We start from the raw sequence: 47,970 nt of genomic DNA on the forward strand, positions 1-47,970 counted from the left end.
GATCATGACAGTACTCTGGATTATGATGAAAATGATTTAATCGATTCTCCCTTGTCTCAAATTTTACAAGAGGATAATGAACAAATTGAAGTTCTAATTTATCGATTACCTGATAGTGACTGGACACTGGAAGTGGTAAACCAAAATGGTACTTCTACGGTATGGGATGAAACATTCCCGTCAGATCAGGAAGCTCTATCTGTCGCTTTAGATGGAATTAAAGCCGCAGGCGGTATTCAGGCCTTTTCAGAGCTCAGTGACCTTGAAGCAAAGAACAATATTTTTCCTGAATCCCTTACTCGCCATTAAAAATGAAGCTGCTGGCTTGGATCTGAGTCAGTATTTTCTGGATTCTTAGAACCTGTCGCGATGATAGGTTCACTTCAACCCAAACCCATCTAGGGTTGAAGGGTCAAAGTTTTCATCAAACATAAACTCATCTGCTCGCTCTTTTCTTAATGTCGCTAAGGCATAAAAGAAACATTTCTCACATAACTGCAATTCATATCTTTCCCCGTCATGCTTGGAACCATAGCCCCAATGCGCCGATAAAGTGCCAAACTCCAGTTTCGTTGATTGGTTGCATATATCACATACAACATCTGTAACGACTTCTACCTGTTTCTATTGTTTAATTTCCATATACGGCTCCCGATATCAATCATGTTAAATTTGTCTACATACTTATCAAAAATTGACTCCTGTTTGGTTTTAATTACCATTAAAAAAGATCAAATTTGAGCATTGTTATTGTAATAATCAACTATACTCATCCCTACTGTATTCATTGTAATCTGCTATGTGAACATCATAATAGAAACATGATATTTTTTGCCAACTCACAAATATAGCTAACTAATAGTGAGTATCTAATCGAGGAGGAAAATTTGAAACTTTCAATAATAAATAAACTTTAAAAACAAGGAAAAAATGATACCTCCTGCCATATTCAAAAACTCTAAATATACGTAAGTATTGCTGTATTATTTTTATTCAATAGCACACATGGATCTGACATCTGAACTACTTTTGAAGTTTCCAGCAACACAGATAAGTACTCTAAAAAATTTCAAAAAAAGGAGAATCACCATTCATCCACAAGCGTATGGTTTCAACTTATGCTACTTAAATATGTTTAAAAATCTCACTGCAGATTTAGATATTTCTAATCGCATAAAAGAACTCCATGTGTGGAAAACTTCAGAATTTGATGGCTACTCCATTTTCAATAATATTAACTTATATCTTAGCTATTTAAAGCAAGATATTAATGAAGTCACTTTAATTATTCATCATCAACAATCTTTTTCAGAGGATGAGTTAGCATTTCTGATGGAGTTATGCAGTCGTGAATTTATTCAATTCATCAAATCTACAAAATTTGATATTCGTTCGTTAAATCCACGAAAAACATTGCATTTAATTAACACACATCTTTCACGTCAAACACTATTAACTCTTAACAAAGAATCATCTTTGAAGCCACACCATCAAATGAGCCTAGAGTTACTTGCACACTTGCTTTCATGCTCTCGAAACCAACTCAATCAGCGGATGAAAAAGATCAAGCAAGAACGTACACAGATTTTTAATGAATTATCATTACACAGCAGATGTGTAAAAGATCTCTTAGATCACTCAAATAGCGATCTGAGTGCAGAAAAAATTTGGAGATCTTAAATGTCTAATGATCTAAACGAACATTTTGATTTACCAATGATTTCAATTAAAAGAACAATTGAAAAATTGTTCGGTGATGAGCAATTTGAACGTGCACAACATATCAACTTTGTGATTGAACTATTGTCTTCTCAACAGACTGACAATTTTCTGGTTGGTCTCAATCTCGATTACTTTGATATCGATATAAAGTTTGATTCGCAGCTGCCGACACCTCCGGTAATCTCTTTCACGAAAAAAGTTAAGATTAGTGATTTATCCATTACGTCATACATCAATTCAATTGCGCAATTACCTGCATCACACACGCATGCAAAAAATTGGAATATTCTAGTTTTAAAAGCGGCAATTTATTTAATTGCTCTTCCTGAGCTTAAACCAGAGCTTTTTAAACAAGCACACACAGAACACTTCAATACCGTAAAGCGCTTATTCCAGCGCTTTAGGACTGCAAATAAAAATTTAGATACTGAAAAAAAATATCAAAATACACAAGAGTATCAACGTCTCTGGAGTACCTATCTTCAAGATCCAACACAGAGCTTAGAGCAATTTATTCAACATCTGATCACATTAGATACGGATGAATTGCCTGAGTTTGATCGCAATCTACTCAATGATATTCGCATTACTTTTAACTATGTTTTAAAAAACAAAGCGAAGATTGCACGTGCCAGTATCGATACACAGCTTCAATATCAGTTTCTTGATGAAGAACAATTCATTGAAGAAAGTATCGAAATAAAAAAAGGGGCCTCGCCTAAGGCACTGAGTATAGAAACGTTAATTGATGAGCCGCTTCATCGGCAAATTGTTGTCAATCCAACTGACGTCACACCACTCGCAGCACATTCAGAAACAAGTCAAAATTATATTCTACCGCTTGTTGCAAAACATATTCAACGCAAAGAACATTTACTCACGTCGAGTAGTTTTTTTCCGAATCCATCTAGCGTGAACCATCTCCTGAAAAGACTTCATGTGGACTACTCTGAACATCAAAATAAAAGTGCTTTGATCCTAATGCTCGCATTTTTGACCGGTAATAGTGTGAATGAGTGGCTATATATACAAAGCAAGCGAGCTAAAAAGTTAAATAACCGCCAAAAATTGATCTATAAAAATGATCAGGTCTTCTTAAACAGTCACTTTAATGTATTTGAGAACCGCAATTTTGAGTATTCAGACAACTTGCTCAATCAGACGATCTATTTAGACATTCCAATCCCGAATCTATTCATTGAGGATCTGCGCAAAATGGATTCGGTTAGTTTCGATGATATACAGCAATATTTACGCAAATTAAGACAAGAATTATTGATTCCAAAACTGTCTGTCGTAAAGGTGAGTTCTCTACTGCATCATACGGTTCTTGCAAAAACAGGGAATAAACAACTCGCAGATTTAATCACAGGGATTGATGCCAATCAGTCATCATCTGTTTCTTATTGTCATCAGAATATTCCACGATTACATGCACAATATATTGATATTCTAAAATCACTTTGTGCAGATGTAGCAAGCACATATGAAAGTTGTGTACCTTCGCTCCCTGATTCAATAACTCATTTTGGTAGTCGTAAAGCTCCAAAACCACAGGTCATTACAGAGATTTTTGCTGTATTGAAGTTTAATATTTTTTCACAAGCTGAAGACGATCTGATTGCTATATACAACCACTACAACATATGGATGTGGCATATCCTCCTTCTTTTTACAGCAGCACGCCCCGTTGCTGAATTCCCTGGATTTCTTAAAAACTTTAATTTAAAACGCCAAATTTTGATGGTTTCTGACAAAGAAGTAGGCGGCCGCAATGGATTCGGACGTCTAATCCCACTTTGTTCATTTTTAGTTGAAGAGATAAAAAAATTCCTTAAATTTTTAGAATATTTTTCGACTCTAATCATGATGAGTCAACCAGCTTTAAGTGATGTCATACAACAAATCAAAATGAGTAAGCTCCCACTCTTGGGAATCATTCAGAATAATGACTGGATACCGTTAAGCCCATCTTCAGTAAAAAAATTTCATCCAGAATTAGGTCTTGGTCATGCAAACTGGCATCGCCACACAGCTCGTGCATTTTTGACTCATAAAGTTTCTGAACCTGAAATTTTGGCACTTTTTGGACATGAGCTCATGCAACAAGAAGCAGCCCATCCATTTTCCAGTTTATCTTTCTCTCAATTTTCCAAAATTGCGAATGTTTTAGAGCAAATGAAAGATCAATTTAAAATTAGCGGGATTGAAGTTCATGTCATCATTCAATAAAAAAATCCCAAAAAAACGCTATGCTGAAGATAGACGTCAACTTCAACGTAATGAATTAGAAAAGAACCTACGAGCTGATGCAGAACAAGAGCTCCGACAGTACTTTGATGAGCAAAAATTCTCAAATGAAGACTTAATTCAAGCTTATCCTGCAATTTATGAGTTTATTAAACGTAAAGCACCGAATCTTGCCTGGAAAAAATATGCACATAAATTCTTCCGAACATATATCAAAGATCTCAATAAGAGCAATAACCTAGACTTCCCATTACCTTATCTCACCTTTGAGATGAAACGCGATGAACCAATTTTCACTTTGGATTGGATCCAGGCCGGTCATGAAATTGACATCTTTATAGAAAAACTTTGGGATTACTGGATTCTTGCTCAAGATAGTTCCGCTTTTTCTGATGATGAAATTATTGGGAATATTCTGCTTTGCTCAATGTTATACGGTGGATTAAATCAAATATCTTCATTAAATGCTTTGCTCGAACATTTAAAAAACCCTGCAAAAATCCAAAAAATTTGCGATTTTAATATCATCTTTTTAGAGCCACTTTCTCCAAGCTATGGCGATCTATTTGTTGATGAAAAAACAATTCGAAAATCACGTAATTTTATCCCAGATCAGCTGACAAGACTTTGGCTCATTCATTTTAATACAAGACAAATTCGTGACATCAGTCTAGATGTGAATGTGTATCTGCACCTCATTTTTCAAAAAATAAAACATCCATACACCAACAAGACTTTTAAGTTTTTAAGTGACTACGCCAATTTTAATTGGCTACAACTACAGAATGCAGATATTGATCCTGCCCTCTCACAATGTTTGTTAGAAAACACTCTCACGTGTGGTTTATCAGAACATGAGTTTGAAAACTTTGCATTCCCAAAATTTAAAACTCAATTAAGTGCTGAAATCGAACGAAATGTCTCTTCTACAGCCAAAGTCCTACCAGATCTCAATACGTCTGAAGCAGTAGAAAATGTGATATTTATTCATAAAAACTTGCTGAAAATTATGCGCACATCAACGGACCAAGGCACTGCTAAACTCATTATTGATTTTTGCCTGCTTCACCAAGAGCAGTTTAATGAGTTTTCTAAGCGCATTATCTTATGGCTCATCAGTCTCTATCAACCAAATTCAGAGCAAATAAAAGAATTATCAGCCACCTTTGATTTTGATACAACTCAGTACACGAAGGCATTTCAAGACAATCAAAAACTCGCAGATAGTTCAATCTATACATATTACACCCGGATCGCAGAACCGTTTTTAACTCATGCCTTACAATACATCGATGCCGACGATGACATTAATGATCTGCTGAACAAAATCTATCAACAAATCATTAGCAATACACGACTTGCTGATGAAGTAGATCAATCTGAGTTTAAAAAATCTAAAGACCAAACAATCCACATGTTGAAACGCTTTCATACCTTTCAACAAATTGTTTTTCAAGCAGAAGATTTCGAACTTGAATTTATTGCATCGCAAAGTCGACCACGGGCACGCATCATAGGCCACACAGCCTTCCAGGTCATATTAAAGAAGTTAAATCAGCTCTTACATGACCAATCCATCTCAGACCATCACTATAAATTATTAAAAATCATTTATATTTTGGCTTACCGTACTGGTATGCGTATTAACGAAATACTCGGGTTACGTGTAAAAGATATCGAGGGTTTAAATCAATTTTCTATCTGGGTTCAACCTTATGGTTCAAAAAAACAAGGGAATCAACATCTTCTCAAAACGGATAGTGCGGAACGGATTGTGCCTGCATACGCTTTGCTAAAAGATGATGAGTACCAATTCTTTAGCGATTTTGTTGTTGAAAAACGCTTAGAAAATAAGAAAAGTTTATATTTATTCAGCAACTTGAATGAAAATAAAAAACTGAATAAACACACTGTCACCGTACCCCTAAAACTGATATTAAATCAGGTCTTTAAAGGGCATCATTACTCCTTTCACTCTTTTCGTCACACTGCAGCGAATCATTTATCGCTTTTACTGAACTGTGAATATGCACCACTTGTGCAAAAGCTAACCGACTATAGCGAAAACGAATATCAAAAAATTCGAGCTGAGCTACTTCAAAATCAACATGGACAAAACCATTGGTTTGTTATTGCACATCTCTTAGGACATATAGAGCCAGTTGAAACATTCAAAAGCTATATTCATTTAAGTTATCTCATAGCTGGTCAAAAACTACTAAAACATCATCCGGATATGCCTAATGAATTGGCTAAAAAAATTATGGGCCACAATGTAACGTTTAAAAATTTGCAAATAACAAATGATGAAAAAGACTTTAATTTTGAAAAAAACCAGGCCGCTCTAGCAACTATATTATTGAACGATCAAACAAAATGGCTTCAAAGTAATGCTACTGACATTTTAGATGAACTGTCGTTACAAATAGATCAATCCCATGATTTTTTTGCTTTCTTTGTTGGAACAGAAGATTCTAAAATTTCACTTCAACGCTTCTATGAAACGCTCAATATATTGGAGACTACTAACGATCCTAAAAGTACAGCTCAACGTATGTACTTGCCAGAAGAACTCGTCAATTATTGGTATGAAAATGCCCTAAATTTAGCAAACATTAAATCAAAAAAAGGGAATCCCCGTTTATTTAGTATTGATAGCTCAACCCACTTAAAACCAGCAATGCTTGATAGCGCTGAAGAGCTTCATGCAGTGACTTATTTTTTTGAACATCTACAGAAAATAGCTCGTAAAAAACCAACACAAATTGCATACGTCCTGAATGTATTTTTAAATCGAGTGACTGCTTCACATACCGGTATCCATTATCGCTGGAAGGATATCGATCAACTCGAACATTTTTACTCCCAAGTTAAGGCTTTATTTCCCCATCAATTTTGGCATTTACTTGGACAAGACTTGGTACAATTGTTAGATAAAAAGAAACAACCTTTATTAGTAAAGCTGGCTAAATCGAGCACAACAGATCATCCTACGACTCAAGAGGAATTTCCTCGTCTACAACTCTACTCAGTAAAAGATGGTCATGCTCTTGCTGCATTTAAATTTTGCTTACATCTAGCTTGTATTGGCAGACCTCGATCTCTTAAACTGCAAGTTGAAGGTCTAAAAATCAATACATGCGGTTAAATAATTTAACCGTTGCTTCCTTATCTAAAGCCACATTTAATATATCTTTAGCAAAAATTGGATGTCTAAAAAACAATAAGAAAATAGTATAAATTCTATGTATCAGTAACCTCTGAAACAGAGATCAGTTATGCGTAAAACATTAGAAAAAATTGCAAAACAAAAAAAGGTATTGGCTAAATCTGTTTTATCAGCTGCAAAACAACTTAGTTTGACACAGGACCAGCTTGCTATCGTTCTCAATTTAGATTCAGTGGAAACTTTAAATTCGCTTGAGTTAGATCCCGATTCAAGTCAGGGAGAACTCGCAATTATTTTAATTCGTATTGCGATATCATTAGATGCTCTAACAGGTGGAGAGGCTAAATGGATGCAACATTTTATGAATGTCACCTAATAAATTGTTGAGTGGTATTCCAATAGAACAGATTCAGAACCCTCAGGGATTGGCCTCTGTTTTACAATTGGTGGAAGGCCTTCAGACTAAACTTTAAGATAAGCAAAGTATTACAGAAAAATTTGAAAGTGATAGTCCTCTCCAATAATTCAAATGCGAGGTATAAGAATCCCCTCTTCTTTTCAAGATCTATATGTCTGACCTAATTCCGTCAATAATACAGTCAGCAAAGCTGAATGGGCTTGATCCGTATGCCTATTTAAGTGATGTGCTGAAAAGGTTGCCGACACAAAAAGTGACCCAAATAGAAGAATTACTAACACACCGCTGGAAACCTGAACCGAATTAAAAAATAGCTATGGGGTTCAGCGGACGCTTATGTATTAGATTCTTTTAGATTTTAAATATCTAATTAGACTTCTTTAATCTAATAGGATCTAATCAGCCCATAAAGCACCTCATTACCGATCAACGAGCACAGTTAATAACTCCATTATTTTGTGTTTTAATAGATATATATAGATATAAGACCCAGTATTATGGATTTAAAATTCAAAAAACCTGAAGAGGTTGTTACTTCATTATGTGAAAGGCTTCGCAAAGAACGACTTTATCTGGAAATGACTCAGGCAGACGTCGCTACACGTGCTGGTGTTAGTGTGAATACAGTATCTAATCTGGAAGCTGGTAGAAATGTTTCATTTGAAAATTTAGTACGTGTTGCCATGGTATTAGGCCGATTAAAAGAATTAGAGGAACTCTTTAAACCTCATTTAAACAGTGTAAATGACATTCTCCGCTATGAGAGCAATACGGCTCGCCAACGTATCAAAAGGAAATAAGTCCATGCTCAAAAAACTTAATGTTTACTACAATGGATGGGGTGAATATTGGCTTTGGGGTACACTGGTCTCCTCAACCGCAATCACAGGTCGGCCATTAATCGCCTTTGAATACAGTGCAGAAGCGATCAGTAAAGGTTTAGAACTTTCCTCTTACCTACTTCCGTTAAAAGGTGACCCATTAAGAACGAACTTTCCTGCACATCAAATGGGATTGCCAGGTCCTATATATGATGCCTTGCCCGATGGTTGGGGCATGCTTCTTATGGATCGCTTATTTAAAAAAAATGGATTTAATCCTGCACGGATTGGGCCATTAGAAAGACTCACGTATATTAATACACATGCGATGGGAGCATTATCCTTTGAACCTTCAGCAACTGAGTTAGCATTAACTGAAAATATCCCACTGATTAAACTCGCTCAAGAAGTTCAGGAAGTTCTCAAAGGAGAAGGTGCAGAATTTTTACAGCATTTATTAATTATGGGTGGATCTCCACAAGGTGCAAGGCCAAAAGCGCTCATCTATCGTGATCCTGTCACCAACGAATTCTCAACAGTTAGCTCACATCAACATGAAGCTTGGCTGATCAAATTTCCCGCTCAGCAAGAGCATCCTGAAGTTTGTGCAATTGAAGCTGTTTATGCAGAATGTTTGCGTCATTGTCATATTGATACCCCTGACACTCAATATTTTACTCTTCCGAATGGATTAACCGCATTTGCATCAAAGAGATTTGACCGCCACGATGGCATGCGTATCCCTATGCAAAGTTTAGCGGCCTTCACCGGAGCTGATTTTAAATCACCAGGGAGTTTAGACTACAGTAACTTTCTTCGCGCTGCACACTTTTGCACCAATGATGTTCGCGAAAAAGCAATTGCATTCAAGCGAGCTGTTTTCAATGTAGTCTTCAATAATCGAGATGATCATTGCAAAAACTTTTCATTTCTGATGTCCCAAAATGGGCAATGGAAACTCTCCCCTGCCTATGATGTTACTTTCTGTGAAGGGCCAGGTGGATATCATCAAATGGATATCATGGGTGAGGCACTGGATATTCCTCGACAAGCTCTTGTAAAACTTGGTACTCAGGAAGCTGAACTTTCTGCCCAAGAAGTCGATGAAACTATTAGTTCGATTTGTAAGGTTGCAATCCGATTCAGCAATATCGCTCATGATCTATTACCTGGACAAATTCAAGCAGAGACTATCCAAATGATCCAAAATAGGATTGAGCATAATATCAATTTATTGCACTAAATAGCTTGAACCGTACCGGGTTTGTCGGAGACCAACTTTCCTGCGATGAGAAGCATAGTTTCGCAAGGGAACATCGAGCAAAACGAGATCTACATGATTTTCATCATGCTGAGCAAATCAAACGAATTTGGAAAGAAAGTTCGGGGCGGTATGGCGTTCGTAAAGTCTGGCAACAACTGCAACGAGAAGTTATGTTATTGCGCGCTGTACAGTTGCTCGATTGATGCAAAATCTTGAAATACAAGGTGTATGGCGTGGTAAGAATACAGATATGGTGCTTGATGCGCTGAGTTATGTATCGTCTTTTGAGCTTGAAGCAATGTACGATTATAAGATTAACCCGTTAGGTCAGGTGGCCTAACTTAAATAAAAAAGTCTCCGACAAACCCGGTACGGTTCAATCCTGCATCAGGACCCGTGCCGCACGATACTGGATTTCCTGTTCTGAAGTTCGATCGTTAAGCCACCCTGCCAAGGCATGAATATGCTCGGTTTTCACCATGAGCTGATCTTCAAAACGTAGTAAATTTTCCAGCAAAACTTTTAAAGTTTTTGGTAGTCGGGACAGGTCACCTAACTGCACTTGCAATTTAGACAGGTTGAAAATCTGATAGTGTTCTGAACCGACGGTTAATGTTTCTAAAGTATTAAAACTATTGATGTTACTATACTTAGCCGTCTAGTTTCCCTCCGGCTTGATATGCTATTTTTATGATCACAGTCAACCATTCCTTTACTTACTGTATGCTAACTGCACGGCGGGTTTGTTATTATTTATTATCAGATTGCGCTAGGCAGTTAAATGCAGGGCTGTCAGGAAATTTTGCCAGAGAGTTGCCAACAGTTCAGATCTGGCTGCCAATTACGTAAGGAGATTAAGGTAAATTGAACCGCGTATTTTAACTGTATTTTCAGAGTGATTTCAGATCACTACGTAACTAGGGCTTTTACAGATCGAAATGATAAAGTCATAAATTGCTTTTCAAAAAAAAAGAAACTAATATGTTTCTTACAGGATCTAAAAGCAATAAATGTATCTACAATGAATAAGTCTTTACTTCAGCAAATCAAAAAAAGACGAACCCAATTGGGCTTAAAGCAAGTTGATATGCAATCGCGTACAGGCATTTCAAGACAGCAGTACCAAAAACTGGAAAGTCAGGGCAACCCTCGATTAGAGACCTTAGAAATTATAGCGGCAGGATTAAATGCTCAACTGATGCTCATCCCTGATGATAAGGTTCATTTGATCAGACAATTATTGAATGATGAAATTAAAGTCACTATTGAAGATCAGGATGACTTAATGACTAACCCATGGAAGGGTCTTCTCGGAGGAGAGCAACCATGAATACTGTTGCCGTCCTGAAATTAACATTACATCACGGTATCGTTGGATACTTGGCAGGATTTCAGAGCGGAAAAAATATTCTGGTTTTTACAGATTCTTTCCGCTCTGATCAGCAACGCCCGACCTTGAGCCTGCTGACTTCCCCCTTGTATCCTCAAGTGGATAAGATTTTAGAAAAGACCTATGTTACACATCAGCGTTTACATCCCTTGCTATCAAACTTGCTACCAGAAGGTGCATTACGCGAACTGATTGCACAAAGCCTCAAAGTACATATAGACAATGAATTTCAGTTATTGGCAACTTTAGGTCATGATTTACCTGGTGCACTCATTGCGACTCCATTAGATCCAGAAGAAATTCCAGATGAAATAAAATTCAAACTGCAGATCTCTAATCCAGATCAGATCTTAAAGCAAGAGATTCGAACAGATAATAAGTTTTCCTTGGCCGGCGTCCAAATGAAGTTTTCCATGAAAGCCAAAGATGGGCGTTTTACACTAGTCCAGGCAACGGAATCGTCTCTACTCGGGGACTGGATTGTCAAAACTCCTTCTTCCAGACATGCTTTTGTTCCGCTAAATGAATATTCTATGATGAGCCTTGCCAAAATGGTCGGAATAGATGTCCCTGAGATTCGCTTGGTGGATATGGCACTCTTACAAAACCTTCCACCATTAAATTTACCCCAAGAGCAATATGCTTTTGCAATCAAAAGATTTGATAGACAGAATACTGCTGATACTACAGAGCTTATTCACATCGAAGACTTTGCTCAGATCTTCGGTGCATATCCACAGCAGAAATACAGCACCACAAATTATGAGCAGATAGGAAAGATCATTTATCAATTTTCAGATAACAAAATTCTTGATATTCAGCAATTTGCCAGCCGCTTACTTGTCAACATTTTGCTCGCCAATGGAGATGCACACTTAAAAAACTGGAGTATGATTTATCAGGACAAAAGAACACCAAGATTATCTCCCACATACGATATATTGATGACTAGTGTATATATTGAAAATGAGCGTCATTTCGCATTGAATCTTGCCAAAAATAAAGATTGGTATTTAGCTGAGATGAAACACTTTGAACAATGGGCTGAAAAAGTCGGTGTTCCATGGCGTGTTATTGAAAAACAACTTCACGCGATCATGGACAAAGCACGGTCAGTATGGCCAGTGCTATTACTAGACTTACCTATGATTTCTGTTCATAAAGAAAAATTAAGAGAACATTGGAAAAAATTGCATCCAGACTTTCAGATACTTACAGATGATTAGGGTAATCTGAAACCAAACTAAAATTTCTCAAACAAGTTCATCACGTCATTTTCCGTCAGTTTCGCTTCGCCTTCATGATCTGTACTTAGAATAGAGTGTGCCAGTTCTGCTTTATTTTGCTGTAAGGCAATAATTTTTTCTTCTATGCTTTTATTGGTAATCAGCTTATACACAAATACCGGCTTGTTCTGTCCAATCCGCCATGCACGATCTGAAGCTTGATCTTCAGCAGCAGGGTTCCACCATGGATCATAGTGAATGACCGTATCTGCGGCAGTTAGATTCAGACCGACCCCTCCTGCTTTCAGACTGATTAAAAATACCGGCACTTGTCCAGACTGAAATGCTGTAATGACTTCATCTCGCTTTTTGGTCTTTCCAGTCAGCTTCACATAGCCAATTTCTGCGTAATGGAGGTGCTGTTCAATCAGTTCCAACATTGAGGTAAACTGAGAGAAAATAAGAATTTTTCGTCCCTCTTCCACCATTGGAACGACCATATCCATCAACTGTTCAAGTTTGGCAGAGTTTGCTTGCCCAATTTTCACTGAATCCAGCTTTAGTAAGCTAGGATGGCAGCACACCTGACGTAGCTTCAGTAAGGCATCTAAAATTTGAATTTGACTACGTTTAAAGCCTTTTTCTGCCACAATTTTCTGAATGCTTGCCTGCATCGTGGCGCGAACAGCCTCGTATAGCTTGGATTGCTGCTCATTCATGTCAATATTGACTTCAATCGTGGTTTTTTCAGGCAATTCCTTGGCAACGTCAGTTTTCAAGCGACGTAAAATAAAGGGTTTAATGCGGTTGACCAGCTTTTGTCTTAACTGCTGATCACCGCGTTTTTCAATCGGATGACGGTATTTTTTATTAAAAATTTCTTGTGAATATAAGAATCCTGGCATCAGGAAATAAAATAGTGCCCACAGCTCACCCAAATGATTTTCCATCGGGGTACCTGTTAGACACAAACGATGTCGTGCTTTTAATTGCCTTACTACCTGTGCAGCTTTGGCACGCGGATTTTTGATATTCTGCGCCTCATCCAAAATGAGTTGATGATATTCATATTGCTTTAGTTGCTCTTCATCTCTCGCCAGAAGCGGATAGGTGGTTAACACAATATCATAGTGCGGAATCTGCTCAAAATACTGATGGCGATCGGGCCCCTGTAGCAGCAATACCTTGAGCTCAGGGGTAAATTTCTCCGCTTCTTTGAACCAGTTATGCATCAGCGATGTGGGTGCAACAATTAAGGCGGGACTGTCCTGCAAATATCCAGCCTGCTTTTCCATGAGTAAATGGGCTAAAGTTTGTGCTGTTTTCCCCAAGCCCATATCATCTGCCAGAATCCCGCCATGCTGGGTTTCCCTTAAAAACTGTAACCAGCCTAAGCCCTGCTGCTGGTATGGACGCAACTCCCCCTGAAAACCTTGTGGTGTCGGCAGTTGTTGCTGGTAGCCTTGTTTGAATTTCTGTACAAATTGCTGCAGGCGATCACTGACCTGCCATGTCATCCCAAGATTATGCTGCAATTCTAATAATTGACTCGCATCATAGCGATCAATACTGCGCTCTTCTTGCTGTAAAATGCTCTGCAGATGCAACAATACCGGCTTAATATCCCTTGCGGATAGAGCCAAATCAGGTTGATCAACTGCAGTTTTCACGGTGAAAATTTGACTGTCATGCAGATGAATAAAAGTCCGCGGATCAAGTAAATCAGGATTTACTCGCACCAAAGCTACGAGCGCATCAAGCAAATTATAAGAATTGCCTGCACTGTCTTGAACCGTCGCCCCGATATTGAACCAGTCCTGCTGACCTTCAGATTCAGTGATAGAAATATTTAAATTTTCAACATATTGCAGATTAAAGGGGCTGTTATTCAGATGCTCTATCTGCCAGCCCATCAACTCAATTTGATTGATGGGCATCAGCTGTTTGATCCAATCTCCATAGAAAGCAAAAACCATAGAATCAAGACGTTGTTTATTCAGTTTTAATTGATGGTCATAACTAAGATCTTTCACCCACTTCAGTGATTCGACCAATAGCTGTAAACGTTGGATTGACTGTTGTTCCTGAACTAAGTCCCGAAGCTGTCGTACCATTTTGTCATGCTGCTCACCAATAAAACTGTCGCCTGATGTACCTGCTTTTATTCTTCCGCCTGCATAGGAGAATTCAATTTCAGCACAAACAGACTCTTCCCATTTCCAATCAAATTTATCTAAAACACCGAAGCGTAAAATTGGCTGGGGACTACCCTCAAGGACATCAATATGCTGAATAGACTCGGGCTGAGGCAGATTTTTCACGTCTGAATATTGATGAGTCAGTTTCTCAAACTCTGGCAAGAGCATAGATGGAAGATCAGGCATCTGTAAAAAATGGTACAGAAGATTTGCCGTATATTCACCATATAACTGGCCCACCGTGTTCTGTTGAATATCCACATAACATGGTGGATGACTCGCGAGAATCTGAATATGTGGATTTGATTTCAAATCGAGTCGAATATCACCATTGACCAATTCAATGTTTAAATGCTCTGTCTGTTTGTTTACACCTTGTTGCCAGATCAGTTCGATGTGATAGCCTTGTTCTGACCATTGAAGTGCAGTATGGCTCTTTTTTTGCCAGTACACATCGCCACTTTGAATAAAAGATTTGAAATGCTCCAATAAAATTCCGGAGATATCAAGATTGCTTTGATAAAATCGTTCGTCACTGTTTATTTTGGCATAATAATAAATCTGGTTAAATAATTGTCGTTTTTGTTCAGGTAAAGTCAGATGCTTTCTGGTGATATTTTCATATTGGGTATAATAACTTTCCCCCGCAATTGAGCCGTTTTTATTGCGTCTGGCCTTCTGAACATCAACTGTCAATTTCTTTAAGCTGACAGACTGATCTAGCAGGTAAATTAAATAATTGTTTGTTTTGACAGATTGCTCTGGTTCAGTCTGTTGTAAATACCGTTTAAAATCATTCAACCAGCGCTGTGCCTGATCATCCCCCCGTAGGCGTTTTGCGATTCCCTGCGGGGATTGAGAGTCAACATAACGCTGCTGAAATTCCTGGCGATATTCCTGAAAGAATAACCGCGCTAAAGCAGCAGCATGTTTACAGTTATATCCAACCGGACAAGTGCAGTCGTTATCGATTAAACGGTCTTTTTTAAGATTATAGGTAATCGCGGTATCGTAATAATCTGTCCCTTCAATTTGAGCATACATCGTGACATCTTCATTTTCCTCAAAGAACTCAATTGTTTCCCTATCAATGTGTTTAGCATAGCTCAGACTGCGCTGAAGAGTTGCAGTACTAAAGCGAGATAGAAAATTGATCAATGAGGACATAATTACCAGAAACCAAAAATGTTTATACAATTATAACGGACAAAGCTGTCATTTCAGAACAGTATTGCTCGCCAATGTATTAAAAGGAAATAAATCCATGCTCAAAAACTTAATGTTTACTACAATGGATGGGGTGAATATTGGCTTTGGGGTACATTGGTCTCCTCAACCGCAATCACAGGTCGGCCATTAATCGCCTTTGAATACAGTGCAGAAGCGATCAGTAAAGGTTTAGAACTTTCCTGCACATCAAATGGATATCATGGGTGAGGCATTGGATATTCCTCGACAAGCTCTTGTGAAACTTGGTACTCAGGAAGCGGAACTTTGTGTCCAAGAAGTCGATGAAATTATTGGCTCGATTTGTAAGGTTGCAATCCGATTCAGCAATATCGCTCATGACCTATTACCTGGACAAATTCAAGCAGAGACTCCAACTGATCCAAAATAGGATTGAGCATAATATTCATTTATTGCACTAAATAGCTTTCATAAAGCTCCTATGAAGGGCTTATTCTAACCGTTGTTTTATCACGGCATAAGCTACACCAGTCACCACACTTCCAATCGCAATCGCCAATAAATATTTTAATGGATAATTCATCGCATTCGGAATGATCAGTACCATTACACCGCCATGAGGAGTGACTAGTTCACATTTAAATAATGCAACCAAAGCCCCAGTTACAGCACCACCTGCGATCGCGCATGGAAGCACTCGAATCGGGTCTTTGGCAGCAAACGGAATAGCCCCTTCCGAAATGAAACATAGGCCCAGAACTACAGCAGCCTTCCCCGCATCTTGCTCAGGTTTGGCAAATTTATGCTTTGCCAGAAAAGTTGCAATTGCCATACCCAACGGTGGTACCATACCCGCAGCCATGGTAATCGCCATCGGTCCGTATGTTTGTGACGTAAGTAAGCCCACCGTAAAGGCATAAGCCGCTTTATTTATTGGCCCCCCAACATCAATACACATCATACTCCCAAGGATAACCCCCATGATCATGGCATTGGTCGTCCCCATATTGGCAAGGAAGTGTGTGAGTAATTCAAACAATTGTGCAACAGGCTGTCCAACCACATAAATCATGATTAAACCAACAGCTAAACTGGCCAATAGTGGAATAATCAAAATTGGTTTTAATGCTTCTAGGCTACTTGGGAGTTTAAGCTGTTTCGATAAAAATAACGCAATATAACCTGCAATAAAACCTGCAACTAATCCACCGAGAAAGCCTGCCTCTAATTGTGTTGCAAGTAAACCGCCGATCAAACCTGGAGTTAAACCCGGACGATCCGCAATAGAATAAGCAATGTAACCTGCCAGCATAGGTACCATAAGAGTAAATGCTGCAGCACCTATTTGCTTTAAGGATGCGGCAAAGCTTCCTTCAACAGGATTGAGGCCAAACATAAACGAGATGGCAATGATCAAACCGCCCGCCACCACCATCGGCAGCATGAAAGACACCCCTGTTAAAAGGTGTTTATAAATTCCAGTTTTTTCTTTGTTTTCATTTTCAGTCTTAGTGGCTGTTTGCTTACCCGTTTCAAGCACTTTGGCTTCAGCAATTGCATTTGCAAAAGTCTTATCCGTTTGCTTAAGGGCAAATCCTGTACTGCAGCGATATACACGTTTGCCTACAAAGCGATCTGTATTGACCTCAATATCCGTTGCTAAGATCACCACATCTGCTTTGGCAATACTTTCTGCCGATAAAACATTTTTAGCCCCAACCGATCCTTGGGTTTCAACATCAATCTGATAACCGTGCTTTACTGCACCTTGTTGTAAGGCTTCGGCTGCCATAAACGTATGCGCAACACCAGTTGGACATGCTGTAATGGCGACAAACCGTGTAACCCCTACATTGGCTGCAATAGGTTCATCTAAAGCATCTGAATGCTCAAGAACCTGTTGCAAAAGCATGATCGCATCGTGTTGTGCGTTATTCAAACCAATGACTTTCACAACCTTGTCACGCAGTTGATCCGCTTCTGCCGGCTTCTGTCCAACAAAAACAACAGTATCAATCACATTTGATAAATCGAGCTGCTCAACTGATGTCGCCACATCATTGGAAATACCAAGTGCTGTTGCTGCTTTGGACAGTTTTTTGGCCAAAATCACTGCATTAATCGGCTGCTCGGGACTATGTGGCACAAATAAAATATGTTTTATCTCTTGCATCGTATTAACTCAATGATTGGACTGAGATTTGCGATTTCAAATCTTCAATAACAGCAAAGTCTGGAAGGGCAAACCCAATTTGGGTCACAGCATTGCTCGCAATTGCGGTTGCTGTTTTCAATGTTTCTTCTGGGGAAGTTGAACTCAACAAGCCATGAATCATACCTGCCAGCAAGGAATCTCCCGCACCCACCGTACTTTGGACGGTGACCTTCGGTGCAGTAGCATGCAGGGGTTGCGTGCGGTGAAGCCAGTTCACCCCGTTTTCACCCATCGAGACCACAATATGTTCGATCTGACTATTTAAACTGGCAAAAAGATGCTGCTGTTCTGCAAACGTTTCTGCTGGCAAATGGTAGGTTTCCGTCAACTCATCTGTATTCGGCTTAATCAACCAAGGATGGGCAGCAATTGCTGCTTTCAACGCAACACCACTGGTATCTACTGCGACTTTTTTACCCGCAGACTGTAACCATAGAATCAGTGTTGAAAGCTCTTCTGCAGAAAAACCTTGTGGCAAACTACCTGCAATCACAATCACATCAACCTCTAAAATCAGTTGAGATAGGCGTTCACGTAGTTGTTGTTTTGCTGAGGTATCTACAAAAAAGCCCTTGCCATTGATGTCAGTCATCTGACCAGAAGCTTCTGCAACTTTAATGTTTTGTCGTGTTTCACCTGCAACATAAATAAATTGGTTATCAAATTGCTCTTGCTGGATATGATGGTCAAAAATTTGACGGTTTTCTTGCCCCAAAAAGCCACTCACAATCAGTTCATGTCCCAAATCCTTAAGGACCTGTGCCACGTTTAAGCCTTTACCGGCTGCATGGCTTTGGGCCGTTAACTGACGATTGACCTCGCCAACTTTTAGTTGATCCAATTGCACGGTGAGGTCAATTGCAGGATTCAGAGTAATGCTTAATATCTTAGCCATTCGTAATTACTCCACCAATGCACGTACGGCAGACGCACTGTCACAACTTAAGGCTTGCTGTGCGACCTGTTGGCAATTTATATAGTTCAAACCACGAATTTGCGCCTTCACCAATGGAATACTGGTACTCGACATACTCAACTCATCCACGCCCAAGCCTATCAATACAGGCACAGCTTTTGGATCAGCAGCCAATTCACCACAAATGCCCACCCATTTACCATGCTGATGTGCTGCCCGAACAGTTTGATCAATCAATAGCAAAATACTCGGATGTAAGCCATCAGCTTCAGCAGACAACAGTGGATGACCACGGTCAATCGCCAGAGTATATTGAGTCAAGTCATTGGTTCCAATACTAAAAAAATCAACTTCTTGAGCAAGAATTGGAGCCAACAATGCTGCCGCAGGAACCTCAATCATAATACCGACTTGTAAGTTTTCACATGGATGCTGTATGCGAACCTCATCTAATATTGCTTTTGCTGCTCGCCATTCTTCAACCCGCCCAATCATCGGAAACATAATTCTTAATGGGCGATTATCCGCTGCTTTAAGTAAAGCAACCAATTGCTGACGTAACAACTCTGGCTTACGTAAAGTCAGACGAATACCACGTAAGCCCAAGAATGGATTTTCTTCCTTTTCAATAGGCAAATACGGTAAAGGTTTGTCCCCGCCCACATCAAGTGTACGTACCACCAATGGACGACCCGCTAAAGCATCTAACACCACCCGATAATCAGCTTCCTGTGTAGCCTCATCAGGCGCACTGCTGTGTGACATAAAGACCAATTCTGTGCGTAGCAAACCAATTGCTTCTGCCCCATCGGCCACAGCCTGTATCGTAGTGCCTACTTTGCCAATATTGGCTGCGATTTCAACTTGATGTTGATCCAGTGTGATGGCAGGCTCTAAACAATGCTGTTCCGCTTGTTTTCGCAACTCACGCTGGCGTTGGCGCTCTGCAATGGCATGATCAATCTGACTTTGCTCGGGTGAGACCACATACTCACCAGTATCCCCATTAATTAGCACTGTGGCATGGTTCTCAATATTTAAAACAGCTACACCCGCACCTACGACTGCTGGAATAGCCAGAGCACGTGCCACAATGGCACTATGGGCACTCGCTCCACCAACCGCAGTCAAAATGCCTGCAACACGATCTTTATTCAGACGCGCGACATCACTCGGACCAACATCATGCATAATTAAAATATAAGGTTGCTCGGGTTCTGTGACATCGGCCACACCACACAAAGCAGCCAAAACACGCTCACCAATATCCCTTAAATCAGCCGCACGCTCTGCCAGTAAACGATCGCTAAGTGCAGCCTGTGCGGTAGCAGCCACTTCAATATGATCATGCCAAGCTGCAGCAGCAGACAACCCCTGTTTTAAACCGCGTTGTACACTTTGGAGGAGGTCTGGATCATCCAGCATTTCCAAATGTGCCATGAATATCTGCTTAATGGCAGTAGATTCAGTATGTGCAATGAATTGACGTAAGCTGTTTTTCACCTGATGAAGCGCAATTTCAAGCTTTTCATTCTCAGCTTTAAAACTCTGTCCGCGACGTTCATAACTAAATTCACGTGGCTTCACCACATGTGCAGGACCAAAAGCAAGGCCAGTTGATGCCGCAATACCGCAGCTACCCGTATCGCCATGTGATTCAAAAGGCATTAATTCCAAAGTATTTACGACTGGGTCACTACTACTATGCTGATGAGATACAAGGTCAACAGCTTCAACTTCTTCTCCTAAGCCCTGTTGAACTGCATCAATAATCTGTTCTAAGCCTGCTACAGCATCGGTATCAGGTTGTGCAATAAAAGTCAGAGTTTGACCACGACGGCATCCCATGGCTAATAATTTGGTTAAACTTTTTGCCGAAACGTAAGCCCCCTCATCTACAGCAACGAGAATATCCCCTGCAAATTTCTTGGTCATATTGACCAAGTGTGTCGCGGGACGCGCATGTAGACCATGAGCGTTAGCTAAGACAATACGACGAGATGGCCAATCAGGAATCAGTTCAGCACCGATTAACTGCGCCAACTGGTGACTATCTTGCTCTTGGTTAAGGTTATGAACTTGTTCAGTATCAAACAAAATATCCATTAACCGTTGAAACCGTTGCATATCCAGTTGCTCATTACTGGCAATACACACCAAAGTCTTGAGCATTTCCTGCTGATGGCTTAAAACCTGTTCCGCTTTTACCAAACTTACAGCTGGGCTCAAAACATGCTGGTTTGAAGTGATCGACCAGACCCCCTCCCCTAAATGAATCATGCTGTTTAGGTTTAAACCCGACAGAAAACCACACTCCACCATTTTTTGCTGTTTCAGCAACTGTGTTGCCTGCCAAATTAAATCTTCTACATCAAGTGCGGGAACTTGGGTGGCGATTAAATTTTCATGCAATGCCAAAGATGCGGGTTGGGCTTGTAATAATGCAATAATTTGCTCTGCAGAGTGAGCCTGTTTCACTTGATCAGCGACATCATTAATTAAAGCCCGCGTCAAAATTTGTAAGACTTGCAAATGCTCATCTGATTTCGCAGCAATCACTACTGCTAAATAAATTTTATTTTCACCGTCCCAAACAACTCCTTCAGGAAAGTGCGCCAGACGAATACCAGTTTTTAAAATACATTGGCGAGACTGAGGCGTCCCATGAGGAATGGCAATTCCTTGCCCTAAATACGTTGCACTTTGTTGTTCGCGCCCGGTCAACCCATGAATATAATCAGGTGTAACCAATTGGTCTTCAACCAAGATATCGACTAGACATTGCAACGCTTGTGCCTTATCAGTGGCCTGTTGTTTCATTCGAACATGTTGTATATCTAGCGCGAGCATAAAACGTCCTTGCAAAGCAGCATAGTGAGAAGATGCTTTTTTACTGCAGAAAAAATAAGTCGAATTTTACTCAGGATTTACACAAAAATCTGTATTTTTTGATTTTATCTTCATGATCATCATTACAACGTAATTAAGAAACGACGAGATTCTTCAGAATTCAGCGTTGCGATAGTTGGATTTAATCCTAATTGAACCGTAGCCTCAGGCAACACCCCTCTCATCATAAAATTATACCAGTCAGTAAAATATCCTTAGATTAAGCATATGTATGTTGGTTATTATTGTTGATTATCACAATAAATTAGTGACCAAAAATCAAAGTACCCCATCCCACCTTAAATTACGTCATACAAAATAAAAACTCTATATAACTGTTATATATAGAGTTTATTAACATACAAATTATGTTATTTAGTGTATTTTATGTCGGTGACTCTTGCCAAGGTTGGGGTTTCATCATAATACACCAGCAAAACCTGACGAGCTTCTGGCCTTGTTTTTAGCCACGCATAGGCTTCAATCAGTCCATCATTCCACGAACCCGCCAAACTGGTCGCAGGTGTCGCATCCTGACATAAAATAGAATATAAACCTGAAATAGCATTATGCACCGAGGTTGAAAATTGAGTCGGTGAAGGGGTTTGCTCGCTTAACACATCTGCCAAAATATTCAGGGTTTTTGCTTCATCGCCATATTGCGACACCCAAACAATATAATCGGCATGCTGGGTGGCTAAAGTCTGCATTGCGCTATTCAAAGCCAGCTTTGCCAAACGCGATAAGCGTCGGCGTTGCATCGCAGGAATGCGCTCTATAGCTGATAATTCTTGATCAACCAAGCTCATATTCAAGCGGGATACGTGGAGTTGCATCATCATGATCAGTGTTTAAAAGTTGACAAATTATCAGGCGCGCAATTATAGCACTGAGCCACATTTTTCACAAAAAATAACAAGCGCTGACGGGTTCAAAAAAGGAGGATGCAGCAACACTGATCCTCCTCCTTAAAACAAGAGCAACTAGATATAATATTGCGTTCTTTTCTTGGCAAATTTATCCAGTTGTTTTAAAAAGCCTTCGAAATAATCCTTCTCTTTTTCCTCAGTACGATAGCCTGCATAAAGAGTACGACGCAAACCTTCAGGCGCTACACAGTCCAAACGACGCGAAGTCACCCAACCCTTTTGTTCATATTCGTTCACCACCCAATCGGGTAATGCCCCAATGCCACGCCCACTTGCCACCAGCTGAATCAGCATTTGGGTGAGGTCGGTAGTGCGGATCTGTTTCGGCAGAATATTGGCCGGAATAAACAGACGCGACATAATGTCTAAACGGTGCTTATCCACTGGATAGGTCACCAAGGTTTCTTCTGCAAGTTCTTGCACGGTAATGTCTTTGGCACGAACCAAAGGGTGGGTATTGGATAGAACCAAACGCGATTCATACTCAAAAATCGGGAAATACTCCACCCCTTTTAACGCAATCGGGTCGGCCGTAATCAATAAATCAAATTCACCTGTCTGTAATAACTCATGCGGATTGGCCTCAAAACTTGAAGCGAAGTCCAGATCAACATCTGGATACTGTTGGCGATATTGATTTAACAACGGCATTAACCAATCGAAACAGCTATGACACTCTGAGGAAAAAGTAATGCGTCCAGTTTGACCATGCACAATACGGGTAATGTCGCTTTGCGCAATTTGTACCTGCGGCAATACTTCATCCGCTAGTTTTAATAAACGCTGTCCAATATTAGAAAAGCTAACTGGACGGCTACGACGGTTCACCACCTCTACCCCAAACCATTGGTCTAACTCACGCAACTGGTGTGATAAAGCAGAAGGCGTTAAGCATAGGTCTCCCGCAGCAGCCACCAATGAGCCATGCTCTCTTAAAGCGGTTAAGGTTTTTAAATGGCGGAGTTCTAACATCTGGCACAGCCCAATTTTTTAATCTTGATGAATACGGTATAGCTTAACCTATAAAAGCCACATTTGATTATTTTTTCTCACCTTAATTTCTACTTAATTAGTTTATTTCACTTTAATATTTATGATCCACAACGAAAATATTCGCCCAATTTACAGAAAATGAAAAATTTAAGCATTTAAATTCATAATCTTCATGATCCGTGCATGAGCGCTAATCGAAGTAAGGCTTTCTTTTATAACTGTGGATGACTTTTAAGACTATCTCTTGGTCATGCCTAGGTTGAAGCGTGATCCCTTCAGTTTTTGAGAGGTACAACGACCGAATCCAGCCCACCAACTGTCCTATTTAACTCGTGGCTATGCATCGAACTCTTGTGATATCTCTACGTTGATATAGCGAAATCATTTTACAGCAAGCAGTATGCTCTTGTACCTGAGTTAAATTCAGTTCAAATATTGAGAACTGATGATTCTGATCTTCTATCCAAATTGAGCAGGCTAAAGCGCTGAAAAAGCATACCGTGCTGACAACAGAACTTCTCACAACCCTAGTCTTCGGGCTTTTTTATGTTCCACGTGAAGCATTATGTAAATATCAAATCAAAGCCGCTTGTCTCTCAAACTGGTGCGATGCCAAACAGAGCATGTAAAAACGAAAAAGCTTCCGACTAGGAAGCTTTTTTTAAATCTTAGATTTAACCATCAATCGTGAGCTTTAAAATCTCAGCTTTGGTATAACCCCGTTCTTTTAAAAGATGTTGAATGGCTTTTTTCTCATCTTGATCTTCAAGAAATTTACAGCGTTGGATCAAACGCATATCGGTCTCATACTGAAAATTATGACGACACTCCAATTCCTTATTAGAAGGCGTAGTAAAAAAATGAAGCACAGCTAGATACTCTCTTTCATGCTGTTGAAGTGGCCCGCCTTCAACGAATACCTATCTAACACAACTGTTAAACACCCTTTGTGTAAATGATGACGAATCTCGCTCCATTATGCAAGTTTGGGCCTCTCAAATGTTCTCTCTCTACTCATCTACAGCGCTCAATACAGGTCTTATTCATCTACCAAAGTCGATTTTAATCATGAAAATTCATCAGCTCATCCTGAGAATTCTTCATCCAATCGCCGTTGATCCACTCGTTAGACGTTTTAAACTGTCTGGTTTAAATAGATAAAAACCATTCAATATGTCGAAGCTCGAACGTCAGAAACTTAGCCTCCCCACAGGTCATGACAAACTGCTCTTGCATTCCTGCTGTGCACCTTGCTCAGGTGAAGTCATGGAAACCCTGATTGAATCAGGTATCAATTTCTCCATCTTTTTTTACAATCCCAACATTCACCCCGTGAAGGAATATCTAATTCGCAAAGAAGAAAATATTCGATTTGCAGAAAAACATCACATTCCTTTTATTGACTGTGATTACGACACAGACAACTGGTTTGCACGTGCCAAAGGTATGGAAAATGAGCCAGAGAAAGGGATCCGTGCACCATGTGTTTTGATATGCGGTTTGAACGGACAGCATTATATGCGGCAGAACATGGCTTTAGCCTGATCAGCAGCTCTCTCGGTATTTCCCGTTGGAAGAATATGCAGCAGATCAATGAGTGTGGCCACCGTTCTGCTTCACATTATGCAGGCATTTACTACTGGGACTACAACTGGCGCAAACATGGCGGTGCGGTACGCATGCTGGACATCAGCAAACGTGAAGAGTTTTATCAACAAGAGTACTGCAGCTGTGTGTATTCACTGCGGGATAGCAACCGTTGGCGCATGAGCCAAGGCCGTGAACGCATCAAACTCGGACAAAAGTTCTATTCCAATGCCATGGATCAGGACAGCTGATTTCAGCTAGCAGCCTCCACATACCAATTTTTCCAAGAGCTGGTTCCACGCACCGCAATCGACACGGTCGGAATCAGTTTTTCTTTTAATATCTTTGTTTGTCCAACGGCTTTGGCTAAGCGTGCTTTGACGGAGTGAATACATTCACGGTCACCAAATTCACAGCGGTCTAAGCTTGTTCCACCACAGGGCCCATTGGCCAAGCCTTTGGGGCAAGTTTCAGGGCAAATATACAGAGTCTCACCTAAACGGCATTGACCACAACTCTCACAGCCCACCACCGCATGTTTACTCAAATGTTCTGTTTTCAGTAATGCTTGTTTGGCACGCGAGCGATCCCAAACATTGAAATTAAAAATAAACCGCCCCACCCCTTTGGCCAATTTAGATTCAAATAAAGCATCATGCATCAAATGCAGATGTTGATACTTAATAATCTGACTCGATGTCGCAGGCCGTGAATAATAAACCAGCTTCGGATGAAACTCTGTACCGGTTTGCACCTGCCAAAGCGTATTCCAAAGTCGTTCACACTCAGCAAAACTCAAGTGCCTATATTCTTCAATATAGCTTTCCAGTAAGCTTTGTTCTTCAGGCTGATGGCAAGCTGATAAATGCACCCCCGCAAAACCCAAATGTCGACACATTAGAATCTGTAATGCGCAGCGCACATAAACGCGATCACTTAAACCCTGTTCTTTTTCCTGTTGCAACACCTGCAACATATGCGGGGTGATCACAATGCCGGCCACTTCATGTTTCAACATAAACTTGGTCCGCGCCAAGGTTAGTGGCATGACACAGGCTAAAATTTTCTGAGCATACTGATGCCGCGCTAAAAATGCATGCGCATCCTGTAAAGCAGCCATGTCATAGCCCAATTGGGTAATCACATAATCAGCCCCTGCTTTCATCTTTTTATGCAGTTTTAAATATTGCGCCTCTTTTTCCGCTTCAGCATATTTAAACGGATTAAACGCGACACCAATATGAAAACCGCCTTGGCGTTTGGCTTCCATGACAGCATTCACGGACTCCAAATAACGTGTTCGGGGTTCTAGATCATGGCTATAGTGGTGCTGTTTTAATTTATCACCCGTTAAGAGCAACAAGTTCTTTTGACCCTGTGTTTTTGCATCTTGTAAAAACTGCTCAAAGTCTTGTATATCCCGTGCCTTCCCCGAAAAGTGAATGACTTTTTCAATCTCTTGTGGATACTGTTTGGCGACTTGCAAAGGCGCTTCATCATCATCCGCATGCACCCGATCAGCCAGAGTCATAGCCGCAGGAAAACCTGCAAATTCAGTTTTCACAGACCACTGGGTTTGGTGTGCACTTAAGTATTCAACCAATACGCAAAATTGTTGCTGTGCAAAATATTGAGCAAGTAGGGACATCACAGAAGAAATAATCCAGAGGATTAAAAAAGAAGAATTATATCAAAAAATCAAAAATAGATGATGAGTCGTCTGGTTGTTCGCTACGGCATATTCAATATTTTTTTGACTCATCCTCTACCCGACGAGTGAACGCAAATATCCACCCTGATCTGATTGATCAGTTGCAGCACCCTGCTAAAACTGAACCTGATGGTCAAATTCAAAAAAGAAGGTACTCCAACGCTCAACCACACGCCGCCCCTAGCACAACATTTGTCTAGACCCCTTATTTACTACGCCGATTGACTTATTTTCGATAAGATTGTTCTTTTTTATGCTTTTCAATCGCTTAAAGACTAAGCACATTTCAGCTTTTTAAAATAAAGGCATCTTTTCAAGTTGGGACTGACTGTGTATAACAATGGACGACTCAAGGAAATGATTCGCACATAGGCAAAAGCCTGAAAAAAGCTTAAACTATGTGCCAATGAAAACAAATGATATGTCGTCCATGGCGACAACGATGAAGGTGAAGGTTGATGCCGCTCAATACCGTTGAAGAGCTAGTTGCAGATATCCGTGCAGGTAAAATGGTCATCCTGATGGATGACGAAGATCGTGAAAATGAAGGTGATTTAGTTATCGCAGCGACCCATGTTCGCGCAGAAGACATCAACTTTATGATCACCCACGCACGTGGTTTGGTGTGCTTAACGCTCAGCCGTGATCGCTGTAAACAATTGAATCTACCATTGATGGTCGATGCCAATGGCGCACAACATGGCACCAACTTCACGCTCTCCATTGAAGCGGCAGAAGGTATTTCTACAGGGATTTCACCTGCAGAACGTGCACATACTATTCAAACGGCAGTAGCGGCACATGCAAAACCATCAGATATCGTTCAACCAGGACATATTTTCCCATTGATGGCTCAGCCTGGTGGCGTTCTACACCGCGCAGGTCATACCGAAGCAGGTTGTGATTTATCTCGCCTAGCGGGTCTAGAGCCTGCATCGGTCATCTGTGAAATCATCAATGAAGATGGCACGATGGCGCGTCGTGCCGATCTTGAAATTTTTGCTGAAAAGCATGGTTTAAAAATTGGCACCATCGCGGATCTGATTCACTATCGTATGACCAACGAGCAAACGGTTGAACGCATTGATCAGCAAAGCATTGATACCGAATATGGGACGTTTGACTTATACCGTTACCGCGAATTAGGCAATCCAGATATTCACTTGGCTTTGGTGAAAGGTGAACCGAAAGAAGGTGTAACGACCGTTCGTGTCCATGGTTTCAATCCTGTTCGTGACCTGCTCAAGCTCAACAAAAAAGATGGCGAGCCAGCATGGAATCTCGACAAAGCACTGCAAGAAATTGCAAGCAGCAATCGTGGTGTTTTAGTCTGGATTGGGCAGCGTCATTTACAAGACTTAGGTCCAGCCCTAGACAGCCTTACAGCACCAAAACCAACCAAATCCAATGCTGCTTTATCTCAGCAGTACCAAACAATTGGGGTGGGCGCACAAATTTTACGTGATTTAGGCGTAGAAAAGATGAAGCTTTTGAGCTCACCTTTACGCTTTAATGCACTTTCTGGGTTTAATTTAGAAGTGGTGGAATATATCACCGCACATCAAACAACTTAAAAAATCATCGAGGTTGCTATGGCAATTCGCCGTATTGAAGGTATGTTACATCTCGCTAGCGAAGGCCGTTATGCGATTTTAGTGGGTCGTTTTAATAGTTTTGTTGTCGAACATCTATTAGAAGGTGCAATTGATACATTGAAACGTCATGGTGTATCAGAGGATAATATCACTGTTGTTCATGCACCAGGCGCGTGGGAACTTCCTGTCGTGGCTAAAAAATTAGTGGCGTCTGAACGCTTCGATGCCATCATTGCACTGGGTGCTGTGATTCGTGGTAGCACACCTCACTTCGACTTTGTTGCAGGTGAATGTGCCAAAGGTTTAGGCGTGGTTGGCCTAGAATCTGGTCTTCCAGTGATTAATGGTGTATTGACTACGGATAGTATTGAACAAGCGATTGAACGCTCGGGTACAAAAGCAGGTAATAAAGGCGGCGAAGCTGCTCTTACTGCAATTGAAATGGTTAACTTGTTAAAGGCTATTTAACGCTATGTCGCAAACATTGCAAGCAACTTATGCAGCAAAACGTAAAGCACGTCGCTTTGCTGTACAAGGAATTTACGAATGGCAAATGAGCCACAATCCAGTCCATGAGATCGAAGCACGTACGCGTGTGGAAAATGCCATGCACAAAGTGGATCTGAGCTATTATCATGAATTGTTAACCCAAGTGGTTGCCAATCATGAAGCATTGGATGCGCTCTTAATCCCTGTGCTTGATCGCGAAGTTTCTGCGCTTGACGGCGTTGAACTTGCGACCCTTCGTTTAGGCGCATATGAACTCAAGGAACACCTTGAAATTCCATATCGCGTGGTTTTAGACGAAGCGATCGAGCTTGCTAAACATTTTGGCGGTGCAGACAGCCATAAATACATCAATGGTGTATTAGATCGTTTAGCGACGACTTTACGTGCAGCAGAAAAGCAACAAGCGAACTCACAGTTGTAGATTTGTTGTATGGCTGAGTTTTCGATCATTGATACCTATTTTAATCGTAAGAGTCCTCATTCTGTCGATTTAGGCGTCGGTGACGACTCAGCCTTGCTCACCCCACCACCACAGCAACAATTGGTCATTTGTGCCGATACCTTGGTTGCTGGACGTCACTTTCCGCTTGATACCAGCCCACATGCGATTGGCTGGAAATCTGTCGCAGTCAATTTATCTGATATCGCCGCAATGGGCGCGAAACCTCAGAGTATTTTATTAGCCTTGAGCTTACCCCAAATTGATCATGACTGGCTCAAAGGCTTTAGTCAGGGTTTATATGATTGCTGTGATCAATTTGGCGTGAGTTTAATTGGTGGAGACACCACCCAAAGCCCACATCTTACTATTTCCGTGACTGCACTGGGCTGGGTCGATATCGGCCAAGCCGTCACCCGTTCTGCCGCTCAAGTGGGTGATTTGATTTGTGTCAGTGGCACTGTCGGCGATGCTGCTTTTGCCTTGCAACACTTGGGGCACCCTCTCCAGCAACGTTTAGACTACCCCACCCCACGCTGTGAACTGGGCCAAGTACTCAAAGGCTTAGCGCACAGTATGATTGATGTGTCGGATGGCTTAGCACAAGATCTCGGTCATATCTTAAAAGCATCCCATGTGGGCGCGACCCTACAACTTGATCAACTGCCAATCAATACCGCTCTACAAGATGTAACACGAGAACAACAATGGCAATATGCTTTGGCGGGTGGCGATGACTATGAATTATGCTTTACAATAAGCCCGCAGAATTATGAAAAACTTTTGCAACAACAAAACCATAGCAGCATCAGTGTGATTGGAAAAATTGATGCCGAAAGTGGTCTGCGTTTTCAACAAAATGGCTTAGACCATTCCTTGCAATTTAATGGATATCAACACTTTGCATAAGCCCCCTATCCTCTTTCGTCAGATGTCTTGGTATGACCGTTTCATCGTGTTTTGCGGTGTAGGGTTTGGCTCAGGACTAGCACCTAAAGCACCAGGAACGTTTGGTTCTGCCTTCGCGCTGCTGTTTGTCCCGATTTGGCTTGCAATTGGCTTATCCAACACCATTATTGCCATCATACTCATGTCTCTGATTGGCATTTATATCTGTGGGCATACTGCCAAAGTGATGGGCGTACATGATGATGGGCGTATTGTCTGGGATGAGTTTGCTGGCCAGTCCATCACCTTTTTGCCTGTTCTATATTTAGGGCAAATGAATTGGCTCTGGCTGCTGCTGGGTTTTATTTTATTTCGTATTTTTGATGTGTGGAAACCTTGGCCAATTCGTGTCATTGACCAAAAAGTCGAAGGTGGCTTTGGTATTATGCTCGACGACCTGATTGCAGGACTATGGGCTGCACTTTGTATTTGGATTTATTTTTATTTCACTGTGGCTTAGGCCATTTTTAGGATTAGAACATGTCAACGACTGTTATTATTCTTGCTGCAGGTAAAGGAACACGTATGCGTTCTTCTTTACCCAAAGTACTACAACCACTTGCAGGACGTCCTTTACTTGGTCATGTCATCGACACTGCAAAAAAATTAAATGCAGCCAATATTATTACCATTTATGGGCACGGCGGAGCACGAGTTCAAGAAACGTTTACTCATGAAAAGATTGAATGGGTGGAACAAGCAGAGCAACTCGGAACTGGCCATGCGGTGCAAATGACACTCCCTGTCCTTCCACAGGAAGGCAGCTCACTGATTTTATCAGGCGATGTACCTTGCATCTCTCAAAACACGCTACAAAAATTACTCAATGCAACTGCCGAGACAGGCATTGGCTTAGTGACTTTAACTTTAGCCGATGCAACAGGTTATGGGCGTATAGTGCGTGAGAATGGTCAAATTCAAGCGATTGTTGAACATAAGGATGCGACCACAGAGCAGCACCAGATTAAAGAAATTAATACTGGTATTTATTGTGTCAACAATGCCAAATTACATGCATGGTTACCACGCTTAAGCAATAATAATGCGCAAGGTGAATACTACCTCACGGATATCGTTGCAATGGCCTTAGCCGATGGGATGCAAGTCGCATCGGTTGAGCCTGAACAAGCCTTCGAAGTTGAAGGAGTGAATGATCGTATTCAGCTCGCCGCATTAGAGCGCCAATTCCAAATAGACCAAGCCAAAAAGTTGATGCAGCAAGGTGTGCATTTAATTGATCCTCGTCGCTTTGACCTTCGTGGAAATTTAACCGTTGGGCAAGACGTACGCATCGACATCAATGTGATTATTGAAGGCGAATGTGAATTCGGCGACCATGTAGAAATTGGTGCAGGTTGTATCATCAAAAACACCAAGATCGCAGCAGGTACAAAAGTTCAGCCGTATAGCCTCTTTGATAATGCTATGGTCGGTGAAGATGCACAGATTGGTCCTTTTGCTCGTTTACGTCCAGGTGCAAAACTGGCTGCTGAAGTGCATATTGGTAACTTCGTTGAAGTTAAAAACACCAGCATTGGCCTTGGCTCAAAAGCCAACCACTTTACTTATTTGGGTGATGCTGAAATTGGTGCGGGCTCGAACATTGGTGCTGGGACTATTACCTGTAATTATGATGGTGCAAATAAATTTAAAACCATCATTGGTGATGCTGCATTTATTGGCTCCAACAGTTCATTGGTTGCGCCTGTCACCATTGGCAATGGGGCAACCGTCGGTGCAGGCTCCACCATTACCCGTGATGTTGCAGAGAATAGTTTAGCGGTAGAGCGCTCTAAGCAAGTTGCAAAAGAAAACTATCAACGTCCACAAAAGATGAAGAAATAAGAGGATTAGAGTATGTGCGGTATTGTCGGTGGCGTTGCAGAACGTAGTATTACCAATATTTTAATTGAAGGTTTAAAGCGCCTTGAATATCGCGGCTATGACTCTGCGGGTTTAGCGCTAGTCAATCAAGGCCAAGTTTTACGCGAAAGACGTGTCGGTAAAGTATCCAATCTAGAAGAAGCCGTTAATCAATCCAATATTCTCGGTTCTCTGGGTATTGCGCATACCCGTTGGGCAACCCATGGTAAACCCACTGAAGATAATGCACATCCGCACATTTCTGGCGATGTTGCTGTAGTCCATAACGGTATTATTGAAAACTATCAAGAACTTAAAGATGATCTTGAAGCTTTAGGCTATGTATTTACCTCACAGACCGATACCGAAGTGGTCGCTCACTTGGTGAAGGATGCCTTAAAGTCAACTCCAAGCTTGCTGGAAGCTGTGCAACAAGTCGTGCCTCAGCTTAAAGGGGCTTATGCACTAGGTATCGTACATACTGACCATCCCGATGAACTGATTACCGTGCGTGAAGGTTCACCTTTGGTCATTGGGGTCGGTATTGGCGAAAACTTTATCAGTTCAGATCAATTGGCTTTACTACCTATTACCAATCGTTTTATTTACCTTGAAGAAGGTGATATTGCTCGTTTAACCCGCAATAGCATTGAAGTTTTTGTCGCTGGTCAACGGGTTGAGCGTCCAATCAAAGAATTAGATGCTGCGGTCAGCAATGCATCTAAAGGTGAATATAAGCACTACATGCTCAAAGAAATTTATGAGCAACCTGAAGCAATTCAACAAACCATTTCTCAAGCTCTAGATGGCAATGCACTGCGTGAAGACTTTCTTGCCAATGCAGTTGCTGATTTCCAAAAAATTCAGCAAATCCAAATCATTGCCTGCGGGACCAGCTACCATGCAGGGATGATTGCCAAATATTGGTTTGAACAACTGATTGATTTACCGTGCCAAGTAGAAATTGCGAGCGAATTCCGCTATCGCAGCCCTGTCATTGTCAATCACACACTTTATGTCTGCATTTCACAATCTGGTGAAACCGCTGATACTTTAGCCGCACTGCGTGATACCCAAAAGCGTGCTGCAGCAAAAGGTACTGACATCACCACCATGACTATTTGTAATGTCGCAACATCGTCTATGGTACGTGAGACCAATCATAGTTTGCTTACACTGGCGGGTCCTGAAATTGGTGTAGCATCGACCAAGGCGTTTACCACGCAGCTTGCAGCACTGATGTTATTGGTCCTAAAAATCGGTACAGTTAAGAAGAGCATTTCTGTACAGCATGTGGCTGAGATTACGGCTGAACTTTGGCACACCCCTAAAGTAATTTTAGATACCTTACGTAATGACCCTGAAATTTTACGTTTATCTGAACTCTTCGTAGAGAAGCAGCACTGCTTATTCTTAGGTCGTGGCACGAATTTCCCGATCGCACTCGAAGGGGCATTGAAACTCAAAGAGATTTCATATATCCATGCTGAAGGCTATGCCGCAGGTGAACTTAAACATGGTCCGCTCGCTTTAGTCGACAACGACATGCCTGTGGTCATTCTCGCACCGAAAGATGACATGCTCGATAAACTCAAATCGAATATGGAAGAGGTTCAAGCCCGTGGTGGTGAACTCTTTGTCTTTGCCGATGAAAATAGCGGCATTAAAGCCAAAGACCGTCAGCATGTGGTTTACGTACCAAGCATTAGCCCAATATTGGCTCCAATTGTTTATAGCGTGCCTGTACAACTGTTGTCTTATCATGTTGCAGTCCTTCGTGGTACAGATGTCGACCAACCTCGAAACCTAGCCAAATCCGTCACTGTAGAATAATTATTTAAATAAAGGCTGGGAATTGTGTTGTGTTCGTATAATTAAGTTTGTATCAAATAATTAAGTTTAGATTTAATTATTTAAGTTTGGATATTAATGAAGTAAACGAACGAAACCCTACCCTGTAGACCCAGTGATTCTTCACCAAGTCTACAGGGTTTTTAATATAAATAAATTCAAATTAGAATCACACCAGAAATATAAAATTATTACTAATATATTCAACAATATAGATATATAAAAATCTCACCCTAGATTCAAAAAGCATCCCTTTTTGACCTCATCTTGAAAACATTTCATTTTTATTTAAAGTATGCTTCACCTTTCTGAGCAAGAATTCGTATTTTAAAGTGGAAGAACCCGATACTTAATACAAACTTAATTTCATCTAAAATTAAGGATACCAAATTCTAATACAAACTTAATTTTAAAATTGAAAAATAATGAATAATATATATCAACAACTTATGATCAAAAATAAAACAAACTTAATTAAATTACCATAATTAGACGCAGTATTTGGTCATAAAGCAAAATAAGGGATAAGGAACTATGTGCAAACTCTGAATAAGTCTATTAGCTATTCCTGTTACTAGCTAGCAGCCCACCTTATTTAAAATGAGGTATTTCATTCACTGGATATATTAATGTTAATGGATTTGATGTTAATGAGATAAAGCCAAACCGCTGATAAAACTTCATAGCTTTTTGATCCTTAGCATGTATTACAACAAAATTAACACCAATAATTTGAGCAACTTTTGAAACTTGTTTAAGAGCATGTGCTAAAAGTACTTTTCCAACTCCTTGCCCCTGTGCTGCTTGATCAACGGCAAAGCGACCCACAACCACACAAGGTAAGGGATAACGAGGTAATCGTTTAGTGAGAACAGCATCAACCCCATCAAATCCTATAGAGGTACTTGATAGACAATAAAACCCCCTCACCTGTGCATCATCATCAATAGCAACATAGGTTTTACTTGTTCCTGATTTCTGATGTTGGGATGCGTATTGTTTTATGAACTTATTTAAATCATCTTGCCCACAATTAAATGATTTTTTCTGATGATGGGCTTGTAAAACCTCAATTTTCATCCAATAAACTCATTAAATTTTTCATCTCATCATTTGCAGGGCGCGGATTTTCAAGCAAATTCATTAACATATCACGATCAGCATTATTTACTTTTAACTCGTGATTAGATTTAAGTAATTCTTTTGCTCGTTCAAATGAGGATTGGATCATAAAGGAACTCACACTAAGACCCAATAAATTCGCAGCTTGCTCAATTACAATCTTTGCATCTACGGTTGAACGAACATTGATTCGTTCTGTTGCTAAGTTAGCCATATTTTCCACCAATTTGTACATCATAATGATGTACAAATTATAGCAGATTAAGGTAGTACTTTAAGATCCAAATTTACATATTTTGTTCTAAAATATTTGGAATAGAAAATAAACATTTTACTATGAACCAGAATGAATGGTCGGGTTTGAGTCTGAATATGCAGTTGGTTTACATAAGAATATGCAACGATGTTTACTAAGATGTAATTTGAATACTTTTGCCTATCATTAACGTTTTTTAAACTCATTAATTGAGTATTAAAATACCATATTAATTATTAAGTTAATGAATTAAAAGAATAATTAAATAAAAATTATAAAATTTTGTTTGTATATAGATATATTTAAGTTTGTATGTTTTTGCTAAATACAAAATTACCCCCATTCAGATATGATTAATTATCCACCAAAATCCACAGGTCTTCTGTATGGCAAAAATTATAAAAAACTATGAAGAACTAGTAACAGAAGGGTATGGCCAGGGCCATGGACGCGATTATAAACCTTGTAAAACTGTTCAAAACTTCAGTTCAATTGGTCGCTCTCATAGAGTACAAGGTCGTGTGAGTCAACGTCTTCACCACTTGTTTTCTGATCTAGAGCTATCTACCTTTTTACTGCTTGATTGGAATCAGAACGTTACAGATATTCGCGAACATTATCCTTTGGATATCTATGATCTTAACTCCATCTGTTCTCGTTTCCGAATGAAAAAAGTATCGGTTGACTATATACCTTTTACCCTATCTTCAGATTTTTTAGTTGATTTTGGTAAGTTTTCTATAGCCCTTGACACTCTTTACAGCAAGGATCTGAATAAAGCTCATGTTATTGAGTCATTAGAAATTAAACGTCGTTACTGGGAAGAAGAGCACAATACGCCGTTCAAACTGATCACTGAAAAAGACATTCCTGCTACGGTACTAGAGAACATTAAATGGCTGTATGTAGAAAAAAATGACCTTGAAATAACAAATCACATGATTGATCAAGCAGTTTATTTTATGGAAGAAATTAGCCAGTACCCTCAAAGCTCATTAATCCAATTTTGTAAGCATTCTGACCAAACTCAAAAAATGGGTATCGGAGCGACGCTCGCATTGTTTAGAAAATTATTTGCACTGCGAATACTTCAATTTAATCTAGAAATTTCGTACTTGGAGCTTAAACTCTCTGATATTCATGCAAGTAATTTGCTCCAGAATGAGAATACAGTCCATGCAACTAATTAATTCAGTTTACATCTTGAATTCAACACAATACCGAATACTCAAATTCTTACCGCAGTATACGGTATGGATTGCGATTGATAATAAAAATGCTTTTCCTGAACTCATTTTGTCTAAGGAACTTCAAACTCTCTCAGATGATCAAAGCCTGATACCAGCGCAAGATCCTTATGAATACTTAAAACGATTAAACTTGAGTGAAGATTCTATTCAACTCAAAAAAAGAGATGAAAACTTTTTAATTATTCAAGATTTAATTAATGATGAACAAGTTCTTATCAATACAAAAATCAGGACTGCAAAAATTAAAACTATACATCTAGAGAAAGAAGTATCAATTAATAAAATTCTACGACTCCTAAGACGCTACTGGCAGCGTGGTCAAACTATAAATGCTTTGGTACCGGACTATGAAAACTCAGGTGGAAAAGGTCAAAAAAGAGCTATAGGTGATAAAAAAATTGGCAGACCACGCATCTATGAATCGAATGAAGGTAAGAATATCACTGAACAGGTTGAATTATATTTTAAGAAAGCCATCGAAGAGTATTTAGTTCCTGTCAAAAAACAATCCATTAACGAAACTTATCTTCGGTTTAAAAGTGTATTTTCTAAGCACTTTCATCAAGTGCAAACCTCAGATATTCCAACCTATGCTCAATTCTATTATTTTTATAATACGCGATATAGAAATAAGAACAATTCCAAGGAAATTCTGACGAATCAGAAAACTCTGAAAGATCACAAACCTCTAACTTCAACAGCAACCAAGCAAGCAAATGGCCCTGGCGCACGTTATGAGATAGATTCAACAATCGCTGACATCTACCTTGTATCATCACGAGATCCATCACAGATTATTGGCCGACCTACCGTATATATTGTTATCGATGTATTCAGCCGGATGATTACTGGGCTTTATGTCGGTATGGAAAACAGTTCATTTAATACAGCCATACAATGCCTCAGCGTTGCAATCCAAAATAAAGTGACATTCTGTCAGAGTTATGGCTTGCAAATACAACCGGAAGACTGGCCGATTTATGGTTTACCTAGCGCCATACTTGCAGACCGCGGTGAACTCATTGGCTATCAAATTGAACTTCTTGAAAAAAATTTTTCTGTTCGAATTGAAAATGCACCACCGTATCGAAGCGATGCCAAAGGTATTGTGGAGAGGGCTTTTGGAATCATTCAGTCACGCTTTAAATCCTACGAGAATATTGGTGTTGTTTCTGGATTCAAGGAAAAAAAGAAAGGCGGACATGATTATCGACTAGAAGCTTGTCTAACTTTGGAAGAGTTCAGAAAAATCATATTAAGCTGCGTCTTGTTACGCAATAATTTTGATATTTTGACGAAATATGATCGTAGTGCCGATATGCCGACTGACCTGCCTTCTATCCCCCTTAAGCTCTGGCAGTGGGGTCTACAGCACCGTACTGGGATGTTAAGACAAGTGGATAACAAATCACTATATGTTGGCTTGTTACCTAGGACCGACGCCTCCTTAAGTGACAAGGGACTTAAAGTCAAAGGCTTACTCTATCAATGTTTGGAAATGCATCAACAAGGCTGGTTTATTCGTAACACGACCAAATCCCGCCCGAAAAAGTTGCGGATTGGTTTTGACCCATACTCAGTAAATACCATTTATGTTTTCTTTGATGAAAATAAGTTGGAATACTGGGAAGCCCACTTAAGTGATACCTCACGTCAATATCAGCATCTGACCTGGTGGGAAGCTGAACAAATTCAAAAAGCAATCAAAACTGTTGAAAAACAGCATTCACAACTAAAGTCCGTAGCCATCAGTGAATTGCAGGATTTTACTGACAAAATCATCCACACAGCACAGAGCCGGCAGGCTCAAGCAGGAGTTCACCAACTTTCTAAAGCACAACGTACTCGGGATATCCGTCAAAACAAACAAGAAGCAATTCAAGTAGAACGTGAGGAACATCTCCAAAATAGGTCCGTCAATTCTATCCGGACTATCCATCCCAACCAAGACAACCCTCCAACCCCCCCATCTCACAGCAGCAATCTGGATTTGACCAGGCAACCAGACTTAATGAGACAATTATTTGAAGAGGACGATGAAGAATGAATAATAATGAAGTCGCGGTCAACACATCGATAGAAGATATCTATGGGGATAATCCTCTCATTACTCAATTACCGCCTATCCTTGATACGAAGTCGGTCATTAAACACCTCCGAGGGAAACTGAAATTTCTTCCAAAACAGCGCTTTTATGCGCAACAAGAAAGAATCCATTTAATCGCTCAATTACCTCATGATTTTTTCCAGCCATTGACTAAACATTTATCCCTTGAGCAAAAAATTTCTATTATGATTCGGCAAGGTTATGTGAGTAGAAACATCACTAATGGGGATAGAAATCGACATTTACACGCTGCTTTTCAGCAACTAGAACCATCAAATGAAAGCTCTTATCGCTACGCACCTCCAGAGTCGACTGCAACTAGCATGTCAATTATAGGATGTTCGGGAAGCGGTAAAACAACGACAATGAACAAAATTTTGCGTTATTACCCGCAAGTGATTGAACATAGAGAGCTGGGATTAAAACAAATTGTTTACCTTAAAATTGATTGTCCGCATGACAGCTCTTTAAAAAACTTATGCTCAAACTTTTTTAGAGCAGTAGATTTAGCATTAGGAGATACAAACTTCGAGCATCGTTTCACCAGAAGTCGCTTAAATGTGAATGCTATGCTGCAGCAGATGAAAATTATCGCAAATAATTATTCTATTGGACTTTTAATCATTGATGAAATCCAGCATTTGAATACAAAAAAATCTGGCGGGGCTGAAATCATTCTTAATTTCTTTGTTACCCTTGTGAATGTGGCATCCATTCCAATTGTGATGATTGGGACACCCAAAGCCAATGAAATTCTGCAAGAAGATTTAAGATCAGCTAGACGCAGTGCAGGATTAGGCTCTTTAATCTGGGAACCTATGCGCAATGAAGCACCCACTCCCGATCTTAGCACCCCTGATCAAATGATCATTTCTGAATGGTATGCTTTCACCAACACGCTGTGGCAATATCAATGGGTTCAACAACCAGCTGAACTGACCGATGAATTAAGAAACACTTGGTATTATTATACGCAGGGCATTCCAGATTTAGTGGTTAAACTGTTCTGCTTGATGCAGATTCATGCCATCACCATTGGTCTGGAAAAAATTACATCTGAACTTTTTAAAAAAGTCTACGAAGAACAATTACAGCCAGTCCACGATATTTTGGATGCACTCCGCTCAGGCAACCCCACACGTATTGCACGATATTCTGACTTAACGATCCCTCAAGTTCAAATTGAGGAATATGTTGAACAACAACGTTTCAAAGCTGCATTAAAAACGGAAATACAGCGTAAAGATCTAGGACCGCATTATTCTACCCTCATTGGTATGCTGACAGCCTTTGATTACCCGGCTGCTACAATAGAACAGTATGTTACTTCTACATTAAAACGATATCCAAACGAAAAATTAAAGACACTCTTCCAGCATATTCTGGATGTATTAGACAGCCCTGTAGCAGAAGATAAGTTTAAACAGCATCAAACCACGACTCTGGCAAGGAAGCCACGTACATCTCGTAAAGTCATGAAGCCGGAGGAATGGAAGAGCACTGAAGCCAATGACTTAAGAAATTTTTTCAGTCAAGCACAAGAAAAGGAAGTCGATGTTTATGAGCTATTAAAATCATCTCACTATTTGTTTGATCCCACCTCTCCTGTGTTGCATTAAACAAAAATAGAGAGTAAGTGTATTATGATTTCAAATTTTCCAATACCATATCCAGATGAGTTAATTTACAGTGTGATTGCACGTTATGCTATTCACAATGGAATTTTAAGTCCCAAATACCTTACTGAAGAATTATTCAATAATAGAAATTTGACGCCAACTTACGATTTACCTTCTCATCTAGACAGGTTGGCCAGTTACTTACCAGATCACTATGATGCGCTTACTTTAATCAACCAACACACCCTGTTACCAATTTACCAACCATTTCAACCTGATACAGTGATGCGTTATGCTGTACATGTATTGCAGGGTGAACAGTATCAATCATTACATACCAAGTTGGGAAAAAATGCGTCGCGAATCAAATCTGTGAATTTTTTTCGGTTCTGTCCGCATTGTTGGCAAGAACAGATGGAACAATATGGTGAAGTGTATTGGAAACGTAGCTGGCAGATTACAGGATATGAATATTGTATAAAGCATGAATCTGCCCTTTTTGTCAGCGCTGTTCCTTGCAATGGGCTAGACCGAAGATTTTATAATGCTCATTTAAATGTCCTTATTGACTCCTCACAACTTTTTATTAATTCACAAGACTTAAAGCGTCATCTAGAGTTAGCAAAAATAATCGAGGATCTACTTATTCAATCGAGCCATATTGCAGTACAAGATGTATCGATTTTATCAAATGCCTACTTCAATCTATTGAAAGACAGAGGCTTACTGTCAGGTCAAAAAAATATCAATTACGAAAAAGTCCGTCAGCTTGTTGTCGATTATTGGGGCGAAAGATTTCTTCAATATTATCAATTAGGTGATCTGAGCTCTGAGAACTGCTGGCTCAAGAATATCTGTAGAAAACATCGTAAAGCATTTTCTTATCTTGAGCATCTCATCGTATTAAAGGCACTTGTTTCCGAACAAAGTCCTATTTATACATACCAACAGTATTTGGATCTAGCGACAGTAGGTATAGAGGAACAAGCCATTCCTGTCACTGTAAAACACAAGACTTACCAAGTCCTGTCAGATGATCAACTGAAATGGATACAATTGATTCAGGATATGTCAGTCAAACTAGCTCGTAAACATGATGGTGCACTGTACGCACGTTTATATCGCAATCATAAAGATTGGCTGTTACAAATCAATCAAACCGCTATCATGACACCACTCTCTCTACCCAAACCACGTGTCGATTGGAGTATTCGGGATCGTCAGTTTATGAAACAATTGATTAAAATACGTGATGAATTATTAGAAGACTTAGACTCCCCACAATGGACCAAAAAGTTTTTAATTAAACAACTCGGGCATGTCAGCGTAATTGAAAAAAACTGGCATTTTCTGCCGTTGACCAAAGCATTTTTGGAGCGCTACGCTGAGTCGGTGGACTGTTATCAAATACGTCGTCTGACTCGAACATATATTCGTCAACAAAGTAAGAATAAATACTATCCATCGAGTGTTTTTTTACGTAAATCAGGATTAAGTGAGCAACGATTAACGCCAGAAGCACATCGATTTTTTAATAATATTTGGGAAGAAATAAAAAATGAGTGATTGTTCAACCGACTTTTTACCAAAAGAGATGATTTACTATACTGCGACAAAAATTAGTCGACGCGGTCAAACTCGGTTTGATATTGATACTCATTTGTTTAACCCTATTATTAAACGTCCTATTCAACTTAAATTACCGATTGAGAGTGTTCTTCCATACCGCTATAGAACCCAAATTGATGCCTCTCCTACAAAATTATTCACTCACACACTTGAACATGTAAATTTCACAACATTTAGAACTATTATTTTACCGGAGGGTGAGGATCAAAAAATACATGAAGGCCGGATATGTTTTGAATTTAATTACTACTCAACAGTTTTAAAGAAAAATATAACTATTCAAATACCTAAGCTTATCTTGGCCCGCGATTTATTTTTCTCTCATCCTTATTTAATTCGGGCGGCACTTTTTGCAGAAAATTATTCAACCGATGTTTTAGTGGATAGAAATGATGAAAAGGCTATTCATATTAATATAGCAAAAAACAAAAAAATTATGAACGCAGATGTCTCTGATCCTCATTTTTTGAAGAAGCTCGCTTTAGTTTTATTACAGCCTGATTTAAATAAAGCCTTCCTTAGTATTTATCAGAAAACAATTATTGATCAAAAAGGCGCTAAAAGTTTTAATTTTGACATGGAAGTGCCTGATCTTAAAAATATTGATCTAACAGTAGATGGAATTTATGATAAAGAAACAGGTATTTACAGAATTGAGCGCATTACATCTTTCAAAAATCTTGATACAGCTATCAACCGCCCTATTCAATTTCATTTCACTTCAAAAAGAATCATACAACAGGTCAAAAATGCTCAAGGGCAAGGTTCAAACAAACCAAAACCAGCGAGTCAACCTAAAGAGAAATTGAATAAAAATGCTGAGGCAGATATCGATAAACTACTGGCCAAGCTAAGAAACCTACCTGGAGAAATTTATACAATTGAAGAATTAAAAATTTCTTTAGAGAAACCTCCTGCTAAAACTGTAGTACGTAAAAGACGAAAGCAAATGGATAAAGATCAAAATCAAGAAGAAGGATTTGCTGGTGGAGAAGGAGATATAGAGGGTACAGTGTCTGGATTTACAACAGAATCAGAAATTCAACTAGAGCGAGTCACTTATAAAGACTTGATTAAACTATTGGAGCAAATTGAAGAAAAGGGATATAAAACCAAAGAAATCAAGAACTCACCTTTTAAAATATATAAACGTTTCAGAGGGCATAAGTTTGCAAACAATCAATTACGCTACTTTTATGTCTATAAAATTTTAAATATAGAAAATAATCATCAATTTTATTTGTGTGAAATTGATACTTCAGATGGTAAAAAAAATATCTCTACCTTATTACTCCCATATGAAGAAAAAACTCAACGATTAATTGAGACAGATTTGGATATATTAAACAATTCGATACTTTCTCAATCACTCAGTTGGCCTAAAAAGTTTCTATCTGAAGTGAGAGGCATTAATGCAATAACTACAATTAATCATCCTTCAAAAAAGAAAGAAGTAGAAGATGTAAATTATTACGCTGACTGGGCGGAGCGGATCTTGGCAAAGGCAAAATCGATATAAATTTCATGAAGAGCTAGTCCTTAACAGATTTACGGAATTAGGTCGACCACTTACCCAAGTTACGCCTTAAATTTAGCTCAATTAGGGGCGCTTTGCATTTCAAATCTTTGTGCAACAAAGCCTTCCATTTACCAAAATGAGCAGGTAGATCACGCCATGGACTGCCTGTACGGGCAATCCATAGGACTGCTTCTAAAAATAATCGATTATCTTTTCCACTACGACCTCGATCGGTCACTTTACCTAGGCAAAAAGGTTCCATTTTTGCCCATTGGGCATCAGTAAGTATGTATCTATCCATAGTACTATTATAAATTAATCAGTAGCCTTTGTTAATTCTCAACAAGCCCTAATAAACTTCGCATACAAACCGAAATGATTCTTCAATGCTTTTTTGATTTTTTTCAGCTAGAATTAACTCAATTCCAACTCCAAAGATATGTTGTTGTGTGACAACAGATATAACTATTCAAGGGTCGAGCGTGAAGCATTATCAACTTTTTTCCATTCTTGCGATTAGTATTAGTGCTACAAGTTGTGCTCTTACTTCTGGCTTACAAACTTATGATTTACCAGAAGAAGGAGTTTATCAAACGGATTTAGGCACGCAGGTCAATGTTGTGAAGCTGACTCAATCATCTTTATCCGCTGTCCAGCCAGCCCAATACAATCAAGAATATTTTGCTCATTTATTCAATACTCCTCAAAAAAATTACAAATTAAACGCTGGTGATATTTTGTCCATTTATCTATGGGCCTATCCAGAGATTACCCCACCAACCAATACCATTAGTAATGAAGAAGCTATCAAGTCGAATGGTTATCAAATTGATCAAAGTGGTTATATTCAATTTCCCATTATTGGTCGCTATAAAGCTGCGGGAAAATCTTTAACTCAGGTCAATCAAGAGTTGCGTAGCCAACTTTCTCGTTACTTAAAAACGCCTGATGTAATTGCTCGCGTATTGTCTTATCAAGGACAACGCTACTCTGTACAAGGTAGTGTAATGAAAGGTGGGCAATTTAATTTAACAGACCAACCCACCAGTGTTTATACTGCATTAGGTTTGGCTGGGGGTATTAATACCCAACTGGGAGATAACACATCGATTACCCTTGTTCGTCAGGGCAGAACATATAATTTAAATAGTATTTCACTCGAGAAAGCGGGTTACTCACTACATAACTTACTCATTCAACCCAATGATACTCTGTATGTAAATGCTAAAGAGAATCAACGAATTTATGTGATGGGAGAGTTTGGTCAAAACAAACCGATTCCTATGCGCGATCAAGGCATTAGCTTAAGTGATGTACTTGGCGAAAGTTTAGGCTTAAATCCGCTTTCAGGTAGTCGCAGTAAAATTTATGTCGTTCGCAGTCACCCCGATTCCAGCATGACTGATATTTATCATTTGGATTTAACCAGCATTGGTGATTTTGGGTTGGCAAATAAATTTCAAATGCGTAGTAATGATATTGTCTATGTCGATGCTTCTGGTTTAACTCGTTGGCAACGTGTAATCAATCAAGTCATTCCATTCTCAAATGTTATTTATAATATTGACCGTATGGGGCAATAATGCAGTTCAAAAATATTTTGGTGGTATGCGTGGGTAATATCTGTCGTAGCCCTATGGCAGAATACTTGCTCAAAAAAAATCACCCTCAGCTCACCATTCATTCTGCAGGCATTTCTGGCATGATTGGATATGCCGCTGATGAAAAAGCACAACACTGCATGCAACGTATTGGGATTAATATGAGTTCCCACATTGCACGAAAGCTCAATGCCGAGCTAATTAAACAAGCTGACTTGATTTTAGTGATGAGCCAAAATCAGCAAAAGCATATTGAGCAAATATGGCCTTTTGCTAAAGGAAAAACATTTCGTTTAGGTCATTGGCAAGGAAAAAATATTCCTGACCCCTATCAACATGATCAAGCTTTTTTTGATGAAACTTCCCTGCTTATACAAGCCTGTGTAGCAGATTGGACTAAACATATTTAACTTTGATGTACGATTATGAGCCAAACTACAAATACAGAAGATACTATTGATTTAAAAGAACTATTTTTCTCATTGATCGCACAATGGAAGTTAATTGCGCTGTGTATCCTTTTGAGTCTAATTTGTGCCCTACTATACTTAAGAGCAACTCCAGATACCTATTCGGTTAACGCTTTGGTACAAGTAGAAGAAAATAAAGGGGCTTCTGCAGCTTTATTAGGTGACCTATCGAGCATGATTGAGCAGAAGCAACCTGCTCAAGCAGAAATCGAAATTTTAAAATCGCGTTTAGTTTTAGGCAATGTCATTCAACATTTGAATTTAGATCTTAAAATTTCGGGCACGGAAAATTCATTTACTGATCGTCTATTATCTCCACACCATTATCAAACAGAGTACCAGCCGAAATCCGTTCTGTTTAAAGATGATGAAAAAGCTTTTGACATCCGTCAGTTTAATGTTCCATCAAACTTCCGTGATAAAAACCTTGAACTTCGCTTTAATGATAAACAATTTAGTCTGACAGATAAAGAAACTGAACAAGTCATTTTAACCGCTAAAATAAACCAAGCGAATACACTACGCACAACGGATGGCTTGTGGAATATTTCTATTTATACACAAGACCAGCTGAATGATGTTTATCTCATTCAAAAACAATCACTACCTGCCGCAGTCGACAGTATTCTGGTGAATTATTCAGTCGCAGAAAAAGGAAAGTTAACAGGTATTCTTGGGCTCAATTATCAAGGTACAGACAAAGCTCATATTACCCAAGTACTCAATGCTATTCTGGTTTCTTATAGCCAACAAAACATTGAACGTCGTTCAGCTGAAACAGCGCAAACACTTAAATTCTTAGATGAACAACTACCAGAGCTGAAACAACAACTTGATGTAGCAGAACGTGAATTCAACAAATTTCGCCAACAATACAACACCGTAGATGTGACGAAAGAATCTGAGTTGTATTTAACGCAAAGTGTAACCTTAGAAACTCAAAAAGCAGAACTTGAACAAAAAGTTGCAGAGGCTTCGGCCAAATATACTGCTGAGCATCCAGTCATGCAGCAAATGAATGCACAACTAGGAGCAATCGATAAAAAGATTGGGGAGTTAAATGCGACATTAAAAGAACTGCCAGATTTACAACGTCGTTATTTACAGCTTTACCGTGAAGTTGAAGTCAAACAGCAATTATATACTGCCCTACTTAACTCTTATCAACAGCTACGTATTGCTAAAGCAGGTGAGATTGGAAATGTTCGTATTGTCGATACAGCAGTGGAACCAATTGAGCCGATTGCACCGAAGAAGCTACAGATTTTAATTCTCTCTATTTTCTTAGGTGGTTTCTTAGGTACGCTCTTGGCGTTATTACGTAATATGATGCGTTCAGGGATCAAAGACTCAGCTCAAATTGAAAATGAGTTGGATCTGCCCGTGTATGCAACGGTTCCACGTTCACCTGTACAAGAAAGCCGTATTAATATTTTAAAGAAGAAAAAGAATATTCCTATTCTGGCTGTTAAAAATAGTGATGATATCGCTATTGAGAGCTTAAGAAGTATGCGTACAGCCATTCATTTCGCGCTAAGCTCTGCCCGGAATAATCTGATTACGATTTCAGGTCCAGCACCTGAAGTTGGTAAATCCTTTATCTCAACGAATTTAGCCACAATTTTGGCACAAAGTGACAAACGCGTATTAATCATAGACGCAGACTTACGTCGCGGTTATTTACACAAGTATTTTAATCTCGACACACAACCTGGCTTAACAGAGTTACTCAATGGTCAACAAAGTTTAGACACGGTTATTCGTCCTACAGAAGTGCCAGGTTTAAGTGTGATTTCTCGCGGGAAAAGTCCTGCGAATCCTTCTGAACTATTAAGCTCTAACCAGTTCAAAAATCTATTAGAACAAATGTCAAAGAAATTTGATCATGTCATTATCGATACTCCACCAGTCTTAGCCGTGACGGATGGCATCATTATTTCTCAATATACAGGTGTTAACTTAGTGATTGCCCGTTATGCGAAAACACAGATGAAGGAGCTTGAATTGACCCTGAATCGCTTCGAACAAGCTGGCGTGAAAGTGAATGGATTCATTCTAAATGATATCCAGCGTTCAAGTGCAGGCTATGGCTATGGCTATGGCTATAACTATGCTTATGCCTATAAAGCCAATAAAGAATCAGACTAAATACATTCTCTAACCGATAAAAAGCCAGAACTTGATTTCTGGCTTTTTATTTTGTATGACTGTCCCGTCCTGAAATAAGTTTACACCTTAAGAGACTTATTTTATGGAACATGCACAAGAACAACGAGTTAAACGCACACAACGTGATTATAGCTTC

At 39.6% G+C, this 47,970-nt stretch carries 32 protein-coding genes and 10 pseudogenes; 28 read left to right on the plus strand and 14 right to left on the minus strand.

Annotated features, from left to right (window positions below):
* Positions 1 to 309: hypothetical protein (locus ACY3FQ_RS15565; protein ID WP_489774319.1), on the plus strand; the 309-nt coding region annotated here is incomplete at its 5' end.
* Between the two features lie 69 nt (positions 310 to 378).
* On the opposite strand, the gene ACY3FQ_RS15570 is transcribed toward ACY3FQ_RS15565, so the two are convergent.
* Positions 379 to 588: a hypothetical protein gene (locus ACY3FQ_RS15570; RefSeq protein ID WP_306179411.1), complete on the minus strand. Its 210-nt coding sequence runs from the start codon at positions 586 to 588 to the stop codon at positions 379 to 381.
* A gap of 417 nt (positions 589 to 1,005) precedes the next feature.
* Here ACY3FQ_RS15570 and ACY3FQ_RS15575 point away from each other — a divergent pair, with 417 nt between their 5' ends.
* From ACY3FQ_RS15575 to ACY3FQ_RS15610, 8 genes and pseudogenes are all read left to right on the plus strand, one after another.
* Complete coding sequence (locus ACY3FQ_RS15575; RefSeq protein ID WP_005401665.1) at positions 1,006 to 1,680, plus strand: hypothetical protein; 675 nt, start codon at positions 1,006 to 1,008, stop codon at positions 1,678 to 1,680.
* Positions 1,681 to 3,954 carry a hypothetical protein gene (locus ACY3FQ_RS15580; protein ID WP_005401664.1) on the plus strand — a complete coding sequence of 758 codons (2,274 nt, stop codon included), beginning with the start codon at positions 1,681 to 1,683 and terminating at the stop codon, positions 3,952 to 3,954. It abuts the gene before it with no gap.
* Positions 3,938 to 7,120, plus strand: coding sequence for a site-specific integrase (locus ACY3FQ_RS15585; protein WP_005401663.1), 3,183 nt, complete (start codon positions 3,938 to 3,940; stop codon positions 7,118 to 7,120). The genes ACY3FQ_RS15580 and ACY3FQ_RS15585 overlap by 17 nt, the downstream gene beginning before the upstream one ends.
* Positions 7,121 to 7,250: 130 nt before the next feature.
* A pseudogene (locus tag ACY3FQ_RS15590) lies at positions 7,251 to 7,614 on the plus strand (MbcA/ParS/Xre antitoxin family protein).
* A 108-nt stretch (positions 7,615 to 7,722) separates the two neighbouring features.
* Positions 7,723 to 7,866: pseudogene (locus tag ACY3FQ_RS15595) on the plus strand (transposase domain-containing protein); the annotation flags it as partial.
* Positions 7,867 to 8,056: 190 nt separating this feature from the next.
* On the plus strand, positions 8,057 to 8,359 hold the full coding sequence (locus tag ACY3FQ_RS15600; protein ID WP_004681114.1) for a helix-turn-helix transcriptional regulator: 303 nt from the start codon (positions 8,057 to 8,059) through the stop codon (positions 8,357 to 8,359).
* Positions 8,360 to 8,363: 4 nt separating this feature from the next.
* On the plus strand, positions 8,364 to 9,623 hold the full coding sequence (locus ACY3FQ_RS15605) for a type II toxin-antitoxin system HipA family toxin (RefSeq protein WP_005401660.1): 1,260 nt from the start codon (positions 8,364 to 8,366) through the stop codon (positions 9,621 to 9,623).
* A 68-nt stretch (positions 9,624 to 9,691) separates the two neighbouring features.
* Positions 9,692 to 9,888 (plus strand): annotated as a pseudogene (locus ACY3FQ_RS15610) (IS3 family transposase); the annotation flags it as partial.
* A 135-nt stretch (positions 9,889 to 10,023) separates the two neighbouring features.
* Here ACY3FQ_RS15610 and ACY3FQ_RS15615 read toward each other — a convergent pair.
* A pseudogene (locus tag ACY3FQ_RS15615) lies at positions 10,024 to 10,284 on the minus strand (hypothetical protein); the annotation flags it as partial.
* Positions 10,285 to 10,665: 381 nt separating this feature from the next.
* On the opposite strand from ACY3FQ_RS15615, the gene ACY3FQ_RS15620 reads away from it, so the two are divergent.
* Positions 10,666 to 10,974 (plus strand): helix-turn-helix transcriptional regulator, encoded by a 309-nt coding sequence (locus ACY3FQ_RS15620; protein WP_005401656.1) that lies wholly within the window; start codon positions 10,666 to 10,668, stop codon positions 10,972 to 10,974.
* Positions 10,971 to 12,260 (plus strand): type II toxin-antitoxin system HipA family toxin, encoded by a 1,290-nt coding sequence (locus ACY3FQ_RS15625; RefSeq protein ID WP_489774320.1) that lies wholly within the window; start codon positions 10,971 to 10,973, stop codon positions 12,258 to 12,260. Before ACY3FQ_RS15620 ends, ACY3FQ_RS15625 begins: the two co-directional genes overlap by 4 nt.
* Positions 12,261 to 12,277: 17 nt before the next feature.
* On the opposite strand, the gene ACY3FQ_RS15630 is transcribed toward ACY3FQ_RS15625, so the two are convergent.
* A complete protein-coding gene (locus ACY3FQ_RS15630) occupies positions 12,278 to 15,625 on the minus strand; it encodes a DEAD/DEAH box helicase (RefSeq protein WP_005401654.1) in 3,348 nt (1,115 codons plus the stop codon).
* 247 nt (positions 15,626 to 15,872) lie between these two features.
* Here ACY3FQ_RS15630 and ACY3FQ_RS15635 point away from each other — a divergent pair.
* Positions 15,873 to 16,107, plus strand: a pseudogene (locus ACY3FQ_RS15635) (hypothetical protein); the annotation flags it as partial.
* Positions 16,108 to 16,136: 29 nt separating this feature from the next.
* On the opposite strand, the gene ACY3FQ_RS15640 reads toward ACY3FQ_RS15635, so the two are convergent.
* The 7 genes and pseudogenes from ACY3FQ_RS15640 to ACY3FQ_RS15670 form a co-directional block, all read right to left on the minus strand.
* On the minus strand, positions 16,137 to 17,819 hold the full coding sequence (locus tag ACY3FQ_RS15640) for a fructose-specific PTS transporter subunit EIIC (protein ID WP_005401652.1): 1,683 nt from the start codon (positions 17,817 to 17,819) through the stop codon (positions 16,137 to 16,139).
* Between the two features lie 4 nt (positions 17,820 to 17,823).
* Positions 17,824 to 18,756 (minus strand): 1-phosphofructokinase, encoded by a 933-nt coding sequence (pfkB, locus tag ACY3FQ_RS15645; protein ID WP_005401651.1) that lies wholly within the window; start codon positions 18,754 to 18,756, stop codon positions 17,824 to 17,826.
* 6 nt (positions 18,757 to 18,762) lie between these two features.
* A pseudogene (gene ptsP, locus ACY3FQ_RS15650) lies at positions 18,763 to 21,009 on the minus strand (phosphoenolpyruvate--protein phosphotransferase); the annotation flags it as partial.
* Between the two features lie 261 nt (positions 21,010 to 21,270).
* Positions 21,271 to 21,627 (minus strand): annotated as a pseudogene (locus ACY3FQ_RS15655) (PTS mannitol transporter subunit IIA); the annotation flags it as partial.
* Positions 21,628 to 22,082: 455 nt separating this feature from the next.
* A pseudogene (locus ACY3FQ_RS15660) lies at positions 22,083 to 22,502 on the minus strand (beta-ketoacyl synthase chain length factor); the annotation flags it as partial.
* Between the two features lie 147 nt (positions 22,503 to 22,649).
* Positions 22,650 to 23,567 carry a LysR family transcriptional regulator gene (locus ACY3FQ_RS15665; RefSeq protein WP_489774322.1) on the minus strand — a complete coding sequence of 306 codons (918 nt, stop codon included), beginning with the start codon at positions 23,565 to 23,567 and terminating at the stop codon, positions 22,650 to 22,652.
* A gap of 695 nt (positions 23,568 to 24,262) precedes the next feature.
* Positions 24,263 to 24,385 carry a hypothetical protein gene (locus ACY3FQ_RS15670; RefSeq protein ID WP_004684300.1) on the minus strand — a complete coding sequence of 41 codons (123 nt, stop codon included), beginning with the start codon at positions 24,383 to 24,385 and terminating at the stop codon, positions 24,263 to 24,265.
* Positions 24,386 to 24,761: 376 nt separating this feature from the next.
* Here ACY3FQ_RS15670 and ACY3FQ_RS15675 point away from each other — a divergent pair.
* Positions 24,762 to 25,426, plus strand: a pseudogene (locus ACY3FQ_RS15675) (epoxyqueuosine reductase QueH).
* Between the two features lie 2 nt (positions 25,427 to 25,428).
* On the opposite strand, the gene ACY3FQ_RS15680 reads toward ACY3FQ_RS15675, so the two are convergent.
* Positions 25,429 to 26,823, minus strand: coding sequence for a methylenetetrahydrofolate reductase C-terminal domain-containing protein (locus ACY3FQ_RS15680; protein WP_039890765.1), 1,395 nt, complete (start codon positions 26,821 to 26,823; stop codon positions 25,429 to 25,431).
* A 521-nt stretch (positions 26,824 to 27,344) separates the two neighbouring features.
* On the opposite strand from ACY3FQ_RS15680, the gene ribBA reads away from it, so the two are divergent.
* Genes ribBA through glmS form a run of 7 tightly spaced genes read left to right on the plus strand, consistent with a single transcriptional unit; the run spans position 27,345 to position 34,074 of the window.
* The gene (gene ribBA / locus ACY3FQ_RS15685; RefSeq protein WP_005401643.1) at positions 27,345 to 28,460 is read left to right on the plus strand and encodes a bifunctional 3,4-dihydroxy-2-butanone-4-phosphate synthase/GTP cyclohydrolase II; all 1,116 of its coding nucleotides are present in this window, start codon (positions 27,345 to 27,347) and stop codon (positions 28,458 to 28,460) included.
* Between the two features lie 18 nt (positions 28,461 to 28,478).
* Positions 28,479 to 28,949 carry a 6,7-dimethyl-8-ribityllumazine synthase gene (gene ribH, locus ACY3FQ_RS15690; RefSeq protein ID WP_004684294.1) on the plus strand — a complete coding sequence of 157 codons (471 nt, stop codon included), beginning with the start codon at positions 28,479 to 28,481 and terminating at the stop codon, positions 28,947 to 28,949.
* A gap of 4 nt (positions 28,950 to 28,953) precedes the next feature.
* On the plus strand, positions 28,954 to 29,412 hold the full coding sequence (gene nusB, locus ACY3FQ_RS15695; protein WP_005401642.1) for a transcription antitermination factor NusB: 459 nt from the start codon (positions 28,954 to 28,956) through the stop codon (positions 29,410 to 29,412).
* A 9-nt stretch (positions 29,413 to 29,421) separates the two neighbouring features.
* Positions 29,422 to 30,339: a thiamine-phosphate kinase gene (gene thiL / locus ACY3FQ_RS15700; protein WP_005401641.1), complete on the plus strand. Its 918-nt coding sequence runs from the start codon at positions 29,422 to 29,424 to the stop codon at positions 30,337 to 30,339.
* Positions 30,317 to 30,838 (plus strand): phosphatidylglycerophosphatase A family protein, encoded by a 522-nt coding sequence (locus ACY3FQ_RS15705; RefSeq protein WP_004983912.1) that lies wholly within the window; start codon positions 30,317 to 30,319, stop codon positions 30,836 to 30,838. The genes thiL and ACY3FQ_RS15705 overlap by 23 nt, the downstream gene beginning before the upstream one ends.
* Before the next feature lie 20 nt (positions 30,839 to 30,858).
* Positions 30,859 to 32,223 (plus strand): bifunctional UDP-N-acetylglucosamine diphosphorylase/glucosamine-1-phosphate N-acetyltransferase GlmU, encoded by a 1,365-nt coding sequence (gene glmU / locus ACY3FQ_RS15710; protein WP_005401639.1) that lies wholly within the window; start codon positions 30,859 to 30,861, stop codon positions 32,221 to 32,223.
* A 12-nt stretch (positions 32,224 to 32,235) separates the two neighbouring features.
* Positions 32,236 to 34,074 carry a glutamine--fructose-6-phosphate transaminase (isomerizing) gene (gene glmS, locus ACY3FQ_RS15715; RefSeq protein ID WP_005401638.1) on the plus strand — a complete coding sequence of 613 codons (1,839 nt, stop codon included), beginning with the start codon at positions 32,236 to 32,238 and terminating at the stop codon, positions 34,072 to 34,074.
* 609 nt (positions 34,075 to 34,683) lie between these two features.
* Here the strand turns inward: glmS and ACY3FQ_RS15720 are convergent.
* Entirely contained in the window at positions 34,684 to 35,172 is a 489-nt protein-coding gene (locus tag ACY3FQ_RS15720) for a GNAT family N-acetyltransferase (protein WP_004684281.1), read from the minus strand.
* Entirely contained in the window at positions 35,162 to 35,428 is a 267-nt protein-coding gene (locus tag ACY3FQ_RS15725) for a type II toxin-antitoxin system TacA family antitoxin (protein ID WP_017396924.1), read from the minus strand. Before ACY3FQ_RS15725 ends, ACY3FQ_RS15720 begins: the two co-directional genes overlap by 11 nt.
* Before the next feature lie 428 nt (positions 35,429 to 35,856).
* Between ACY3FQ_RS15725 and ACY3FQ_RS15730 the strand changes: the two genes are divergently transcribed.
* Genes ACY3FQ_RS15730 through ACY3FQ_RS15750 form a run of 5 tightly spaced genes read left to right on the plus strand, consistent with a single transcriptional unit; the run spans position 35,857 to position 43,594 of the window.
* Positions 35,857 to 36,660, plus strand: coding sequence for a TnsA endonuclease C-terminal domain-containing protein (locus ACY3FQ_RS15730; RefSeq protein ID WP_125274159.1), 804 nt, complete (start codon positions 35,857 to 35,859; stop codon positions 36,658 to 36,660).
* Positions 36,647 to 38,767, plus strand: coding sequence for a TnsB C-terminal domain-containing protein (locus tag ACY3FQ_RS15735; RefSeq protein WP_489774323.1), 2,121 nt, complete (start codon positions 36,647 to 36,649; stop codon positions 38,765 to 38,767). Before ACY3FQ_RS15730 ends, ACY3FQ_RS15735 begins: the two co-directional genes overlap by 14 nt.
* Positions 38,764 to 40,446, plus strand: coding sequence for an AAA family ATPase (locus ACY3FQ_RS15740; RefSeq protein ID WP_125274161.1), 1,683 nt, complete (start codon positions 38,764 to 38,766; stop codon positions 40,444 to 40,446). The genes ACY3FQ_RS15735 and ACY3FQ_RS15740 overlap by 4 nt, the downstream gene beginning before the upstream one ends.
* A gap of 24 nt (positions 40,447 to 40,470) precedes the next feature.
* A complete protein-coding gene (locus tag ACY3FQ_RS15745; protein ID WP_489774324.1) occupies positions 40,471 to 42,012 on the plus strand; it encodes a TnsD family Tn7-like transposition protein in 1,542 nt (513 codons plus the stop codon).
* Positions 42,005 to 43,594, plus strand: coding sequence for a Tn7-like element transposition protein TnsE (locus tag ACY3FQ_RS15750; protein WP_489774325.1), 1,590 nt, complete (start codon positions 42,005 to 42,007; stop codon positions 43,592 to 43,594). Before ACY3FQ_RS15745 ends, ACY3FQ_RS15750 begins: the two co-directional genes overlap by 8 nt.
* A 106-nt stretch (positions 43,595 to 43,700) precedes the next feature.
* Here ACY3FQ_RS15750 and ACY3FQ_RS15755 read toward each other — a convergent pair.
* Positions 43,701 to 43,895 (minus strand): annotated as a pseudogene (locus ACY3FQ_RS15755) (transposase); the annotation flags it as partial.
* A gap of 181 nt (positions 43,896 to 44,076) precedes the next feature.
* Between ACY3FQ_RS15755 and ACY3FQ_RS15760 the strand changes: the two are divergent.
* Genes ACY3FQ_RS15760 through ACY3FQ_RS15770 form a run of 3 tightly spaced genes read left to right on the plus strand, consistent with a single transcriptional unit; the run spans position 44,077 to position 47,813 of the window.
* Positions 44,077 to 45,177, plus strand: coding sequence for a polysaccharide biosynthesis/export family protein (locus ACY3FQ_RS15760; protein WP_489774326.1), 1,101 nt, complete (start codon positions 44,077 to 44,079; stop codon positions 45,175 to 45,177).
* The gene (locus ACY3FQ_RS15765; RefSeq protein WP_094148635.1) at positions 45,177 to 45,605 is read left to right on the plus strand and encodes a low molecular weight protein-tyrosine-phosphatase; all 429 of its coding nucleotides are present in this window, start codon (positions 45,177 to 45,179) and stop codon (positions 45,603 to 45,605) included. The genes ACY3FQ_RS15760 and ACY3FQ_RS15765 overlap by 1 nt, the downstream gene beginning before the upstream one ends.
* 15 nt (positions 45,606 to 45,620) lie before the next feature.
* On the plus strand, positions 45,621 to 47,813 hold the full coding sequence (locus tag ACY3FQ_RS15770) for a polysaccharide biosynthesis tyrosine autokinase (RefSeq protein WP_489774327.1): 2,193 nt from the start codon (positions 45,621 to 45,623) through the stop codon (positions 47,811 to 47,813).
* The last annotated feature ends 157 nt before the right edge of the window (positions 47,814 to 47,970 follow it).

It is taken from the genome of Acinetobacter sp. AB03, assembly GCF_058107045.1.

Excerpts from the sequence above, each read along its gene's own strand:
- ACY3FQ_RS15765 (WP_094148635.1), top strand. The coding sequence starts at position 45,177 with ATGCAGTTCAAAAATATTTTGGTGGTATGCGTGGGTAATATCTGTCGT.
- ACY3FQ_RS15640 (WP_005401652.1), bottom strand. The coding sequence starts at position 17,819 with ATGCAAGAGATAAAACATATTTTATTTGTGCCACATAGTCCCGAGCAG.
- ACY3FQ_RS15600 (WP_004681114.1), top strand. The coding sequence starts at position 8,057 with ATGGATTTAAAATTCAAAAAACCTGAAGAGGTTGTTACTTCATTATGT.
- ACY3FQ_RS15625 (WP_489774320.1), top strand. The coding sequence starts at position 10,971 with ATGAATACTGTTGCCGTCCTGAAATTAACATTACATCACGGTATCGTT.
- ACY3FQ_RS15735 (WP_489774323.1), top strand. The coding sequence starts at position 36,647 with ATGCAACTAATTAATTCAGTTTACATCTTGAATTCAACACAATACCGA.
- ACY3FQ_RS15720 (WP_004684281.1), bottom strand. The coding sequence starts at position 35,172 with ATGAAAATTGAGGTTTTACAAGCCCATCATCAGAAAAAATCATTTAAT.
- ACY3FQ_RS15620 (WP_005401656.1), top strand. The coding sequence starts at position 10,666 with ATGAATAAGTCTTTACTTCAGCAAATCAAAAAAAGACGAACCCAATTG.
- ACY3FQ_RS15575 (WP_005401665.1), top strand. The coding sequence starts at position 1,006 with ATGGATCTGACATCTGAACTACTTTTGAAGTTTCCAGCAACACAGATA.
- thiL (WP_005401641.1), top strand. The coding sequence starts at position 29,422 with ATGGCTGAGTTTTCGATCATTGATACCTATTTTAATCGTAAGAGTCCT.
- ACY3FQ_RS15605 (WP_005401660.1), top strand. The coding sequence starts at position 8,364 with ATGCTCAAAAAACTTAATGTTTACTACAATGGATGGGGTGAATATTGG.
- ribBA (WP_005401643.1), top strand. The coding sequence starts at position 27,345 with ATGCCGCTCAATACCGTTGAAGAGCTAGTTGCAGATATCCGTGCAGGT.
- ACY3FQ_RS15630 (WP_005401654.1), bottom strand. The coding sequence starts at position 15,625 with ATGTCCTCATTGATCAATTTTCTATCTCGCTTTAGTACTGCAACTCTT.
- ACY3FQ_RS15745 (WP_489774324.1), top strand. The coding sequence starts at position 40,471 with ATGATTTCAAATTTTCCAATACCATATCCAGATGAGTTAATTTACAGT.
- ACY3FQ_RS15725 (WP_017396924.1), bottom strand. The coding sequence starts at position 35,428 with ATGGCTAACTTAGCAACAGAACGAATCAATGTTCGTTCAACCGTAGAT.
- ACY3FQ_RS15740 (WP_125274161.1), top strand. The coding sequence starts at position 38,764 with ATGAATAATAATGAAGTCGCGGTCAACACATCGATAGAAGATATCTAT.
- ribH (WP_004684294.1), top strand. The coding sequence starts at position 28,479 with ATGGCAATTCGCCGTATTGAAGGTATGTTACATCTCGCTAGCGAAGGC.
- ACY3FQ_RS15580 (WP_005401664.1), top strand. The coding sequence starts at position 1,681 with ATGTCTAATGATCTAAACGAACATTTTGATTTACCAATGATTTCAATT.
- ACY3FQ_RS15670 (WP_004684300.1), bottom strand. The coding sequence starts at position 24,385 with ATGCGTTTGATCCAACGCTGTAAATTTCTTGAAGATCAAGATGAGAAA.
- glmU (WP_005401639.1), top strand. The coding sequence starts at position 30,859 with ATGTCAACGACTGTTATTATTCTTGCTGCAGGTAAAGGAACACGTATG.
- ACY3FQ_RS15730 (WP_125274159.1), top strand. The coding sequence starts at position 35,857 with ATGGCAAAAATTATAAAAAACTATGAAGAACTAGTAACAGAAGGGTAT.
- ACY3FQ_RS15770 (WP_489774327.1), top strand. The coding sequence starts at position 45,621 with ATGAGCCAAACTACAAATACAGAAGATACTATTGATTTAAAAGAACTA.
- glmS (WP_005401638.1), top strand. The coding sequence starts at position 32,236 with ATGTGCGGTATTGTCGGTGGCGTTGCAGAACGTAGTATTACCAATATT.
- ACY3FQ_RS15585 (WP_005401663.1), top strand. The coding sequence starts at position 3,938 with ATGTCATCATTCAATAAAAAAATCCCAAAAAAACGCTATGCTGAAGAT.
- pfkB (WP_005401651.1), bottom strand. The coding sequence starts at position 18,756 with ATGGCTAAGATATTAAGCATTACTCTGAATCCTGCAATTGACCTCACC.
- nusB (WP_005401642.1), top strand. The coding sequence starts at position 28,954 with ATGTCGCAAACATTGCAAGCAACTTATGCAGCAAAACGTAAAGCACGT.
- ACY3FQ_RS15750 (WP_489774325.1), top strand. The coding sequence starts at position 42,005 with ATGAGTGATTGTTCAACCGACTTTTTACCAAAAGAGATGATTTACTAT.
- ACY3FQ_RS15680 (WP_039890765.1), bottom strand. The coding sequence starts at position 26,823 with ATGTCCCTACTTGCTCAATATTTTGCACAGCAACAATTTTGCGTATTG.
- ACY3FQ_RS15665 (WP_489774322.1), bottom strand. The coding sequence starts at position 23,567 with ATGTTAGAACTCCGCCATTTAAAAACCTTAACCGCTTTAAGAGAGCAT.
- ACY3FQ_RS15705 (WP_004983912.1), top strand. The coding sequence starts at position 30,317 with ATGGATATCAACACTTTGCATAAGCCCCCTATCCTCTTTCGTCAGATG.